Below are 55,718 nucleotides of genomic sequence, written 5' to 3'. Positions count from 1 at the left end.
GCGCCCTCGGCCAGCCCGGCGGCGGCCTGGAGCACCTTCTCGGCGCGGAACTTCTCGATCTCCTTCTCGGCGTCCTTCAGCTTGCCGAGCATGGTGGAGATCTTCTCCGGCAGCTCCTCGGGACGGCCCTTGACCAGCTCCTGGAGCTGGGCGACGACCGTGTGCTCCCGGGCGAGGAAGTTGTACGCGTCCACGCCGACCAGGGCCTCGATGCGGCGCACACCGGAGCCGATGGAGGACTCGCCGAGCAGCTTCACCAGGCCCAGCTGGGCGGTGTTGTGGACGTGCGTACCGCCGCAGAGCTCCTTGGAGAAGTCCCCGATGGTGACCACGCGGACGCGCTCGCCGTACTTCTCGCCGAACTCGGCGATGGCGCCCTGCTTCTTGGCCTCGTCGATCGACATGACCTCGGCCTGGACGTCCAGTTCGCGCGAGAGCACCTCGTTGATCTTCTGCTCGACGTCGGTGAGGACCGTGCCGGGAACGGCGGCGGGCGAGCCGAAGTCGAAGCGGAAGCGGCCCGGCGAGTTCTCCGAGCCGGCCTGGGCGGCCGTCGGGCCGAGCGCGTCGCGCAGGGCCTGGTGGGTCAGGTGCGTGGCGCTGTGGGCACGGGCGATGGCGCGGCGGCGCTTGGTGTCGATGGTGGCGTAGGCCGAGGCGCCGAGGGTGACCTCGCCGACCTGGACGACACCCTTGTGGACGTGCACACCGGGCACCGGCTTCTGCACGTCGCGCACCTCGATGACGGCACCGCTGTCGAGCTTGATACGGCCCTGGTCGGCGAGCTGGCCGCCGCCCTCGGCGTAGAAGGGGCTGCGGTCGAGGACGACCTCGACCTCGTCGCCCTCGGAGGCGGCGGGCGAGGGCACGCCGTCGACGAGGAGGCCGACGACGGTCGACTCGTTCTCGGTGAGCGTGTAACCGGTGAAGTCGGTCTCGCCGGCGTTGTCGGCCACCTCGCGGTAGGCGGACAGGTCGGCGTGGCCGGTCTTCTTGGCCTTGGCGTCGGCCTTGGCGCGCTCGCGCTGCTCCTTCATCAGACGGCGGAAGCCGTCCTCGTCCACCGAGAGGCCCTGCTCGGCGGCCATCTCCAGGGTGAGGTCGATCGGGAAGCCCCAGGTGTCGTGGAGCAGGAACGCCTTGTCGCCGGCGAGGACCGTGCCACCGGAGGCCTTGGTCTCGGTGACGGCGGTGTCCAGGATGTTGGTGCCGCCCTTGAGGGCCTTGAGGAAGGCGGCCTCCTCGGCGAGCGCGACCGTCTCGATGCGCTTGCGGTCGGTGATCAGCTCCGGGTACTGCAGCCCCATGGTGTCGATCACGACGTCGATGAGGTCCTGGACGACCGGGCCGGTGGCGCCCATGAGGCGCATGTTGCGGATGGCGCGGCGCATGATGCGGCGCAGCACATAGCCGCGGCCCTCGTTGCCGGGGGTCACACCGTCGCCGATGAGCATCACGGACGTACGGATGTGGTCGGCCACCACACGCATGGAGACGTCGGTGTCGTGCTTGTCGCCGTAACGGACGCCGGTGAGCTCGGTGGCCTTGTCCATGACGACGCGCAGGGTGTCGGTCTCGTACATGTTCTGCACGCCCTGCAGGATCATGGCGAGACGCTCGAGACCCAGACCGGTGTCGATGTTCTTCGACGGCAGGTCGCCGAGGATCGGGAAGTCCTCCTTGCCCTCGCCGGCACCCCGCTCGTACTGCATGAAGACGAGGTTCCAGATCTCCACGTACCGCTCGTCGTTGACGGCCGGGCCGCCCTCGACGCCGAACTCGGGACCGCGGTCGTAGTTGATCTCGGAGCAGGGGCCGCAGGGGCCGGGGACGCCCATGGACCAGAAGTTGTCCTTCTTGCCCAGGCGCTGGATGCGCTCGGCCGGGACGCCGATCTTCTCGCGCCAGATCTGCTCGGCCTCGTCGTCGTCGAGGTAGACCGTGATCCAGAGCTTCTCCGGCTCCAGGCCGAAGCCGCCGTCCGCCACGGAGCTGGTCAGCAGCTCCCAGGCGTACTTGATGGCGCCTTCCTTGAAGTAGTCGCCGAAGGAGAAGTTGCCGCACATCTGGAAGAACGTGCCGTGCCGGGTGGTCTTGCCGACCTCTTCGATGTCCGGCGTACGCACGCACTTCTGCACGCTGGTGGCGCGCGGGGCGGGCGGCTTGGTCTCGCCCAGGAAGTAGGGCTTGAACGGCACCATGCCCGCGTTGACCAGGAGCAGAGTCGGGTCGTCCGCGATGAGCGACGCCGAAGGGACGACGGTGTGACCGCGCTCCTCGAAGAAGCTCAGCCAGCGGCGGCGGATTTCAGCCGACTCCATCAGTGGTCCTCATTCCGGTTGTACGAGATCTTCTTGTAGGAGATCTTCGGGTTCTGCTGGTGGGGTTGGTCGATGGCCGCGAGGCGGCGCTGCGCCGGGAGCTCCCGCACGTTGGAGGCGTTCAGCCCCAGCGCGTCGTTCAGTTCGGACTCGCGCTCGACCATTCCTGCCTTCACGTCGAGCGCGAAGTCCTTGAGCTTGTGGCCCGCCTCGATCGCCTTGTCGGCGGTGCGCGCGGCCAGCGACTCCGGGGTGAGCTGCTTCAGCTTCCGGTTGACCTTGGTGGTGGCCCACACACCGGCTGCGGCGCCCGCGGTGAACCAGAACGTACGGCGGAACATCGCAGCGTCAGCCCTTTCGCTTGCTCCGCCGCGCGGACGGCAGAGTCCGCCCGACGATCACCGTACGAGGCGGCTCGGCGGGCCCGGTTTTCCGTCCGATGGCCCGGCGCACCCCGTACCCGAAGGCCGCGACCTTCACCAGCGGGCCGCCGAAGGTGGAGGCGACCGTGGTGGAGAGCGCCGAGGCGTTGGAGGTGACCTCCTGGACGTCCGAGGCGATCGCGTCGACCCGGTCCAGCTGGGTCTGCGCCGAGCGCACCGCCGTCGAGGCGTCCGCCAGGAGCGGGACGGCCTGTTCGGTCACGTCCGCCACCAGCTTGGTCGTCGCCTTCAGCGTCTGGGCCAGCCGTACGAGGACTACGGCGAGGAAGGACACCAGGATCGCCCAGAAGACGGCCACCAGGATCCCGGCCACCTCTCCACCGGACACTTCGCACCGCTCCCTGCGCATCGACCGTCGGACAAGAAAAGTTGTCCCCCGACCCTATCGCGCCGAGCGTCTTGTCCCCTACCGCATTAGGGGGCCGCCGAAGCGGAGTCTTCCGGCCCGATTGTACGCAGTGCACCACCTTGAGTACTCTGCGTGGCCCATGGGTTCCCATCTGCCCGCAGAGCTGAATCGCTTCGTCGGGCGAGAACGTGAACTGGCCGCGCTGCACGGGCTGCTGGCCGAGGCGCGGCTGACCACCGTGGTCGGGGTCGGCGGTGTCGGCAAGACCCGCCTCGTGCTGCGCGCCGCGGCGGACCCGGCCGTGCAGGAACGCTACGGCGACGGTGTCCGGCCCGCCGACCTCTCCACGGTCACCGACCCGGAGCTGCTCGACCACGCGGTCCTCGAAGCGCTCGGGCTCACCGACCACACCAGCCGCCCGCCGCGCCGCGTCCTCCTGGACCATCTGGCCGACCGCACGCTCCTGCTGGTCCTGGACGGCTTCGAGCAGCTCGTGGACGCCTGCGCGGAGCTGGTGGGCGAGCTGCTGCGCCGCTCCCCCGGGCTGCGGGTGCTCGCCGCCGGGCGGTTGCCCCTGCGGCTGGCCGGCGAGCGGCTGCTCGCGCTGGCGCCGATGGACGACGAGGACGCCGTGGCGCTCTTCACCGACCGGGCCGCCGCCGGACCCGGCGGCCGCACGCCCACCCACGCGGAGGCGGCGGCCACCCTGGAGCTGTGCCGCAGGCTCGACGGGATCCCGCTGGCCCTGGAGCTGGCGGCCGGGCGGCTCGGCGCGCTCTCCGTCGAACAGGTGCTGCACCGCCTGGACGACCGCTTCCGCCTGCTGACCCGTGGCGGACGCGGGACCGTGGCGCGCCACCAGACCCTGCGCACCACGATCGGCTGGAGCCACGAGCTGTGCACCCCGGCCCAGCGGCTGCTGTGGGCGCGGCTCTCGGTGTTCGCCGGGACGTTCGACCTGGAGGCCGTCGAGTACGTCTGCGTCGGCCCGGACCTGCCGCCCGAGTCCGTGCTGGACGTGGTGCAGGAGCTTTTGGACCACTCGCTGGTGGTCCGCGAGGACGGCCCGGCGGGCGTGCGCTACCGGATGCTCGACACCGTACGGGAGTACGGCGCCGGCTGGCTGGCGGCGGCCGGCGACGCGGAGCGGCTGCGCCGGCGCCACCGCGACTGGTATCTGGGGCTCGCCACCTGGTGCGAGCTGGACTGGTTCAGCCCGCGCCAGGCCGAGGTGGCGGTGCGGGTGGAGGCCGAACTGCCCAATCTGCGGGCCGCGATGGACCACTCGCTGGACCGGGCGCAGGACACGCATCTGGCCCAGTACCTGGCGGGCACGCTCTGGTTCTGCTGGGTGGGCTGCGGACGGCTCGCCGAGGGCGCGCACTGGCTGGGGCTCGCCCTGGAGGCGGAGGGCGGCGACCACGGCCGCGCCCGGCTCAAGGCGCTGTGGGTGCTCGGCTATGTCTCGGTGCTGCGCGGCGAGAGCGCCGCGGCGATCGCGGCGCTGCACGAGTGCCGCGAGGAGGCCGAGCGCACCGGCGACCTGGCGGCGCGGGCGTACGCGGTGCACCGCACGGGCTGTCTGGCGCTGGTCTCGGACGACATGCCGAGGGCCGAGGAGCTGCTGCGGGCGGCGCTCGCCCAGTACGAGGAGATCGGCGAGCTCAACAGCAATGTGCTGATGGCGCGGATCGAGCTGGCCATGGCGGTGGCGTTCCTCGGCCACCTCGAAGAGGCCGTGGTGATGTGCGAGCAGGTGGTGGAGGTCTGCGCGGACCACGGCGAGCGCTGGGCCAGGGCGTACGCGCTGTACGTCCTCGGGTACGCGGCCTGGCACGCCAAGGACCTGGACCGGGCGCGGGCGCTGCTGTGCGAGTGCCTGGAGATCGACCACGCCTTCCACGACCTGCTGGGCACGGTGCTCGCGCTGGAGCTGGTGGCGCTGGTCGCGGTGGACGGCGGCGATCCGGCGCAGGCGGCGGTGCTCCAGGGGGCGGCCGAGGGGATCTGGCCGTCGGTGGGCCTGCCGCTGTTCGGCTCGGCGTGCTTCAACGCCGCGCATGTGCTGTGCGAGCAGCGCTCCCGGGAGCGCCTGGGCGACCCGGCGTACGAGACGTTCCGCGGCCGGGGGCGCGCGCTCGGCCTGGACGCGGCGGTGGCGCGGGCGCTGGCGGGCGCTGGGGAGAGGGATCGCGAGGTGCCCGCGGCCCGGGAGGCCGCGCCACAGACGCGAGGACCCGCCGCCTCCCGCTCCGTGCGGAGCGAGGGGACGGCGGGCCGGAGCGCGGAGCGCTGACTACTGCGCCTGGATCAGCGGGCGTAGTACTCGACGACGAGCTGCTCGTCGCAGATGACCGGGATTTCCTTGCGGTTCGGGTCGCGGTCCAGGCGGAAGGCCAGGGCCTTCAGGTTCACCTGGAGGTAGCGCGGGGTCTCGCCCTCGCCGGCGTAGCCACCCTCGCGGGCAACCTGGAAGGGGTGCTTCGCACGGCTGCGCTCGCGGACGGTGATGACGTCGTCCGGACGGACACGGAACGACGGCTTGTCGACCTTGCCGCCGTTGACCTCGATGTGGCCGTGGACGACCATCTGGCGGGCCTGGTAGATGGTGCGGGCGATGCCCGAACGCAGGACCAGGGCGTCGAGGCGGCGCTCGAGCTCGACGACCAGCGCCTCGCCCGTCTTGCCCTCGGCCTTCTTGGCGCGGTCGTAGGCACGCGCCATCTGACGCTCAGAGATGTCGTACTGCGCGCGCAGACGCTGCTTCTCGAGCAGACGGACCTTGTAGTCCGAGTTCTGCTTGCGGCCACGGCCGTGCTCGCCCGGCGGGTACGGACGGGCCTCGAAGTACTTGACGGCCTTCGGCGTCAGCGCGATGCCGAGCGCACGAGACTTCTTGACCTTGGGACGCGACTGGTTAGGCACGTTCTCCAAACCTCCATGGTTGGGTTAGGTTAGGCTCACCTTACTCAAGGAGATCGTATGTCTCGTCCGGGGAACACCAGTCACATCACGGACAGCACGAAGAAGGCCGAACCCGCAGAAGGGGTCGGCTCCACCGGCCCGCAGAACGGGGCCGGTACCGGTGCGCAGCATGCCACCGGTCACGTGACGGAGGTCCGATCAGATCGTGGTCAGCCGCGTCCCAGCGGACTTGAAATCGCGCGGATGCCGTCAGCAGCCGAGCGCACACGAACTCTCGTACATAGTACCTGCTCGTCGGTGCTGCTCATTACCGGCCTCGAGGGCGCCCGCCCGGAGCAGCTGGTGCCCCGGCTGCGCAACGTCGGCCCCGAGGGCGATCTGTTCCTGCTCTTCCCCGCCGACTCGCCCGCCGTACGGGCCGCCACCCACGCCCAGGACGACGAGCTCTCGGCGGTCCTGGAGATCACCGATGTGGCGCCGGTCTCCGTCCCCCACCGTATCCGGGGCCGCGCCTGGGTCACCGGCTGGCTCACCCGGGTGCCGGGCCTGGCCCCGCCCGGCAGCATGACGCTGCGCCTGGAGGTGAACGAGGCGTACGTGGACGACCTGTGGGGCGCGAGCGCGGTGGAGCCCGAGGCGTTCGCGGCCGCCCTGCCCGATCCGCTGGTCGCGGACGAGACCGAGCTGCTCCAGCATCTGCACGCCCACCACGGGGAGCAGGTGCGCTCGCTGTGCGGGCTGGTGGCCCGGGAGGGGAGCGGGGGGATGAAGTCGGTCACCCCGCTGGCCCTGGACCGGTTCGGTCTGCGGGTGCGCTTCCAGGACACCTCCGGGCACTGCTTCGACGCGCGCTTCGAGTTCCCGGAGCCGGTGACGGGCCTCGGCCCGCTGCGCCGGGCGATGCGGCGGCTCTTCGAGGCGGCGGCGGACTGAAGGGGAGGGGGGCTAACCGCGAGCGGGGGGGCGGCCGCCGGAAGCAGTCGGGCTGTGTCTGCGGGTCCGATGCGGCTGGTCGCGCAGTTCCCCGCGCCCCTTGAGGGGCAGCCGGTGCCGCACCCGCTTTCCACCGTGGTCAGTCCCCCCGGCCCAGCCGTTCGCGGACCTTCTCCACCACGTCCGCGTAGCGCGCCTCCGCGCCGTAGCGCGTCGGCTCGTAGTAGCGCTTGTCGGCCACCGCGTCCGGGGCGTACTGCTGGGCGGCGATCGCGCCCGGCACGTCGTGCGGGTAGACATAGCCCTGGGCGTGGCCCAGCTTGGCCGCGCCCTTGTAGTGGCCGTCGCGCAGATGCGGCGGGACCGGGCCGGCCAGGCCCTTGCGGACGTCCTCCATCGCGGCGGAGATCGCGGTCGTCGCCGCGTTCGACTTGGGGGCCAGCGCCAGGGCGATCGTGGCGTGGCTGAGCGTGAGGGCCGCCTCCGGGAAGCCGATCATGGCGACCGCCTGCGCGGCGGCGACGGCCGTCGGCAGCGCCGTGGGGTCCGCGAGGCCGATGTCCTCGCTCGCCGAGATCATCAGCCGGCGCGCGATGAACCTGGGGTCCTCGCCCGCCTCGATCATCCTGGCCAGATAGTGCAGCGCCGCGTCCACGTCCGAGCCGCGGATCGACTTGATCAGGGCGCTCGCCACGTCGTAGTGCTGGTCGCCGTCCTTGTCGTACTTCACCGCCGCCCGGTCGACCGTCTCCTCGACCGTCCGGAGCGTGATCTCCCGCTCCTCCTGGTCCAGGGCCGAGCCCGCGGCCGCCTCCAGGGCGGTGAGCGCGCGGCGGGCGTCGCCGCCCGCGATCCTCAGCAGATGCGCCTCGGCGTCCTCCGCCAGCGTCACCGCGCCGCCGAGCCCGCGCTCCTCCTCGACCGCCCGGCGCAGCAGGGCGCGCAGGTCGTCGTCGGTGAGCGGCTCCAGGGTCAGCAGCAGGGAGCGGGAGAGCAGCGGGGAGATCACCGAGAAGTACGGGTTCTCGGTGGTCGCCGCGATCAGGGTCACCCAGCGGTTCTCCACGGCCGGGAGCAGCGAGTCCTGCTGGGCCTTGGAGAAGCGGTGGATCTCGTCGAGGAAGAGGACGGTCTCCTTGCCGAAGCCGCCGATGGCCCGGCGGGCCCCGTCGATCACGGCCCGCACTTCCTTGACGCCCGCGGTGATCGCGGAGAGCTCGACGAAGCGCTTGTTGGTGGCCTTGGAGACCACATACGCCAGGGTCGTCTTCCCGGTGCCCGGCGGGCCCCACAGGATCACCGAGGAGGGCCCGGCGGGACCGCCGCTGCCCTCCCCCACCAGGCGCCGCAGCGGCGAGCCGGGCTTGAGCAGATGCTGCTGCCCGACCACTTCGTCGAGGGTGCGCGGGCGCATCCGGACGGCCAGAGGGCTGCCCGCCGGGTCTTTCTCCTGGCGGTCCTCTGCGGCTGCGGTGAACAGGTCGGGCTCCACGTCAAGAACCCTATGCCACCCCACTGACAACGCCGCCGCCGTGGGGAAATCCCCTGGTCAGACGGGTCAGCCGGGTCAGCTGGTCCAGAAGTCCCACCAGCGGGTCAGGATGAGCATCCCGATGATCCCGACGTGCAGCACCGGCAGCACCCAGGTGAACTCGGACAGGAACGACTTCAGCCAGCCGGGCGCCGGCAGCAGGCCCCGGCGGATGTTGTGCGAGGTCAGGTACCAGAACATGAAGATCGTGGCGACCCAGGCCAGGCTGCACCACAGGCAGAGCGCGTTGATCCGGTACAGCGACTCGAACTGGAGCCAGCTGCAGAAGCCGACGCCGAAGAGCGTGCCCGCGTTGAAGGTCAGCCAGTACCAGCGGCGAAAGCGCGCGCCCGCCAGCAGGCTCATGCCGACCGCGATGACGATCCCGTACGCCACCAGGCCCAGCATCGGGTTCGGGAAGCCGAACGCCGAGGCCTGGTCGCTCTTCATGATGTTGCCGCAGGAGACGACCGGGTTGAGGCTGCACCCGGGGGTGAAGTCCGGGTCTTCGAGCAGCTTGAACTTGTCGATGGTGATGACCCACGCGGCCAGCAGTCCGGCGGCTCCCGTGATCACCAGGAGCCATGCGAAGGCGCGGCTGCCGCCGACGGTGCCCTTGGTGTTCACCTGCTCCTGGCCGGAGGAGACGTCGTCAACTGTTGTGGTCATATCGCCGTTCCGTCGTTCCGTGGCTGCGGGGCAGGGGCCATTGTGCCGCAATCCGTGGCCCGGCCACCGTTCGATGGAGATAAGGACGCCCGGCTTCGGCCGCGCCAAGTCCGGCTCGCGAGGACCGGACTTGGCACTTCACCGCCGGCGTCATCCATCAGGACGACGGCGTACGTACCGAGTTGACCCGGTGGTCAGACCAGACGCGCGCGTACGGCCTCGACGACCTCCGCGACGGGGACCGCCACCTGGTCGCCGGACTCCATGTCCTTGAGCTGGACCACGCCGTCGGCCAGGTCCCGCTCGCCCGCCACGATCGTGAGCCGGGCGCCGGAGCGGTTGGCGTTCTTCATGGCGCCCTTGAGGCCCTTGCCGCCGTAGCTGAAGTCGGTCGCGACCCCGCCCCGGCGCAGCTCGGTGACCACGCGGAACAGCACCCGGCGCGCCTCCTCGCCCAGCGGCACCGCGAAGACGCTGGTCGCGGAGGGGATGTCGAGGGCGACGCCCTCGGCCTCCAGCGCCAGGACCGTACGGTCGACGCCGAGCGCCCAGCCCACCGACGGCAGCGCGGGGCCGCCGATCATCTCGGAGAGGCCGTCGTAGCGGCCGCCGCCGCCGACCGCGGACTGCGAGCCCAGACCGTCGTGGACGAACTCGAAGGTGGTGCGGGTGTAGTAGTCGAGGCCGCGGACCAGCTTGGGGTCGTCCTCGTACACCACGCCCTCGGCGTTCAGCAGCTCGCGGACCTCCTCGTGGTACGCCTTGCAGGCGTCGCACAGGTAGTCGCGCAGCAGCGGCGCGCCCACCAGCTGCTTCTGGACCGCGTCCCGCTTGTCGTCCAGGACGCGCAGCGGGTTGATCTCGGCGCGGCGCAGGGTGTCCTCGTCGAGGTCGAGGCCGCGCAGGAAGTCCTGGAGCGCGGCCCGGTAGACGGGACGGCACTCCTGGTCGCCCAGCGAGTTCAGCAGGATGCGGAAGTTCCGCAGGCCCAGCGAGCGGTAGGCGTCATTGGCCAGGATGATCAGCTCGGCGTCGAGCGCCGGGTCCTCGGCGCCGATCGCCTCGGCACCGACCTGCGAGAAGTGCCTGTAGCGGCCCTTCTGGGGGCGCTCGTAGCGGTAGTACGAGCCCGAGTACCAGAGCTTGACCGGGAGGTTTCCGGCCTTGTGCAGATTGGCCTCCAGGGCCGCGCGCAGCACGGACGCGGTGCCCTCGGGGCGCAGGGCGAGGCGGTCGCCGCCCTTGGTCTCGAAGGCGTACATCTCCTTGGTGACGATGTCGGTGGACTCGCCGACGCCGCGCGCGAAGAGCTCGACGTTCTCGAAGCCCGGGGTCTCGACGTAGCCGTAGCCGGAGTTGCGCAGCGGGGCCGCGATGGCCTCGCGCACGGCCAGGTAGGTGGCGCTGTTCGGCGGCAGCAGGTCGTAGGTGCCCTTGGGGGCCTGGAAGGTACTCATGGGGAAGCTTCTCGTCACATTCCTCGTCGGGGAGAGGCGATGCCCTCTCCCAGGCCGGCGGCCACCTGCCGCAGATAGGGGTTGGTGGCGCGCTCCTGGCCGATGGTGGTCTGGGAGCCGTGGCCGGACAGCACCACGGTCGAGTCGTCGAGCGGCAGGCACACCCGGCCCAGCGACTCGAGGAGCTCGGCGTGGCTGCCGCCGGGCAGGTCGGTGCGTCCGACGGAGCCGGCGAAGAGCAGGTCGCCCGAGAACAGGATCGGAGGAATGTCCTCCGCCTCGGGCAGCCCGAACGTCACCGACCCCTTGGTATGGCCGGGCGCATGCGAGACGGTCAGCTCCATACCGGCCAGCGCCAGCGTGGCGCCGTCGGTCAGCTCCTTGACGTCGTCGGGTTCCCCGACGGTCAGCTCGCCCATGATCTGCGCGCCGAAGGAGCGGCCGAGCGCCTTCTCCGGGTCGCTCATCATGTACCGGTCCGAGGGGTGGATCCAGGCGGGCACGTCGTGCGCCCCGCACACCGGGACCACCGAGGCGCAGTGGTCGATGTGGCCATGGGTGAGGACGACGGCGACGGGCTTGAGCCGATGTTTCCGGAGCGCGTCCTCGACTCCCTGGGCGGCCTGGTGGCCCGGGTCGATGATCACGCACTCCTCGCCTGCGGCGGGGGCGACCAGATAGCAGTTGGTGCCCCAGGCCCCGGCGGGGAACCCGGCAATGAGCACGATCGTCCTCAATTTCTCGTACGTCGGGTGATTGCGGCTGTTCAGAGCCTACCGGCGCTGCTCCTGTCACAGCGAACCCATATACGGTACGGGCACAGTCCGCGCGTACACGCGTCCTACCCGACTACACCGCACAAGGAGACCACCGGTGGTCAGCAGCGATCAGCGCCGGCGCCAGCTCGCCCGGGAGAAGTTCGAGCGTCAGCAGCGCCGCCGTGAGGAGGCCCGCCGCAAGGCCAAGCTCCGCAACACCGTCATCGCGGCCGTCCTCGCGGTCGTCGTGGTGGGCGGCGGGGCGGCCTTCGCCACGGGCGCCTTCGACGGCGACGACGACAAGAAGTCGGACTCGGCGGCGCCGAGCGAGACCCCGACGCCTTCGAAGAGCAAGGACTCCGCCCCGGAGCCGAAGATGGCGATCGACCAGAAGGCCTCGTACACGATGTCGCTGAAGACCAGCGCCGGGGACATCGCCTTCAAGATGGACGCGGCGAAGACGCCGCACACGGCCAACTCGTTCAAGTCCCTCGCCGACAAGGGCTTCTTCGACAACACGAAGTGCCACCGGCTGACCACGCAGGGCATCTTCGTGCTCCAGTGCGGCGACCCCAAGGGCGACGGCACCGGCGGCCCCGGCTACACGATCCCGGACGAGAACCTCACCGGTCTGGGCAAGGCGGCCGCGGACGGCACGGTGACGTATCCGGCGGGCACCGTCGCCATGGCCAACACCGGCCAGCCGCACACCGGCGGCAGCCAGTTCTTCCTGGTCTACAAGGAGACCAAACTCCCGCCCACCTACACGCCGTTCGGCACGATGGACGCCGCCTCGCTGAAGGCCGTCCAGGAGGTGGCGAAGGCCGGGGTCGCGGGCGGCGCCGGGGACGGCGCGCCGAAGACGGCCGTCACCATCACGAAGGGCGCCGTCAACAAGGACTGACCCGCGGAATTCGGCCGCGCTGAGTGCGGACAGCCGGGCGGCCGGTCGCCTAGATTGGCGTTGTGCAGCGCGGCGACGAACGCGTTGTGGAGGGCGGGCGAGGCCCGTCCCGGAAACTGTGGACGATGCCACGAGGGCCGAACCCCTCGCGCAGGCATCATGTGGAGGAGGCGCTGTGAGCAGCGACCCGTGGGGCCGCGTCGACGAGACGGGCACCGTGTATGTGCGTACAGCCGAGGGCGAAGTCGTCGTCGGATCGTGGCAGGCGGGGACTCCCGAGGAGGCCCTGGCCTACTTCGAGCGCAAATACGAGGGCCTGGTTGTCGAGATCGGCCTCCTCGAACGACGGGTGAGGACCACCGACCTGTCGGCGAAGGACGCCCAGACCGCCATCGACCATCTGCGCACCCAGGTGGACGAGCACCACGCGGTGGGCGACCTCGACGCGCTCCGCAAGCGGCTCGACAAGCTGGTGGAGACCGTCGAGTCGCGGCGCGAGGAGCGCAAGGTCCAGAAGGCCAAGCAGACCGACGAGGCCAAGCACGCCAAGGAGGCGCTGGTCGCCGAGGCCGAGGAGCTGGCGCAGAGCGAGCAGTGGCGCTCGGCCGGCGAGCGGCTGCGGGCGCTCGTGGACACCTGGAAGGGCCTGCCCCGGCTCGACCGGAAGTCCGACGACGAGCTGTGGCACCGCTTCTCGCACGCGCGCTCGGCGTTCTCCAAGCGCCGCAAGGCGCACTTCGCGTCGCTGGACGCGCAGCGCGAGGAGGCCCGCAAGGCCAAGGAGAAGCTGGTCGTCGAGGCCGAGTCGCTGTCCTCGTCCACGGACTGGGGCACCACCGCCGCCCGCTACCGCGAGCTGATGGCGGACTGGAAGGCGGCGGGCCGCGCCCAGCGCGAGGCCGAGGACGAGCTGTGGAACCGCTTCCGCGGCGCCCAGGACGTCTTCTTCGCCGCGCGCAGCGAGGTCTTCGCGGAGCGGGACGCCGAGCAGACCGAGAACCTGAAGCTCAAGGAGGAGCTGGCCGTCGAGGCCGAGAAGCTCGTCCCGGTGACCGACCTGAAGGCGGCCCGCGCCGCCTTCCGCGGCATCAACGAGCGCTGGGAGGCCGTCGGCCATGTGCCGCGCGACGCCCGCCCGAAGGTCGAGGGCCGGATGCACGCCGTGGAGCGGGCGCTCCAGGAGGCCGAGGAGTCGGAGTGGCGCCGCACCAACCCGGAGGCACGCGCGCGTGCCGCGGGTCTGACCGGCCAGCTCCAGGCCGCCGTCGACAAGCTGCGCGGCCAGATCGACGCGGCGCGCGCGGCGGGCAACAACGCCAGGGCCGACAAGCTCGCCAAGGAGCTGGAGGGCCGCCAGGCACTGCTCGACCAGGCCCTGAAGGGTCTGGAGGAGTTCGGCGGCTGACACCGCCGTAGCCGCACGAGAGGGCCTCCCGTACGTCACGTACGGGAGGCCCTCTCGCGGTGGCCAGGGGGCCTTACGGCCTGCGCGCCGAGGTCACCCGGTACACGTCGTACACGCCCTCCACTCCCCGTACGGCCTTCAGGACGTGGCCGAGGTGCTTGGGGTCGCCCATCTCGAAGGTGAAGCGGGAGGTGGCCACCCGGTCGCGGGAGGTCTGGACGGCCGCCGACAGGATGTTGACGTGCTGGTCGGACAGGACGCGGGTGACGTCCGACAGGAGCCGGGAGCGGTCGAGGGCCTCGACCTGGATGGCGACCAGGAAGACCGACGACTGGGTCGGGGCCCACTCGACCTCCAGGATCCGCTCCGGCTGCTGCGAGAGCGAGTCCACGTTGACGCAGTCCGCGCGGTGCACCGAGACGCCGCTGCCACGGGTGACGAAGCCGATGATCGGGTCGCCGGGGACGGGCGTACAGCAGCGGGCCAGCTTGACCCACACGTCCTCGACGCCCTTGACCACCACGCCCGGGTCGGCGTTGGCGCGGCGCTTGCTGCGCCCGCGCGAGGGCGGCGCCGACTCGGCGATGTCCTCGTTGGCCGCCTCCTCGCCGCCGAGCGCCTGCACCAGCTTCTGGACGACGCCCTGCGCGGCCACATGGCCCTCGCCGATCGCCGCGTACAGGGAGGAGATGTCGGGGTAGCGCATCTCGTGCGCCAGGGTGACCAGGGAGTCGCCGGTGAGGATGCGCTGGATCGGCAGGTTCTGCTTGCGCATGGCGCGCGCGATGGCGTCCTTGCCCTGCTCGATCGCCTCGTCGCGGCGCTCCTTGGAGAACCAGCCGCGGATCTTGTTGCGGGCGCGGGGCGACTTGACGAAGCCCAGCCAGTCGCGCGAGGGGCCGGCGCCGGCCGCCTTGGAGGTGAAGACCTCGACCAGGTCGCCGTTGTCCAGGGTGGATTCGAGCGGCACCAGCCGTCCGTTGACCCGTGCGCCTATCGTGCGGTGGCCGACCTCGGTGTGCACCGCGTACGCGAAGTCGACGGGTGTGGCACCCGCCGGGAGCGCTATGACGTCGCCCTTGGGGGTGAAGACGAAGACCTCGTTGCGGGAGAGGTCGAAGCGCAGGGACTCCAGGAACTCGCTGGGGTCCTCGGTCTCCTTCTGCCAGTCGAGCAGCTGGCGCAGCCACGCCATGTCGTTGATGTGGTCGTCCTTGCCGGCCTTCTTCGGCACGTCGGTACGCACCTTGGAGGCACCGGCGACGGCCTCCTGCTTGTACTTCCAGTGCGCGGCGATGCCGTACTCGGCACGGCGGTGCATGTCGAACGTACGGATCTGGAGCTCGACCGGCTTGCCGTTGGGGCCGATGACCGTCGTGTGCAGCGACTGGTACATGTTGAACTTGGGCATCGCGATGTAGTCCTTGAACCGCCCCGGAACCGGGTTCCAGCGGGCGTGGACCGTGCCGAGCGCCGCGTAGCAGTCGCGGACGGTGTCCACCAGGACGCGGATGCCCACCAGGTCGTAGATCTCCGCGAAGTCACGGCCGCGGACGATCATCTTCTGGTAGACGCTGTAGTAGTGCTTGGGCCGGCCGGTGACGGTCGCCTTGATGCGGGCGGCGCGCAGGTCGGACTGGACCTCGTCGGTCACTATGGCCAGGTACTCGTCGCGCTTGGGGGCGCGCTCGGCCACCAGCCGCACGATCTCGTCGTACATCTTGGGGTAGAGGATCGCGAAGGCGAGGTCCTCCAGCTCCCACTTGATGGTGTTCATGCCCAGGCGGTGGGCGAGCGGTGCGTAGATCTCCAGGGTCTCGCGGGCCTTCTTCTCCTGCTTCTCCCGCTTGAGGTACCGCATGGTGCGCATGTTGTGCAGCCGGTCCGCGAGCTTGATGACCAGGACGCGCGGGTCCTTGGCCATCGCGACGACCATCTTGCGTACCGTCTCGGCCTGCGCGGCGTCGCCGAACTGGACCCGGTCGAGCTTGGTGACGCCGTCGACGAGCAGGGCCACCTGGTCGCCGAAGTCGCGGCGCAGGGTGTCCAGGCCGTACTCGGTGTCCTCGACGGTGTCGTGCAGCAGCCCGGCCATCAGGGTCGCCGGGTCCATGCCCAGCTCGGCGAGGATGGTGGTGACGGCGAGCGGGTGGGTGATGTACGGGTCGCCGCTCTTGCGCTTCTGGCCGCGGTGCCAGCGCTCGGCGACCTGGTAGGCCTTCTCGACCTGGCGCAGCGTGGCGGTCTCGATCTTCGGGTCGTTGCTGCGCACTATCCGCAGCAGCGGCTCCAGGACCGGGTTGTACGCCGAGGAGCGCTGCACACCGAGGCGGGCGAGGCGGGCGCGGACGCGGTTGGAGGAGCCGGCGGAGCGCGAGACGGAGCCCGCGGGCGGTACGGGCTTGGGGGCCGGGGCCGCCGCGAGGGGCCGCTGGGGCGGCTGCGGCTTCGTCGGACCGGGCTCCGCCGCGGGCTGCTGGGGCGCGGCGGGGGCCGCCGTGGCCTGCTCGGCCTGCTGGTCGGGCCGCTCGGCGGAGAGTGGCTGGGCCTCGTCTGGCAAGAGCGCTCCTCTGCGGGTCCCCCCGGACGGGGTCTGGGGGAGGATCCGGGTCCCCCGGTCAGGCCCGGAAATCCCATGGTATCGATCCTGGGCGGCCGGTTCGTGCCGGGCGGGTCCGAGCGCCCGTGTGGGGGAAACGCACAAGGCGGGCGCCGGATTCCTCCGACGCCCGCCTCCATGCGTTCGCTGCCCTGGTCAGAGCGTGATGAGAGCCTCCAGCGGGGCCCCGCGCAAGGCGGGTTCCAGCCGCTCTCGCCCGGCCAGGAAGCCGAGCTCCATCAGGACCGCCACTCCGGCCACCTCGGCCCCGGCCCGCCGGATGAGCTCCAGCGAGGCCTCGGCCGTGCCACCGGTCGCCAGCACGTCGTCGATGACCATCACGCGGTCGCCCGCGGCCAGGTCCTCGGCGTGCACCTCGATCTCGGCCGTGCCGTACTCCAGCTCGTACGCCTGCGAGAGCGTCGCTCCGGGGAGCTTGCCCGCCTTGCGCACGGGGATGAAGCCGATGCCGGCGCGGACCGCGACCGGGGCCGCCAGGATGAAGCCGCGCGCCTCCAGGCCGACGATCTTCGTCGCGCCGTGCCGGACGCACAGCTCGGCGAGCTCCTCGGTCAGAGCCGTGAACGCCGCCGGGTCCGCGAGCAGCGGCGTGATGTCCTTGAACAGCACGCCCGGCTTCGGGTAGTCCGGTACGTCACGGATGCGGCTGAGCAGCAGCTCCTGGGTGGAGACCGTCATCGGCGCTTCCCCCGGTTGTTGCGGGAGGGCTGGCGGCGCTGGCCGACGACCGCACCGGCGGTCGCGGTGTCCTCCACGTCCTCGACGCCGTCCCTCGGCTCCTCGTCACGCGGCTCGTCGGCGCTCTCGCCCTTGGCCGCGGCGGCGGCCCGCTTGGCGAGCACCCGCTTCTTGAGGGCCTTCATCTGCGGGTCGCGCTCCTTGAGGTCCGCGACCAGCGGGGTGGCGATGAAGATCGACGAGTACGCACCGGCCGCGAGGCCGACGAACAGCGACAGCGAGATGTCGTTCAGCATGCCGGCGCCGAGGACGCCGCCACCGATGAACAGCAGACCCGCCACCGGGAGCAGCGCGACGACCGTGGTGTTGATGGAGCGCACCAGGGTGCCGTTGAGGCTCTTGTTGGCCATCTCGCTGTAGGTGAGCCTGGTCTGCTTGGTGAGGCCCCGCTGGCCCTCCTTGAGACCGTCGAAGACGACGACGGTGTCGTAGAGCGAGTAACCGAGGATGGTCAGCAGACCGATCACGGTGCCGGGGGTGACCTCGAAGCCGACCAGTGCGTAGACACCGACGGTGATCGTGATGTCGTGGATCAGCGCGACCAGGGCCGCGAGGGCCATGCGCCACTCGAAGGCGATCGCCAGATAGATCACCACGAGGATCATGAACACGATCAGACCGGTCCACGCCTTGTTGGCGATCTGGTCGCCCCAGCTGGGACCGACGAGGTCGGCGTTGATGTCCTCGGCCGGGACCTTGAGCTCCTTGGAGAGCTCGGTCTTGATCGAGTCCGACTTCGCGGTGTCGATCCCGCTGATCTGGATGCGCAGGCCCTTGTTGCCGAGCTTCTGGACGATCGCGTCGTGGCCGGAGGCGCGCTCGGCGACCTCCTCCGCCTGGGCGACCGAGGCGCTGGTCTTCGGGGTGGTGAAGACCGCGCCGCCCTCGAACTCGATACCCATCGTCAGACCCCGCACCGCCAGGCCCAGGATGGCCGTGATGGTGATCAGGATCGAGATGCCGTACCAGATCTTCCGCTTGCCGACGAAGTCGTAGCCGACCTCACCGCGGTAGAGCCGGGCGCCGAGATGACCGAGTCGCGACATCTCACGCCTCCTTCGGGTCGGTGGGAGCGGCGGTGGTGCGGCGGGCGCGGCGCAGCGGCGGCTTGGCACCGAGGCGCTTGGGGTCCAGGCCGGACCAGGAGTGGCCACTGGCGAAGAACTTCTTGCGCGCCAGGAGCGTCATCACCGGCTTGGTGAACAGGAACACCACGACGATGTCGAGCAGGGTGGTCAGACCCAGCGTGAACGCGAAGCCCTGGACCTTGCCGACGGTCACGATGAACAGCACCGCGGCGGCGAGGAAGGACACGAAGTCGGACACCATGATCGTGCGTCGGGCGCGCGGCCAGGCCCGCTCCACGGCGGGGCGCAGCGTGCGGCCCTCGCGGATCTCGTCGCGGATCCGTTCGAAGTACACGATGAACGAGTCCGCGGTGATACCGATGGCCACGATGGCACCGCAGACCGCGGGCAGGTTCAGCGCGAAGTTGATGGCCGGACCGAGCAGCGCCATGATCACGTACGTGAGGACCGCCGAGACCACGAGGCTGAGGATGGCGACCAGCGCCAGGCCCCGGTAGTAGAGCACCAGGTAGATGATGACCAGCGCCAGGCCGATGGCGCCGGCGATCAGACCGGCGTGCAGCTGGTCGGCGCCGAGGGCCGCGGTGACGGTGGTGACGCTCTGCTCCTCGAAGGAGAGCGGCAGGGCGCCGTAGGACAGCACGTTCGCCAGGTCGGTGGCGGAGCGCTGGTTGAAGCTGCCGGAGATCTCGGCGCTGCCGCTGAGCGTCTGGCTCACCGACGGGGCGGAGACGACCTGGTTGTCCAGCGCGATGGCGAACTGGTTCTGCGGGGACTGCTGCTTCGACAGCTTGCCGGTGATCGACTGGAACTTCTTCGAGCCCTTGCCCGTGAAGTCCATCTGCACGATCCACATGCCGCGCTGCTGGTCGATGACCGCCTTGGCCTTCTTGACGTCCGTGCCCTCGATCTCGGCCGGGCCCAGGATGTACTTGGCCTCGCCGGTCTGGTCACAGGCCGCGATGGTGTCGGTGGCCTTGCTGCCGAAGGCGGCCTTGGCGCGGGACTCCTTGGTGGAGCAGTCGAGGCTCTCGAACTGCTTCTGGAGCTTGGCGACGGCCGCCGCGTCGCCGGTGGGCGGCGCGGGCGGGGTCGTCCCCGGCTTCGGCGGGGTCGGGGCGCCCGGCCTGGTCTTCGGGGACGGCTTGCCGTCCGCCTTCAGGGCGTCGGTCAGGGCGCGGCCCTGCGGGGTCGACTTCGCGCTCGGCTTGGCCGACGGCGTCGAGGACGGCTTGTTCTTGTCGCCGTTCTTGCCCGCGTCCTTGCTGGCCGAGGGGCTCGGCGTGCCGCTGGGCTGCGGCTTGGCCGGGGTGCCGGCGGCGACCGTCAGGACGGGCCGGAAGTACAGCTTGGCGGTGGTGCCGACCTGCTGGCGGGCCTGCTCCGAGTTCGTCCCCTTGGGGATGTTGACGATGATGTTGCGATCGCCCTGGGTCTGGACCTCGGCCTCGGAGACACCCAGGCCATTGACACGGCGGTTCATGATCGAGACCGCGGTGTCCATGTTGGCCTTGTTGATCGCCTTCTCCTGGCCGGGCTCGGCCTTCGCCTTGAGCGTGATGCTCGTACCGCCGGCGAGGTCGATGCCCAGGCGCGGCGTGTTGTGCCCGGAGGCGAACATGCCGCCCGCGAGGGCCACCATGGCGATCAGGAACAGGACCAGGGTGCGCCCCGGCCTGCCCTGGGCCCCCGCCGGCCTTCGGCCCTTCTTCGGTGCTGCCACCTTGTCGTTTCTCCCTGTCCAACCGCCCGCGCCGGGTGTGCGCCTGGGCGGCCACGAAGTGTTGTGGGGACGTCCCCCGTAAAAGTCGTCACCCTCGGCGGGACCGGTGGGCGCGGGTGCGCGCCCACCGGTCCCCGAGAGTGGCTACTTCGCGCCCGACTCGCCGTCTGCCTTGCCGTCCTTGGGCGCGGCGGCGTCGTCCGCCTCGTCCTTCTTGCCCAGGTCGATCTTGTCCGCCGGGGCGGCCTCGGCCGAGTCGTCGGTGCTCTCGGTCAGCGAGGAGGCGTCGTCCGGCACGGCCGGGAGGTCGGACGCCTCGTCCGAGTCGCCGTGCACGATGCGGTTGTACTCCTCGTCGGAGAGGACCGCGCCGATCGCGTTCTTCGCGTAGACCGCGTGGACTCCCGGGGCCACCTCCAGAAGGACCGTGTCGTCGCCGAGCTCCTTGACGGTGGCGTACATGCCGCCGATGGTGCGGACGCCGGTGCCGGGCTGCATCTCATTGCGCATGGAGGCGGCCTGCTGCTGCTTCCTCTTCGCCGAGCGGGTCATGAGGAACATGGCCCCGATGAGGACGATGAAGGGGAGAAGGGTCACGAGACTCACGGGACGAACTTCCTTCGCACGACCGCGCAAGGAGTGCGGCCTGATCTGGGGGTGGGTATGCCGACCGGCCAATACAAGGGCGGCATCGGCGGAGTCTAAGCGAGTCCGCACAGCTGGAACAACGCCCAGCATCCCACCCGGGTTCCTCCCCGGTCACCCGCCCGCGCCGTCACGGCCCGAAGAGCCCCTGTTGTCCGCTTCCTGAGACACCGCCCTGGCCCTGCTGGGGCGGGACGAGGCCCAGGTGCGCCCAGGCGGCCGGGGTGGCGACGCGTCCGCGCGGGGTCCGCGCGAGCAGGCCTTCCCGTACGAGGAAGGGCTCGGCCACCTCCTCGACGGTCTCGCGCTCCTCCCCCACCGCGACCGCCAGGGTGGACAGACCGACCGGGCCGCCACCGAACAGTTTCAGCAAGGCCTGGAGCACCGCCCGGTCCAGCCGGTCCAGGCCCCGGGCGTCCACCTCGTACACCCCGAGGGCCGCCGCGGCGATCTCGCGGGTGATCACGCCGTCGGCCTTGACCTGCGCATAGTCCCTGACGCGGCGCAGCAGGCGGTTGGCGATACGGGGCGTGCCGCGCGAGCGGCCGGCGATCTCGGCGGCGCCCGCCGGGTCGATCTCCACGTCGAGCAGGCGGGCCGAGCGGTGGATCACCCGCTCCAGCTCGGCCGGCTCGTAGAACTCCATGTGGCCGGTGAAGCCGAAGCGGTCGCGCAGCGGGGGCGGCAGCAGGCCCGCGCGCGTGGTGGCGCCCACCAGGGTGAAGGGGGGGAGCTCCAGGGGGATGGCGGTGGCGCCGGGGCCCTTGCCGACGATCACGTCGACCCGGAAGTCCTCCATCGCCATGTAGAGCATCTCCTCGGCGGGCCGCGACATGCGGTGGATCTCGTCGAGGAAGAGGACCTCGCCCTCCTGGAGGGAGGAGAGGATCGCGGCGAGGTCACCCGCGTGCTGGATCGCGGGGCCGCTGGTGATGCGGATGGGGGCGCCCATCTCGGCCGCGATGATCATCGAGAGCGTGGTCTTGCCGAGGCCGGGGGCGCCGGAGAGCAGCACGTGGTCGGCGGTGGCGCCGCGGGCGCGCGCGGCCCGCAGCACCAGGTCGAGCTGCTCGCGGACCTTCTCCTGGCCGACGAACTCCTCCAGGTCCTTGGGGCGCAGGGCGGCCTCGACGGCCTGGTCCTCGCCGTCGGCCACGGAGTCGACCAGCCTCGGGTCGGTGGCGTCGGCTCCGGTCTCGTCCCAGTTCATCAGCGGTTCTCTCGTCGGATCGGTCAGCGGGCGCGATTGAGGGTCTGGAGCGCGGCCTTCAGGAGCGCGCCGATGTTCGGCGACGCGGCGGCCTCGGCCTGCGGGGCCACCGCGGACACCGCCTCGTCGGCCTCGCGGGTCGCGTACCCGAGGCCGATCAGGGCGGCGTGCAGCTGGTCGCGCCAGCCCGCCGTGACGGGAGCGCCGACGGCCGGGGCGCTGCCGACGGGTGCGCCGAGCCGGTCCTTCAGCTCGATGAGGAGCTTCTGGGCACCCTTCTTGCCGATGCCGGGCACGGCGGTCAGCGCCTTCTCGTCACCGGAGGCGAAGGCCCGGCGCAGCGCGTCCGGGGTGTGCACCGACAGGACCGCCTGGGCGAGCCGGGGGCCCACTCCGTTGGCCGTCTGGAGCAGTTCGAAGACCTGCTTCTCGTCGTCGTCCGCGAAGCCGTAGAGCGTCAGCGAGTCCTCGCGCACCACCAACGACGTGGCGAGCTTGGCCTGTTGGCCCACCCGCAGGGTGGCAAGGGTGTTGGGCGTGCACTGGAGGGCCATGCCGACGCCGCCGACCTCGACCACCGCGGTGTCGGGGGCGAGGGCGGCGACCGGGCCGCTGACGAAGGCGATCATCGCGTGACCTTCTTTACGGGGAGTTGGGCACGGCGGGCCTGCTCGTGCGCCTGTTGGAGGCGGTTGACGGCGGGGGCGCGCCAGATGTGGCAGATGGCGAGGGCCAGCGCGTCGGCCGCGTCGGCCGGCTTGGGCGGCTCCGCCAGCCTCAGAAGCCGGGTCACCATCGCCCCGACCTGGGCCTTGTCGGCCCGGCCACTGCCGGTGACGGCGGCCTTGACCTCGCTGGGGGTGTGCAGGGCGACGGGGATGCCGCGGCGGGAGGCGCAGAGCATGGCGACGGCGCTGGCCTGGGCGGTGCCCATCACCGTACGCACGTTGTGCTGGCTGAACACGCGCTCCACGGCGACGAATTCGGGCCGGTGGGCGTCGAGCCAGTCCTCGATGCCGCGCTCGATCGCGACCAGGCGGTGGCCCAACTCGGCGTCCGCGGGCGTGCGGACGACCCCGACGCCGAGCATGGTGAGCGGACGGCCCGCGACCCCCTCGACGACGCCCACGCCACACCGCGTCAGACCGGGGTCCACCCCGAGTACCCGCACGGTCCCTCCCCTCGGTGATCTTTCAACCTGCTGCCAGGCTATCCGCTGCCACTGACAACGGCGGCGGGCCGATGGGACGTGTCCCATCGGCCCGCCGAAAACGCCTCGCCGCGGCGGCGCCTACGCGTCGACCTTCTCCATGACCTCGTCGGAGACGTCGAAGTTGGCGAAGACGTTCTGCACGTCGTCGCTGTCCTCCAGCGCGTCGATCAGCTTGAAGATCTTGCGCGCGCCCTCCTCGTCGAGCTCGACCTGCATGGTCGGCACGAAGCTGGAGTCCGCCGAGTCGTAGTCGATACCGGCCTCCTGGAGCGCGGTACGGACCGCGACCAGGTCGGTGGCCTCGCTGATGATCTCGAAGGTGTCGCCGTTGTCGTTGACCTCTTCGGCACCGGCGTCCAGGACCGCGCCGAGCACGTCGTCCTCGGTGAGCTCCGCCTTGGGCAGGATGATGACGCCCTTGCGGTTGAAGAGGTACGAGACGGAGCCCGGGTCGGCCATGTTGCCGCCGTTGCGGGTCATGGCGACGCGGACGTCCGAGGCGGCGCGGTTGCGGTTGTCGGTGAGGCACTCGATGAGCACCGCGACACCGTTGGGGCCGTAGCCCTCGTACATGATCGTCTCGTAGTCGGCGCCGCCCGCCTCGAGACCGGCGCCGCGCTTGAGCGCGGAGTCGATGTTCTTGTTGGGCACCGACTGCTTCTTCGCCTTCTGCACGGCGTCGAAGAGGGTCGGGTTGCCGTCGATGTCGGCGCCGCCGGTGCGGGCCGCCACCTCGATGTTCTTGATCAGCTTCGCGAAGAGTTTGCCGCGCTTGGCGTCGATCACGGCCTTCTTGTGCTTCGTCGTAGCCCATTTAGAGTGGCCGGACATCTGCCTGTCTCCTTCGCGTAACCAATTCTGCGTCGTTCGCCAGAGATCCTACCGGGAGCCGGTCACCCGGCGTCGCGCACCATGTCCACGAACAGGCCGTGCATCCGGTGGTCGCCGGTGAGCTCGGGGTGGAACGAGGTGGCCAGCGCGTTGCCCTGGCGTACCGCGACGATGTGGCCGCCGTGCTCGGCGAGGACCTCGGCGCGCGCGCCGACCGACTCCACCCAGGGCGCCCGGATGAAGACGCCCTCGACGGGGCCGACTCCCGAGACCTCCACGGTGGCCTCGAACGACTCGTTCTGGCGGCCGAAGGCGTTGCGGCGCACGATCATGTCGATGCCGCCGATGGTCTCCTGGCCCGAGCGCGGGTCGAGGATCTTGTCGGCGAGCATGATCAGGCCGGCGCAGGTGCCGTAGACGGGCATGCCGTCGGCCACGCGCGCGCGCAGCGGCTCCATCAGCCCGAAGAGGACCGCGAGCTTGGAGATGGTGGTGGACTCGCCGCCGGGGATGACCAGGCCGTCCACCTCGGCGAGCTCCTCGGGGCGCCGGACCGGCCTGGCCACGGCGTCCGCCGCGGCCAGGGCGATCAGGTGCTCCCGTACATCGCCCTGGAGGGCCAGGACGCCGATGACGGGTGTGTTGCTCATGTGCTTCGGTACCTGTGCCTTACCAGCCGCGGTTGGCGTAGCGCTCGGCCTCGGGGAGGGTGTCGCAGTTGATGCCGACCATGGCCTCGCCCAGGTTGCGGGAGGCGTCCGCGATGATCTTCGGGTCGTCGTAGAAGGTGGTGGCCTTCACGATGGCGGCGGCGCGCTTGGCCGGGTCGCCGGACTTGAAGATGCCGGAGCCGACGAAGACGCCCTCGGCGCCCAGCTGGCGCATCAGCGCGGCGTCGGCCGGGGTGGCGACGCCACCGGCGGAGAACAGCACGACCGGCAGCTTGCCGAGCTCGGCGACCTCCTTGACCAGCTCGTACGGGGCGCGCAGCTCCTTGGCGGCGGCGAACAGCTCGTTGTTGTCGAAGCCGCGCAGCTTGGCGATCTCGTTCTTGATCTGGCGCAGGTGGCGGACGGCCTCGACGACGTTGCCGGTGCCGGCCTCGCCCTTGGAGCGGATCATGGCCGCGCCCTCGGCGATCCGGCGCAGGGCCTCGCCCAGGTTGGTGGCGCCGCAGACGAAGGGGGTGGTGAAGGCCCACTTGTCGGAGTGGTTGACCTCGTCGGCCGGGGTCAGGACCTCGGACTCGTCGATGTAGTCGACGCCGAGGGACTGGAGGACCTGGGCCTCGACGAAGTGGCCGATACGGGACTTGGCCATGACGGGGATGGAGACCGCCTCGATGATCTCCTCGATCATGTTGGGGTCGGACATCCGGGCCACGCCGCCGTCCTTGCGGATGTCGGCCGGGACCCGCTCCAGGGCCATGACCGCCACGGCGCCCGCGTCCTCGGCGATCTTCGCCTGCTCGGCGTTGACCACGTCCATGATCACACCGCCCTTGAGCTGCTCGGCCATGCCGCGCTTCACGCGCGCGGTGCCGATCTCGGGGTTCTGGGCGGTGGTGGGGAGGGTGCTGGACACGGGACCTCACTGGGGTGGAGAAGGTGGAGAAAAACGGTTCTCTGCTGTCCAGCAGGGTGGCTCCGCGGACCAGTCCACAGCAAGGGCCAATGTGGAGGCGGTGGATCGTTTTGGCCCGGCGGCGGTGGTGACGGCCTGGTCCGTTCTGGTCCGTTCTGGTCCGTTCCCGGGTTTCCCCGGTGGCCTCGTCCCGGTTACGGCCGTGAGCCCGGGCGGTCCGCCAGCGCGGCCGGGGGCTCGTCGTCCATCTCGAAGGCGAGCGGGAAGGGGGCGTGGCCGGCCAGCCGGAACCAGCGGACCTTGCGGTGCCGGCGCAGGGCGCGGGCGGCGCGTACGGCGTCGTTGTGGAAGCGGCGGGCCATCGGGACGCGGCGTACGGCCTGGGCCAGCTCCTCGGCCGCGTCCACGCCGCCGGGGGCCTCGCGGACCGCGTCCATCTGGGCGGGCTCGCCGAAGACGGCCCGCAGCGCCTGGCTGAGCTCGCTCTCGGCGACCTCCCGCTGCTCCTCCTCGGCCTGGCGGGCCGCGTGCGCCGCCTCGTACAGCACGATGGAGGCGGCCGGGTCGAGCACGCCGGAGGTGGCGAGTTCCTGGGTGACCGAGGCGCGGCGCAGCAGCTGGGCGTCGAGGGCGGCGCGGGCGGCGTCGATGCGGGCGTGGAGCCTGTCGAGGCGGCCGGCGGTCCAGCTGAGGTAGAGGCCGATGGCCACGAGGGCTACGGCGGTCCAGATGAGGGTTACGGTCACGGGCGGCAAGGGTACCGGGCCCCCACCCCGCCCCTTCCCTTAACCCTCCGGGGGTGGGGGTGGGTTGAGGCGCCCACCCGGGGGCTACGCCCCCAAGCCCCCCGTCGCGGGGCCTGCGGCCCCGGGACCCCGCTGCGCGTGTATCTGCGGCCCGGTGGTGGGCTGGTCGCGCAGTTCCCCGCGCCCCTAGGGGGTTGCCCTCAGCCGGTGAACTCAGCTCAGCCACAGGCTTTTAGGGGCGCGGGGAACTGCGCGAGAAGCGGCCACGGCCCGCAGACGAAAGCGGGCCTCGGGGCCACGGAGAAGCGCCCGAACGGGCCGTCCTACCCAGGGGCGCGGGGAACTGCGCGAGCAACCACCCACACACCCGCAGACAGAGACCGGGCCAAACAGGGGCGCGAGCAACCGCCCACTCAGCCGCAGACGAAGACCGGGCGTTCAATCCCGCGCTAGGCCGAACCTCGCCCTGAACCCCGGGCGTTCGTCCGTGGCCACCGACGCCGCCCCGTCCGTCACCGTCTCGTACACCGCCAGGATGTCCGCCCCGACCGTCGACCAGTCGAAGCGGCGGACGTGGGTGGAGCCGCGGGCGCTCAGTTCCGCGCGGCGGGCCGGGTCCGACAGGAGGCGCAGGGCCGAGGCGGCGAGCGCGTCCGCGTCCTCGTTGGCGAAGAGCTCGCCCGCGCCACCCTGGTCCAGGACCTGCGCGAACGCGTCCAGGTCGCTGGCCAGCACCGCCGCCCCGGCGGAGAGCGCCTCGACCAGGATGATGCCGAAGCTCTCGCCCCCGGTGTTGGGCGCCACGTACACGTCGACGCTGCTCAAGAAGCGCGCCTTGTCCTCGTCGCTGACCATCCCGAGGAACTCGACCCGCGCGCGCATCTCCTCGGGCAGGGAGGCGACCGCCTCCTGCTCGTCGCCGCGGCCCGCCACCAGCAGCCGGGTCTGCGGGCGCTCGGCCAGGATGCGTGGCAGCGCCTTCATCAGGACCGGCAGGCCCTTGCGCGGCTCGTCGATACGGCCGATGAAGCCGAGCGTGTCGCCCTGCCACTCGGGCCGGGGCTCGGCCTTGGCGAAGAAGTCGACGTCGACGCCGTTGGGAATGACCACCGCGTCGCCGCCGAGGTGCTCCACCAGCGTGCGCCGCGCGTACTCGCTCACCGCGATCCGCGCGCTGATCTTCTCCAGGGCCGGCTGGAGGATCGGATAGGCCGCGATCATCGCGCGCGAGCGGGGGTTGGAGGTGTGGAAGGTGGCCACGATCGGCCCCTGCGCCGCCCAGCAGCTCAGCAGGCCCAGCGAGGGCGAGGCGGGCTCGTGGATGTGGATGACGTCGAAGGTGCCCTCGTGCAGCCACCGCCGCACCCGGGCCGCCGACAGGAAGCCGAAGTTCAGCCGCGCCACCGAGCCGTTGTACGGGACGGGGACCGCCCGGCCCGCCGAGACCACGTACGGCGGCAGCGGGGTGTCGTCGTCGGCGGGCGCGAGGACGGAGACCTCGTGGCCGCGCCGGATCAGATGCTCGGCCAGGTCCCTGATGTGGAACTGGACGCCGCCCGGTACGTCCCAGGAGTACGGGCAGACGATGCCGATCCTCACGCCCGGCGCTCCTCAAGGTCGGCGAGCCACAGCCGTTGCAGCATGTGCCAGTCCTCCGGGTGTTCGGCGATTCCGGTGGCGAAGGCGTCGGCCAGCGCCTGGGTCATCACGGAGGTCTTCTCCGCGCGCGTGCCCGTCTCGGGCACCTCGACCGGCGGGTGCACCCGGCCCCGCATCACGGGCGACCCGTCGTACCAGAGCGTCACGGGAAGCAGCAGCGCGCCCGTCTGCTGGGCGAGCATCGCGGGTCCGGCCGGCATCCGCGCGGCCTCCCCGAAGAACTTCACCTCGACGCCGGAGGCGGACAGGTCGCGGTCCGCCACCAGGCAGACCAGGCCGCCCGCCCGCAGCCGCCGGGCCAGCGTGCCGAAGGCCGAGCCGCCGGTGTGCGGCAGGACCTCCATGCCGAGGCTCTCGCGGTAGGCGACGAACCGGTCGTACAGCGTCTCGGGCTTGAGCCGCTCGGCGACCGTGGTGAACGGGGTCTCCAGCTTGGTGGTGACCCAGGCGCCCGCCAGGTCGTAGTTGCCCATGTGCGGCAGCGCAAGCACCACACCGCGGCCGGCGGCGAGGCCGTCGACCAGGTAGTGGACGTCCTGCGGCTCGAAGCCGCTCCTCATCCGGTCCTTGCTCCAGGCCGGCAGCCGGAAGGACTCCATCCAGTACCGCATGTACGAGCGCATGCCGGCCTTGGACAGCTCGGCCAGGCGCTGCGGGGAGGCGTCGGGCACCACGCGCGCGAGGTTGGACTCCAGGCGCAGCACACTCCTGCCGCGCCGCTTCCACACCGTGTCCGCGATCCGCCGGCCGAGGGCCGTGGCCACCGGCTCGGGGAGCTTCTTGACGGTGGCCCAGCCCAGTCCGTACAGCGTGTCCGTCAGCCGTTCCCTCATGAGGCGGCCTCACTGCTCCTGGCGGCGGCGTCCGCCTCCTCGGACTCGCGGCGCACCGTCACCACCCGCTGGACCAGCGTGATCAGACTGCCCACGGCGACGATCCACAGCGCGATCGGCAGCAGCACCTGGATGCCCGGCACACCGAACTTGTGCAGCCCCGCCAGACCGGCCGCGACCAGCGAGATCACCAGGCGCTCGGCCCGCTCGATCAGTCCGTTGACGGCGACCGGCAGCCCGATCGACTCGCCGCGCGCCTTGGTGTACGAGACCACCTGGCCGCTGGCCAGACAGAAGATCGCCACCGCGCACAGCACGTTGTCGTCGCCCTTGCCCGCGTACCAGAGGGCGAAGCCGCCGAAGATCGCGCCGTCCGCGACGCGGTCCAGCGTCGAGTCGAGGAACGCGCCCCAGCGGCTGGAGATCCCCGCCTGGCGGGCCATGTTGCCGTCGACCAGGTCGGAGAAGACGAACGAGGTGATGACGATGGTGCCCCAGAAGAACTCCCCGCGGGGGAAGAAGACCAGCGCCCCCGCCATCACTCCGGCCGTGCCGAGCAGGGTCACGGCGTCCGGGCTCACCCCCCGGCGGAGCAGAAACGCGGCGAACGGCGTGAGGACACGCGTGAAGAATGCACGCGCGTACTTGTTCAGCATGGCCTTCCCGACGGTCGGTGTGGCCGCGCGGCCCTGCTGGCCACCGGCTGGCCCATCGTAGCCAGGCCCGCGCACCTCCACTGCCGCGCACCCGTGCCACCCGCGTTCCCCGTACGACGTATGGACGCACAGTGACCGGAGTGGAACGCTGGAAAGACCGCGGGCACGCGAAGCCGCCTCCACCGGGTCCTTCCCGGCCGGGGGCCGGGGGAGGATTCCGCGCGGCCGCGCCCTCTCACCACCTCACCGTGCAAGAAACGGAAGCCATACGGGAGGAACGGCATGGGCGACAAGGCGAGTGCACATCCCGGAGCCGCCGGCAGGGCAGCTACGGCCGACCACCCCTCATCCGTACGGAATGTGGTGCTGGTCGGCCACAGCGGATCCGGGAAGACGACATTGGTGGAAGCGCTCGCGCTGACGGCGGGGGCCGTCAACCGCGCGGGCCGGGTCGAGGACGGCGGGACCGTCTCCGACTACGACGAGATCGAACACCGGCAGCAGCGCTCGGTCCAGCTCTCGCTGGTCCCCGTGGAGTGGGGCGGCTGCAAGATCAATATTCTGGACACTCCCGGATACGCCGACTTCGTCGGGGAACTCAGGGCCGGTCTGCGAGCGGCGGACGCGGCCCTCTTCGTCGTCTCCGCCTCGGACGGCGTGGACGGGGCGACCCGGATGGTGTGGGACGAGTGCGCGGCCGTGGGCATGCCCCGGGCCATCGTGGTCACCCACCTGGAGGCCGCCCGCGCCGACTTCACCGAGATGACCCGGGTGTGCGCCGAGGCCTTCGGCGGCGACGACCCCGACGCCGTACTGCCGCTCTATCTGCCGCTGCACGGCCCCGAGGGCCCGGACGGGCACGCGCCCGTCACCGGCCTGATCGGACTGCTGTCGCAGCGCGTCTTCGACTACGCCTCGGGCGAGCGCAAGGAGGCCGAGCCGGCGCCCGAGCAGCTCCCGCTCGTCGAGGAGGCCCGCAACCGGCTCATCGAGGGGATCATCGCCGAGAGCGAGGACGAGACCCTCATGGACCGCTATCTCGGCGGCGAGGAGATCGACGTCAAGACGCTCGTGGACGACCTGGAGCGGGCGGTCGCCCGCGGCACCTTCCACCCGGTGCTCGCGGCGGCGCCCGCCGCCGAGGGGGCCCGCCAGGGCATCGGCACCGTCGAGCTCCTGGAGCTGGTCACCGGCGGCTTCCCGACGCCTCTGGAGCGCACCGCGCCCGAGGTGACCACCCCGCAGGGCGCCGCACGCCCCACCCCGGTCTGCTCCCCCGAGGGCCCGCTGGTCGCCGAAGTGATCAAGACCTCGTCCGACCCGTACGTGGGCCGGGTCAGCCTGGTCCGGGTCTTCTCCGGCACCCTGCACCCCGACGAGACCGTCCATGTCTCCGGGCACGGGATGACCGACCGCGGCCACGAGGACCACGATGTCGACGAGCGGATCGGCGCGCTCTCCTCCCCCTTCGGCAAACAGCAGCGCACCCTGTCCTCCTGCATCGCGGGCGACATCGCGTGTGTGGCCAAGCTGACCCGCGCCGAGACCGGGGACACCCTCTCCGGCAAGGACGACCCGCTGCTGATGGCGCCCTGGGACATGCCCGACCCGCTGCTCCCGCTCGCCATCCAGGCCCACAGCAAGGCCGACGAGGACAAGCTCTCCCAGGGGCTCTCCCGGCTCGTCGCCGAGGACCCCACCATGCGCCTGGAGCAGAACCCGCACACCCACCAGCTGGTCCTGTGGTGCCTGGGCGAGGCCCACAAGGACGTGGCCCTGGAGCGGCTGCGCAGCCGCTACGGCGTCCAGGTCGACGTCGTCCCGCACAAGGTCTCCCTGCGCGAGACCTTCGGCGACACCGCCACCGGGCGCGGCCGCCACGTCAAGCAGTCCGGCGGCCACGGCCAGTACGCGATCTGCGAGATCGAGGTGGAGCCGCTGCCCCCCGGGTCCGGTATCGAGTTCGTCGACAAGGTGGTGGGCGGCGCGGTGCCGCGCCAGTTCATCCCCTCCGTGGAGAAGGGCGTACGGGCCCAGGCGGCCCGGGGCGTGGCGGCCGGCTATCCGCTGGTCGACGTACGGATCACGCTCCTGGACGGCAAGGCCCACTCGGTGGACTCCTCCGACGCGGCCTTCCAGACCGCCGGGGCGCTGGCGCTGCGGGAGGCCGCCGCGGACGCCCGCATCCACCTCCTGGAACCCGTCGCCGAGCTCCAGGTCCTGGTCCCCGACGACTACGTCGGCCCGGTCATGAGCGATCTGTCCGGCCGCCGGGGCCGCGTCGTCGGGACCGAGCAGGCGGGTCCGGGGCGCACCCTCGTCCGGGCCGAGGTGCCCGAGATCGAGATCGGGCGGTACGCGGTCGACCTGCGCTCCGTCTCGCACGGCACCGGCCGGTTCGACCGCGGCTACGCCCGGCACGAGCCGATGCCACCACAACTGGCGGAGAAGATCCGGGAATCGCTGGAAAAGACCGCTTAGACACCGGGATTTGACGGTTCGTCGGAATCGCCGTCCGGCCAACCCCCTTACGGTGGACGGCATTCCGATGTCCCGTGTCGCTCGGGCACTGACCCCGATACGCTGTGTCCCTGCTCAGCAGGTGTGCGGGGACCGGCAGTCGGGAAGAGGCCGCAGAGCGACGGCGTGCGGCGATGGGGGCGGCAGTGGCGGACGAACCATTCGACTTCTCACCCGGGGCCCAGGTCCCGCTCCAGGGCTCGGCGGGCCAGACGGCCGCGACCCAGGCACTCGCCTCGGCCGCCTACCGAGACAGCCCGGTCGCCGACATCCTCAAGGCCAACAACGAGTGGCACGAGTCGGCCGTCACCAAACCCCGGCTCTCCCTCTTCGAACCCAACCTCGGCGAGGCCTTCTCCCGCGCCGTGCAGTCCCGGATGCTCGGCGCCACCCGCAAGGCGATCATCCAGTCCTTCGGCACCGAACCGCAGACCGTCGTCGAGCACTGCCTCGCCGCGATCCGCATCCGCAAGGAACGCGACATCCGGCTCACCGCGATCACCGGTGTCTTCGGCGTGCTCTTCCTGCCCGGTCTGCTGCTCTGGCTGGGCCTGTTCCAGCTGCGCCGCACCCTGGCCGGCGCCAAGGACCGGCGCGTCGGCGCCCTCGGCAACCTGCTCCTTCTCGCCTTCACCGTGCTCGCCGTGATCGCCCTGGTCAAGCTGCCCTTCGGCGGCTTCCTCGCGATCTATCTGCGGGCCATGCTGGTGATGCCCGTGCTCGGCTGGTTCTGGGCCAAGCAGATCTGCGAGGCCACCGCCAAGGACCTGCGCGCCCGCTGGAACGGCCTGCTCGCGGGCGGCGGGGTCGGCGCCAAGATCCCCGAGGCCGTACCGAAGAACCCGCACGAGACCGCAGCCGAGCAGCTGCGCCAGAACCTCGCCAAGCTCACCGCCGAGCAGCACAGCAACGCCGTCTTCTACGCCGGCCCCAAGGGCATACTCGGCATGGGCACCCGCTGGGGCAGCTGGCAGCTCGCCGAGGAGCTCGTCCCCAAGGACCCCGGCAAGGAGATCCACGGCTTCCGCAGCTGGGACGTCATAAGGGCCATCCAGGACCGCCTCCAGCTGCTGGAGCGCGGCCCCCTGCACACCGGCGGCTTCCCCAAGCCCTCGGTCAACAACTGGGTCGTCTCCCCCGTCGGCGAGAACGCCAAGGAGGTCGCCCGGCCCACCGGCCAGGACGTCGACAACTTCCAGGTCCGCCAGCACGAGGTCCAGCGGATCTGCAACGAGCAGCAGTTCTCCAGCGGCAACCGCCACTACCTGGGCGTGCAGTTCACCCTCTGGGACGGCCAGCTGGTGATCACCATGATGATCACCGTGACCGTGCTCCACGAGACCCTGCGCATCGAGGTCACCGGCCATGCGCTGGGCCCGGTGCACGCCCTGTTCACCACCAAGCCCAGCCCCAAGACCAAGTCGGTCGACAAGACCTTCAAGTTCTGGGAGAAGAAGGAGATACAGCTTCCGCTGGTCGAGCCGCGCGAGGTCGTGCGCCTGGCCGCCCGCGCCCCGCTCACCTGGTACCCGCCGCTCCTGGACCACCTCGGCGGCAAGCTGGTGCTGCCCGAGCCGTTCGGGCTGCGGCACGCCTGGGCGGACAAGCCGTGGCGGCACCGCTTCATGGCCGACGACGCGATGCGCGCGGCGACGCCGGTGCTGCGCGTGGTGCACGCCGCCGCGATGAAGGTGCTCGACGAGCACGGCGTGGACACCGAGCGCTTCACCAACCGCTCGATGATCCTCAGCGGCATGGTGCAGGACCCGGCGCCGCGCAAGGCCGACTGGTACGACGCGTAGGCCCGGCGCCCTCAGCTCCTGGGCCAGGCCTCCGCGAGCATCTTGCGGGTGTCGCCCAGGAGTTGGGGCAGGATCTTGGTGTGCCCGACGACCGGCATGAAGTTGGTGTCGCCGCCCCAGCGGGGCACGATGTGCTGGTGCAGATGGGCGGCGATCCCGGCGCCGGCGACGGTGCCCTGGTTCATGCCGATGTTGAAGCCGTGCGCCCCCGAGGCCGTCCGCAGCGCCGTCACGGCCTGCTTGGTGAGCTCCGCGAGCTCCACGGTCTCGGCGGCGTCCAGGTCGGTGTAGTCGGCGATGTGCCGGTAGGGCACGACCATGAGGTGGCCGCCGTTGTACGGGTAGAGGTTCAGCACCGCGTACACATGCTCGCCGCGGGCCACGATCAGCCCGTCCTCGTCGGACTTGGCCGGGATGGAGCAGAAGGGACAGCCGTCGCCCGCACCCGGGCCGGTCGGCTTGTTCTCGCCCTGGATGTAGGCCATCCGATGGGGCGTCCACAGGCGCTGGAAGGCGTCCTGGACACCGACCCCGATCTGCTGTTCCGGCTCACTCGTCATGCTGTGCAGCATATGACCTTGCCGGTCGGCACGACGAAGGCCCCCGGAAGGTGACTCCGGGGGCCTCGCCCCGCCGGGGCGGGGAGTGGATCACACCTGTACGCGGCGCTCCACCACGTCGACGAGCTTGGCCAGCGCCTGGTCGCGCGGGATGCCGTTCTCCTGCGACCCGTCGCGGTAGCGGAAGGAGACCGTGCCCGCGGCCATGTCCTCGTCACCGACGATGATCATGAACGGGACCTTCTGCTTCTGCTGGTTGCGGATCTTCTTCTGCATCCGGTCCGAGGACGCGTCCACCTCGACCCGCAGGCCCTTCTTCCGCGCGTCGGCGGCGAACTCCTGGAGGTACTCGACGTGGGCGTCGCCGATCGGGATGCCGACCGCCTGGACGGGCGCCAGCCACGCCGGGAACGCGCCCGCGTAGTGCTCCAGGAGCACCGCGAAGAACCGCTCGATGGAGCCGAACAGCGCGCGGTGGATCATGACCGGGCGCTGCTTGGAGCCGTCCGGGCCGGTGTACTCCAGGTCGAAGCGCTCCGGCAGGTTGAAGTCGAGCTGCACGGTCGACATCTGCCAGGTGCGGCCGATGGCGTCCTTGCACTGCACCGAGATCTTCGGGCCGTAGAACGCGGCGCCGCCCGGGTCCGGGACCAGCGGGAGGCCCTGCTTCTCGGCCACCTGCCGCAGGGTCTCGGTGGCCTCCTCCCAGATCTCGTCCGAGCCGACGAACTTCTCCGGGTCCTTGGTGGACAGCTCCAGGTAGAAGTCGGTCAGACCGTAGTCGCGCAGCAGGTTCAGGACGAAGGTGAGCGTCTTGTCGAGCTCCTCCGCCATCTGCTCCTTGGTGCAGTAGATGTGCGCGTCGTCCTGGGTGAAGCCGCGGGCCCGGGTGAGGCCGTGGACGACGCCCGACTTCTCGTACCGGTACACCGTGCCGAACTCGAACAGGCGCAGCGGCAGCTCGCGGTAGGACCGGCCGCGCGCGTCGAAGATCAGGTTGTGCATCGGGCAGTTCATGGGCTTGAGGTAGTAGTCGACGCCCTCGTCGAGCTGCATGGGCGGGTACATGCCGTCGGCGTACCAGTCCAGGTGGCCCGACTGCTCGAAGAGCTTGCCCTTCGTCGCGTGCGGGGTGTAGACGAACTCGTAGCCCTCCTCCTCGTGGCGGCGGCGCGAGTAGTCCTCCATGACCCGGCGGATGATGCCGCCCTTGGGGTGGAAGACGGCGAGGCCGGAGCCGATCTGCTCCGGGATGGAGAACAGGTCGAGCTCGTTGCCCAGCTTGCGGTGGTCGCGCTTCTCGGCCTCGGCGAGGAAGTCGAGGTGCGCCTTCAGCTCGTCCTTGGAGGGCCAGGCGGTGCCGTAGATGCGCTGGAGCATCGGGTTCTTCTCGCTGCCGCGCCAGTAGGCGGCGGCGTTGCGCATCAGCTTGAACGCCGGGATGTTCCGGGTGGTCGGCAGGTGGGGTCCGCGGCAGAGGTCCTTCCAGCACAGCTCGCCGGTCTTGGCGTCGAGGTTGTCGTAGATGGTCAGCTCGCCGCCGCCCACCTCGACGTCCGCGCCGTCGTCGGACGAGGCCGAGCCCTTGATGCCGATGAGCTCCAGCTTGTAGGGCTCGTTCGCGAGCTCCTCGCGGGCGGCCTCGTCGGTGACGACGCGGCGCGCGAAGCGCTGCCCCCGCTTCTGGATCTCCTGCATCTTCTTCTCGATCGCCTTGAGGTCCTCGGGAGTGAAGGGCCGCTCGACGTCGAAGTCGTAGTAGAAGCCGTCCCGGACCGGCGGGCCGATGCCCAGCTTGGCCTCGGGGAAGAGCTCCTGGACGGCCTGGGCCATCACATGGGCGGTGGAGTGGCGCAGGATGTTGAGGCCGTCCTCGGAGGAGATCTCGACGGGCTCGACCTCCTCGCCGTCCCGCACCTCGTAGGCGAGGTCCTTCAGCTCGCCGGCCACCCGGGCCGCGACGATGGTGCGCTCACCGGCGAAGAGCTCGGCAGCCGTAGTGCCCGTCGTCACCACGCGCTCTTCCCGCTCGGAATCGCGTTGGATGATCACACGGACGTCTGACACCGGTCTCTCCTGACTGAAGGGGTACGCACGCTCGTACCGCGTGCGCGTGAGGAATCCTACCGAGCCGGTGGGGCACCCCGCGAAACGGTTTGTGCGGCCGCAGGCCCCGGGCGGGCCCCTCACTCCTCCCCCGCGCACGCCTCCTCGAAGAAGGCGATGCTCTCGACGTTCTCCCGGATCGACTTCATCAGCCGGTCCCGCTCGGCGTCGTCCACCTGGACCGGCACCACCCCGCTCGCCCCGGCGAGCCTGCGGAAGCCGCCACGGCTCTCCAGCCGGCCGATGACCCGGATGGGCAGCCCGACCAAGTGGGCGTGGCCCGCGATCCGGTAGGCCTCCTCGTCCAGCTCCATCCGTACGTACGGGATCTCGGCGCCCGCGAGCACCCGCAGCCGTACGGTGCCCGGCCCGCGCGGCCCCGAGCGGCGCAGCCGGACCACCGCGCCGGTGACACGGACCGGCAGCGCGGGCTCGTGTCCCAGGTAGCGGGCCCCGGCCTCGCGCAGCGCGGGCAGGTCGCCGGGCGAGAACTCGACCGGCTCGGGCCGCGCCGCGCACCCGGCCGGGACGCCTGCCGCCGGGGCCCACTCCAGGGCGACCCGGACGCCCTCCGAGCCCGACACCAGGGCCACGACCGACTCGGTGAGCTCACGGCTGGCGCCCGCCGCGACGGCCGCGTCGAAGGCCTCCATGCCGCCGGTGGTGCGGCGGTAGTCGATGGCCTCGCGGACCGCGTACAGCGCCTCGTAGAGCCGTACGACGACCGGGCGGCCCGGCTCCACGGGGACGAACGCGGTGAGCCGCCCGCCCGCCGCGGAGCCGACCAGCACGCCTTCGAGCGCGGCGAGAGCCTGTCTGCGGTGGCGGGCGCCGTAGTACCCGGCGCGGCCGCGCACGGCGAGCGCGCCCGCCAGGAGCATGCGGTGGGCGGCGCCGCGCAGCCGCTCCTGCTCGCTCCAGCCGGTGGCGCCCGCGGGGCCCGGCGGGGTCTCGCGCCACCAGCGGACCTCGTCGCTGGGCACGGCGAGCGAGACCAGCACCTCGCGCGCGGAGGGGAGCGCCGAGCGGGCCAGCGCGGTGAGCGCCTCGCCGATCAGGTCCTCGCTGTCGGGGTAGGCACGGCTCTCGGGCACCAGCAGGCTGGTGCCGCGGCCGCCGCCCCCGGGCGGGGTCCAGCGCGCGTACCGCCCGGCGCCGCCGCGCCGCTGCCAGCCGTGCCGGTGCAGCAGCACGCCGAGCACGGCCGGGTCCACCTGTGCGGGCACCGGCTCCACGGTCTCCGGTCCGCCGGCCTCCCCGCTCGACCCGCTCGTCAGACGCATCAGGGCCTCCCTCCCACCCCGACCCGGGTCATGATCTCGCAGAGCGCGCGATCGTCGAAGATCCGCGAGGTCGGTATCCGCACTGTGGTCCTGCGCCGCCCGGTCACCGCGTGGCCGGCCAGGTTGGTCCAGTAGCAGCAGTGCCGCAGCGCGAGCCGGTCGTGGCCCGCGCGCAGCCACTCGTCCCGGCTTCTGGGCACGAGCATCACGACCAGGATCTTGTGCACCGAGACGGGGGGGCGGGCCAGCTTCACCAGGTGCTCGTTGTCGAGGGTGAAGGAGAAGGCCCCGCCCGGCGGGTGCGAGGGGATCTGGTACGTGCACTTGAGCTGCACCTTGATCGTGACTTCGTCGTCGACGGTGTGGCCGGGGGCGCTGTGGCTCACGTGCCAGTCGATTCCGTTGTCCGGAAAGGGTTGTGAGAGCGAGCAGCCGGCGGCGGCCGCCACGGCGTGGAGGTAGCCCACCTGGAGGGTCTCCATGCAGGCGGTGGTGGCGAGTGAGCCGCGCTGCGGGGCGATCCGTTCGGGCAGGAGCCCGCTCGGCTCGGGCTGCGCGATCGCCATGGCCGTCGTACGCCTTCCGTCAACTTGCGGGCCCGTCACCTGTGTTGTTGCCGGAGGGCGTACGCCGCAAACGGCCCGGGTATCACGGAATCGGGCAGGGGACGCACGCCATCTGCCATGGGTGCAAAGGGAGTTGAACCATGACGTGCTGGTATGAAGGCCCCCTGGCCGCTTTCGACACGGAGACGACGGGTGTGGACGTCGAACAGGACCGGCTGGTCTCGGCCGCGCTGGTGGTGCAGGACGGGGCGGGTTCACGGCCGCGGTCGACGCGCTGGCTGGTGAACCCGGGCATACCGGTGCCGCCCGCCGCGACCGCCGTGCACGGGCTCACCGACGAGCACGTGCAGCTCAACGGGCGGTGGCCGGCACCGGTGGTGGACGAGGTGGCGAGGGCGCTGGCCGAGGAGTGCGCGGCGGGGCGGCCGCTGGTGGTGATGAACGCGCCGTTCGACCTGACGCTGCTCGACCGGGAGTTGAGGCGCCACCGCGCCTCGTCGCTGGAGCGCTATCTGGACGGGGCGCCGCTGCGGGTGCTCGACCCGCGGGTCCTGGACAAGCATCTGGACCGCTACCGCAAGGGCCGGCGCACGCTGACCGATCTGTGCGCGCACTACGGGGTGGTGCTGGAGGGCGCGCACGACGCGGCGGCGGACGCGCTGGCCGCGCTGGAGGTCGTACGGGCGGTGGGGCGCCGGTTCGCGGCGCGCCTGGAGCGGCTGACCCCGGCGGAGATCCATACGCTCCAGACCGGCTGGCACGCGGCCCAGGCGCGCGGCCTCCAGGCCTGGTTCACCCGCAACGGGACGCCGGAGGCGGTGGATCCGGCGTGGCCGGTGCGGCCGGAGCTGCCCGCCGCAGCCTGAGCGGCCGTCCATGCGAAAGGCCGGTCCGTCGTCGACGGACCGGCCTTCTCCCGGTGGGCGATACTGGGTTCGAACCAGTGACCTCTTCGGTGTGAACGAAGCGCTCTCCCACTGAGCTAATCGCCCGGGAACGGACTGAACCATACAGGCCCGGACGGCCTGGGTTCAAACTCCGTTCAGGACGGCCGTCAGCCCCCGCCGTCCGGCGCGCATCATCAGCGCGTGGTTGGCCCGGAAGACGGGCCGCCCGGGCAGCGCGAGCCGGCGCATCAGCGGCTTGCGCACCTCGACCTCCTGCTCGTACAGCGCGCGGGTGCCGCCGCCGTACGCGCTCAGCGTCCAGCGGGCCCAGCCGTCCAGATCGCCGCTCATGGCCACCTCCAGGATTCCCGCCGCCCGGTCGCGGCGCCGCTCGCGGGCGGTGACGACCAGGTCGTACGGAAGGAGGGAGCGGAAGCGGGCGATGCCGGAGCCCCCGTCGAGGGCGGTGACCTCGCGGATCTGCGGCCACCAGAGCGGGTACTCCTCGGGGCGCTCCAGGACGGCGTAGACGGCGCCCGGCGGGGCGGGCAGATGCCAGACGCTGTCGAAGCGGTAGTGGCTCCAGTGCGCGGTCGTGCGCTTCATGGGGCAAGTCTGCGCCGGGAAGCGGGAAGTACACCGGCCCGGGGAGCGGGTTCCTGGAACGCCGAAGGCCCGGAGATCGTTGTCGATCTCCGGGCCTTCGGTCCGGGTGGGCGATACTGGGTTCGAACCAGTGACCTCTTCGGTGTGAACGAAGCGCTCTCCCACTGAGCTAATCGCCCGGGCGCACCGCAAACATTACCGCATGTCAGCGGCGCCTTTGACCATGGTGGCCGGGCCCGCCCGTCAGTCGTCGGCCTTCCACGGCAGGACGAGGCCGAACTTCCAGAGGTAGGCCCCGGCGAGCGCCGCCACGACCACCAGGGCGACCGCCGTCAGGATGATGTTCCGGCGCCGCACCTTGGGGTCCAGGGCCCGCTGCGCGGCCTCGGTGACCTTCCGCCGGGTCCAGCGCAGCACCAGCTGGGCCCAGACGAACTCGGTCGCCCAGATCGCCATGCCCCCGAAGATCACCAGCCAGCCGGGGCCCGGCAGCGGGAGCATGATGACGCCCGCCACCACCACCGCGAGACCCACCACGAAGACGCCGACCTGCCAGCTCAGATGGAGCGGCCTGGACGCCTTGATGAAGGCGGGCGCCCGCGACCCCAGTGCGGCCTCGGTCGCTCCGGCCTGCTCGTCACTCCCCGTATTCATGCGGTCAACCTACCCGACGCGGACCCTCACCAGAATGGCCGCATAACCCAAAGTAATACTCCGCCGTACGAGCTACCTGAACACCCGCAAAACGGCCAGAGGGGTTTACAACGGCACCGTAGGTGGCATGTCGATTTCGCCGACGTGCGAATCCCCGAGCGCACACTGAGCGAAAGGCCCTGGCGCTTATGAACACCACGGTCAGCTGCGAGCTGCACCTGCGCCTCGTTGTGTCGAGCGAGTCCTCACTGCCTGTACCCGCGGGCCTGCGGTATGACACGGCCGATCCCTACGCCGTGCACGCCACCTTCCACACCGGAGCCGAGGAGACCGTCGAGTGGGTGTTCGCCCGCGACCTTCTCGCCGAGGGCCTGCACCGGCCCACCGGTACCGGAGACGTCAGAGTCTGGCCGTCGCGCAGTCACGGCCAGGGCGTCGTCTGCATCGCCCTCAGTTCCCCGGAAGGAGAGGCCCTGCTCGAAGCCCCGGCGCGGGCTCTGGAGTCGTTCCTCAAGCGGACCGACGCCGCGGTGCCACCGGGCACCGAACACCGTCACTTCGATCTGGACACGGAGCTCTCGCACATCCTGGCGGAGAACTGAGCCAGACCGAGAGCCGCACGGCGCCGTCCGACTCGGGGAGACGGCGCCGCGCGGCCGTCCGCATAGGCACGCCCACCGCATAGGCACCTCGACCGGCGCCCGTCCCGCGACCACCCTCGCGGGACGGGCGCCGGTGCGCTGCGAGCCGGAGCCAGTAGAGTCAGCCGGCATCGGCGGGCACCGGCCCGCAGCAGGCCAGGGAGCGAATCGTGCTGATCCCTCACGACACCCGGATCGCCCTCGACGTAGTGGTCGATCTGGTGAACACCGCGCCGGAGAGCGAGGCGCCCGACCGGCTCTCCGACGTCGAGGCGCTGTACGGCTTCGTACGGGACCACTCCATCAGCGGTGTGGAGAGCCTCACCGCGCGCGACCTCGCCGGCGTACGGACCGTACGGAGCCGCTTCTCGGCCGTCTTCGCGGCGCCGAACGCCCGGGCGGCGGCCGGTCTGGTCAACGAGATCGTGGCGGAGGCGGGCACCACGCCCCAGCTGACCGACCACGACGGCTACGACTGGCATGTGCACTACTTCGCGCCGGGCGCCTCGATCGCGGACCACCTGGCCGCCGACGGCGGGATGGCGCTGGCGTTCATCGTGGTGGCGGGCGAGCAGGAGCGGCTGCGCCGGTGCGAGGCGCCGGACTGCGGCCGGGCCTTCGTGGACCTCTCGCGCAACCGCTCGCGCCGCTACTGCGACAGCCGCACCTGCGGGAACCGGCTGCATGTGGCCGCCTACCGGGCCCGGCGCAAGGAAGCGGCGGGCTGAGCCCCGGGGCGCTGCCGTACGGCCGGTCACAGCAGGTACAGATCGTGCAGGGCCGCCATGAGCAGCAGACAGCCGATCACCCCGAGGAAGATCATCAGGGGTGGCTGGGAAAGGGCGAAGAGACAGCCGCGCGGCTCGTCGGCCTCGGGCGCGGCATGCGGTTCTTCGGGCGGCGCGGGGACATGCCCCGGGGAAGTGTCCAGCATCTCGGGGGTGATGATGGACCAGCGGGAGCGCGACGACGCGCCAACACGCCCACCCGGAGGGGGAGTTACTTCGATGTTGACGGGCGGCCACCGCACCGCGCCCCGGCCGCGGCCGCGCCGCGCCGGCCGACGGACCGGACACGGGATTCGGCTCCGCAATCGGCCATGGGAGCGCTCCCGTAATGCGGCCGGAATTCACTCCAACTGGAATTCCGTATAAGGGAATTAACGGTAGGCGGAATTTCCCGGTCGGACCGGTCGTGGCACGTTACGGAGTGTCAGATTCCGACGGGCTTTCAGATTCCGCGCGCGGTTCCGTATCGCGTCCGGTTCCCTTACCCGGGTTCCGTATCCGCACACCCCCGCCCCGCGGCCGGGCCCCGGGCCTCAGATGCCGTGCTTCTTCAGGATCGCCTCGATGTCGCTGAAGTCGTCCGCGCCGCCGGGCTTCCCCTTCGCCTTCGGCGCGGGCCGGGCGGCGGAGCGGCGCCCGGCGCCCAGGGAGGGCGCGGAGGCCGCGGGAGCGATCGCCTCTCCCCCGGCCGCCTCGGCCGCCCTGCGCTCCTTGCGGGTGCCGCCCTCGGAGCGGCGCTCCACGAAGCGGGTGACGGAGAAGAGCATCCAGGCGATGCCGAGCAGACCGAAGCCCGCCCAGACGCTGGGCTTGAACACGATGCCGGACACCCAGCCCACGACCCCGGTCATGACCAGGGCGACGGGGACCAGCGCGTAGGCGGCGATCCGCGTGGCCGACAGGAAGCGCTTGCGGTACGCCGTCACGGCGGCGATGCCCAGTCCGGCCGCGGACGCGGCGGAGCAGACGGTCTCGGCAAGCATCCGGTTCCTCCAGACATGGGGGGTGTGGCCCTTCCATCCTGCACCGGAGCGGGCGGTCCGGGCCATGGTGCGCCAGGACATCAGGGAGATCTCGGGGGCGGGTCCTCCCCAGGTCCCGGTTGGGGCCGCCCGGGCGGGGCTGGGAGACTGGCCCCATGAGCGAGACCACCCCCGAAACCGGCTCCGCCGCCCCCGTCGTCCTCGACGTGTGGTGCGAGCTCCAGTGCCCCGACTGCCACGCCGCCCTCGACGACGTCCGCGCCCTGCGGGCGCACTACGGCGACCGCCTGGAGATCCGGCTGCGGCACTTCCCGCTGGAGAAGCACAAGCACGCCTACGCCGCCGCCCAGGCCGCCGAGGAGGCGTTCGAGCAGGGCCGGGGCTGGCCGTACGTGGAGGCGGTGCTCGCCCGCACCGAGGAGCTGGGCGAGCGGGGCGAGCGCGTGCTGCTCGACGCCGCGCGCGAACTCGGCCTCGACGCCGAGGAGTTCGACACCGCCCTCATCGACGGCCGGCATCTGCTGATCGTCGACGCCGACCAGGCCGAGGGCAAGGCGATCGGCGTCACCGGCACCCCCACGTACGTCATCGGCGGCGAGCGTCTGGACGGCGGCAAGAGCCAGGACGGGCTGCGCGACCGCGTGCGGGAGATCGCGGACCGGCTGCTGGGCGCCTGAGAGCCCGTCTCCGCGCCCCGTCCGCGCCGAGCCCCGTCCGCGCCCCGGCGGCCGGTCCTCAGAGCAGGGGTTTGGCCCGGTTGTACTCCGTCGGCTCGTAGCCCAGTGACTCGTAGAGCCGCACCGCCGGGATGTTGTCGGTGAAGACGTGCAGGGCCAGCGTGGTCAGCCCGTCGGCCAGGGCGGCCCGCTCGGCCAGCAGCATCAGGGCGCGGCCGTGGCCCCGGCCCCGGTGCTCCTGGGCGACGGCCACGTCGTAGACATAGGCGACGGGCCCGGCGTCGGTCTGCTGCCGGGCCACCCAGACGTGCCCGACCACGGCCCCGGCGCTGACCAGCACCTCCAGATGGGTGCCGGGCGTGGCCAGGCCCTCGGGGAGCAGGTCGCGGTGGTCCGCCTCGGCCTTGGCGCGGGCCTGCTCGGCCGGGACGCCCCGGGCGATCCAGCTGCGGGCGTAGTTCTCCTGCTCGTCGTGGTGCCAGACGGTGAACTCGGCCTCGGTCATCGCCCGCCCGGTGACCTGGGCGGGCAGCGCGGGCGGCTCGGCGGGCAGCGGCTTGGCCATGTTGCGGCTGCGTTCGGTGTAGCCGAGCGCGTCGGCCAGCCGCAGGGCCGCCACGGCGTCCGCGGGCACCGCCGCGCGCACCTGGGTGCAGCCCCAGCCGCGCAGCACCTCCTCGGCGGCCAGCGCGGCCACCGTCCCCCGGCCGCGGCCCCGGTCGCGCTCGTCCACGTACAGCCCGCTGATCACCCCCATGGCGGGGCCGAACCTCGGGTCGGTGGCGACGGTGACGGTGCCGACGCGTCTGCTGTTGACGCACACGTCGTAGGTACGGGAGGCGGCGCCGTCGGCGCCCTGCTGGAGCGGCCCGGTCGGCCGGATGGTGGTGGTCATCAAGGCCGTTGTACCTGCCGGGCGGCCGTCCGTCACCGGATTTGCCGGGATGCGGTCCTCGCGGGCTCCTGGACGGCAGGGCCTACGGGTCGAGGTCGGCGGCGGCCCGCTCGTCGAAGACGCGCATCGCCTTGGCGGTGACCGGGCCCGGTGTGCCGGTCAGCTCCCGCCCGTCGACCCGGTGCACGGCCTGCACGTCCCTCAGGGTGGAGGTCAGGAAGACCTCCTCGGCGCTCGCCAGCACGGCCAGGGGCAGCTCGGTCTCCTGGGCGCCGGTCCACTCCACGACCAGCTCGCGGGTGATCCCCGCCAGGCAGCCGGAGGAGAGCGGCGGGGTGTGCGGCTGTCCGTCGAGGACGACGAAGACGTTGGAGCCGGTGCCCTCGCAGAGCGCGCCGAGGGTGTTGCCGAACAGCGCCTCGGTGGCGCCCTGCCCGTGCGCGCGGGCCAGCGCGACCACGTTCTCGGCGTACGAGGTGGTCTTGAGCCCGGCGACGGCGCTGCGCTCGTTGCGCGTCCAGGGCACGGTGATCACGGCGGTGCTGTCGGGGCGCCGGGCGCTCTCGGCGAGGGCCACCACCAGCGTGGGGCCCGCGTCGCCGCGGTCCGAGCCGAGCGGGGAGAGGCCGCCGGTGTAGGTGATCCGCAGCCGGCCGAGCGCGACCGGGTTGGCGTCGAGCACGGCGGCGCAGGCGCGGCGGACCTCGTCCAGGTCCGGGTCGGGCAGGCCCAGGCCGCGCGCCGAGCGGGTCAGCCGGGCGAGGTGGCGGGTGAGCGCGAACGTCGTCCCCCGCTGTGCCTTCACCGTCTCGAAGACGCCGTCGCCCACGGTCATCCCGTGGTCCAGGACGGACACCTGCGCGGCGTCGGCGTCCCGCAGTGCGCCGTTCACCCAGATCTGCATCTACGCGGTCCTTCCACTGTCCGAATACGCGCCCGACGCCACCGCGAGCAGCCGGGACGCCTTCAGCTCGGTCTCGGCCCACTCCCGTTCGGGGTCGGATCCCCAGGTGATGCCCGCCCCGGTGCCGAAGCGCAGGACGCCCCGGGGGCGGTCGATCCAGAAGGTACGTATGCCGACGGCGAGCTCGCCGCGCCGACGGTCGGCGTCGACCCAGCCGATGCCGCCGCAGTAGGGGCCGCGCGGGGCGGTCTCCAGCGCCTCGATGATCCGCAGCGCGCTGGACTTGGGCGCCCCGGTGACCGAGCCGGGCGGGAAGGAGGCGTCGAGGAGGTCCTTCCAGCCCGCGCCCTCGCGCAGCTCCCCGCGCACGGTGGAGACGAGGTGGACCAGGCCCGGGTGCGGCTCGACCGCGCAGAGCTCGGGCACGGTGACCGAGCCGGTGGCGCAGACCCGGCCCAGGTCGTTGCGGACCAGGTCGACGATCATCACGTTCTCGGCGTGGTCCTTCTCCAGCAGGTCGTCGGCGGTGCGGCCGGTCCCCTTGATGGGCCCGGACTCGACGACCTCCCCCGTACGCCGCAGATAGAGCTCGGGCGAGGCGGTGGCGATCTCCACGCCGTGCGCCGGCAGCCGGATCGTTCCTGCATAGGGGGCGGGGTTGCCCCGGGCCAGCAGCGCGGTGAGCGCGTCCACGTCGGCGGCGGCCGGATCGGGCAGCGGGGCGCTCAGCACGCGGCAGAGGTTCGCCTGGTAGACCTCGCCGGCCGCGATGTGCTCGCGGATCCTGCGCACACCGGCGGTGTACGCGGCGCGGTCGAGGGAGGACGTCCAGTCACCGGCGGCGGGCCCGCGCCAGGCGCCCGGGACCGGCGCGGGGACCGGGGCGGCCCGTACGTCCGCGAAGCGCGCACACACGAGACGGCCCTCGAAGTCGGCCGCGACCGCCCAGAAGCCGGAGGAGTCGAGCGCCTCCGGGTCAGCGGTCACATCGCGGAGATCGGAGGCCAGGAGCCCGCCGAAACGGGCCAGAGGAGCGAGGTCATGCACGGTTGTGAGTCTAGGGGGGCCGCCGTGCGGCCGCCCCGGAGCGGGCGCGGACCAGGGACGACGCCGGGTGCGGGCCGAGCACACCGCAGCACGCTGCGGAAACGCGTTTTTGTACTGGCCCAGGAATCCGCTAGAGTTCAACACGTCGCCGGGACGCGCAAGCGAAACGGAAACGACAAGCGGACGTGGCTCAGTTGGTAGAGCATCACCTTGCCAAGGTGAGGGTCGCGAGTTCGAATCTCGTCGTCCGCTCGATGTGGGGGATCTTCCCGAACCCCTGCTCGCACTCCTGGTGGAGTGGCCGAGAGGCGAGGCAACGGCCTGCAAAGCCGTCTACACGGGTTCAAATCCCGTCTCCACCTCCAAGGACGATTAGCTCAGCGGGAGAGCGCTTCCCTGACACGGAAGAGGTCACTGGTTCAATCCCAGTATCGTCCACTGGATCTTCTCGAAGATCCGTACCCGCGCGATTAGCTCAGCGGGAGAGCGCTTCCCTGACACGGAAGAGGTCACTGGTTCAATCCCAGTATCGCGCACGCAGTACCACCCGGTCCGGAACCGTCCTGTAGGGTTCTGACCGATCCCGCGCGATTAGCTCAGCGGGAGAGCGCTTCCCTGACACGGAAGAGGTCACTGGTTCAATCCCAGTATCGCGCACAGCCCGGAGCCCCCGGCCTTCTCGAAGGCCGGGGGCTTCGTCGTGCGCGCCCCCCGTCAGGACGAGAAGAGCATGTGGCCGAAGCCCTTGTGGCGCTTGTGGCCGTAGTGGCCGCCGTGACTGCCGTGGCCGCCGTAGCCACCGTGGCCGCCTTGGTGCTGCGGGGCGCCCCATGCCGGGGCGTGCGGGGCCTGGGCCGGGTAGCCCTGCGGGGCCGGGGGCGCGGGGTAGGCCTGCGGCGCGGGCGGGGCCTGCTGCACCCACTGCGACTCCAGCCGGGTCAGCGACTCCAGCTCCCCGTAGTCGAGGAAGATCCCCCGGCAACCGCTGCACTGCTCGATCTGCACACCGTTGCGGTTGTACGTGTGCATCGGTGCGTGGCACTTGGGACACTGCATGACCGGCTCAACTCCTCGCTGTTTCTCCGATGGGGCAGCAGCAGCCTATGTCCGCCCCCGTCACGGGAGCCGGGGCGGGAGTGCTGCGATTCGGGTACAGCTCTCGATCATGGCCAGCTCCGCCTCGTCCGGCTCCCGGCGGTCCCGGGCGCACTTGGCGAGGGCCAGCGCCGCCGTCTGTACGGTCAGGGCGCGGGCGGGCACGTCGAGTTGGGGCCAGGGGTCGCCCTGCGGCGGTACGGCGGGGCCGCCCGCGTCCCGGTACGCGCCGAGGAAGCGGGACCAGTCCTCGGGGGCGAGCAGGCCCGCCGCGTACCAGGCGGCGGGGCGCGCCAAGTCCCAGGCGGGGTCGCCCAGCCCCAGGTCGTCGACGTCGATGAGCAGCCAGTTCCTGTCGGCCGGGTGTTGTACGGGCGGGACGGGGTGGAGGGGCCTGTCCAGCCGGACGGGCCTGTCCAGCCGGACGAGCTGGCCGAGGTGGAGGTCGCCGTGGCAGAGGCGGGCGGTTCCGTCGGCGGGAGCGGGGGTGGGGGTGGAGTGCGGGGCCTCGGCTCGGGCCCAGGCCGGGAGTTGGGCCCAGGCCCGGGTGACGGCCTCGGCCGCCGCTCCCTGGACCCCGGCTGACCGCATCCGCGCCACGGCTCTGGCGGCCTTGGCGGGGCCGCGCATGGCGGGCAGGGGGCCGGGGAGGGCGTCCAGGGGCACGCGGTGCAGCCGCGCCACCAGGTGGCCGGCCTCGGGCCAGGGGGCGTTGTCGGGGTCGGTGGGGTCTACGGGGGTGCCGTGGGGCCAGAGGGTTATGGGTGGGGTGATCGGTGTGGGGCCGGGGGCCGTGCCGGGAGTGTGGGGTGGCCTGGGCTCCAGGGGGGCGAGCAGCACGCCGTGCAGGAGGGGGTGGGCGGCGATGGCCAGCCGGGCGTCCAGCTCCGCCGGGTCGGTGTCAGGGGCATGCGCCTTGGCTACGACGGGGCCGTGGCGGACGACTGTGCCGTCGGGGCGGGCCGCGAGGATCTCGGTGCCTGGCCCCGGTCCCGCTCCCCTGGCTCCGGGCGGCTCCGGGAAGGCCTCGGCTGCCTTGCGGGCGGCTTCTGTGAGGGTGGTGATGAGGGGTGCGGGGGGCATGGGGCTCCGGGGGTGGGCGCGCTTCCCCTGCGAGGGTACGGCGTTTGTGGCCCGGGCTTTGTCTGCGGGCCGGTAAGGGGCTGGTCGCGCAGTTCCCCGCGCCCCTGCTTGGCCCGGGCTTTGTCTGCGGGCCGGTGGGCGGCTGGTCGCGCAGTTCCCCGCGCCCCTGAACCCTCGGTCGTGTGCGGGTTGTGGTGGGTTGCTCGCGCAGTTCCCCGCGCCCCTGAGCCCCCGGTCGTCTGCGGGCTGTGGTGGGTTGCTCGCGCAGTTCCCCGCGCCCCTCCACCCCCGCTCGTCTCTCGCGTCCCCTGGGGCGCGTCAGGGGCGTGGGTATACGAAAAGGCGTTGCCCTGGTGGCTCCCCAGCCAGTTGGGCAACGCCTTTTCTGCCGTCCGCCGCACCCCCGTCCCCACGGGGCTGAAAATGGCCGGATGTCCCCGACCCGGTCCGCTCTACCGGGTCCGGGGCGCCGCTCAGCGCCCCAGCATCACGCCCACGGACGACGCTTGTGTGACCACCGCGTCCCAGCCGCCGAAGACGACTGTCAGCAGGGCCGCCAGGGGGAGGACCATGGCCGTCGCCACCAAGGGGTGGCGCGGGCCGGACCGGCGGGCGGCGGATGCCGAGGCGGTCGCCCTGCTTCCGCGCGTGCGGAGAATCGTCCGCGTTGCCGTGTCCGCCATGGTCCCTCTCCTGTCGAATCGACAGCGGCGGGCGTCTGACCTCGGGGGACGAGTGCTGCGCCCGCCGCTTGACCTCCACATTAGGGAAGCGGCGCCCGCCGGGCGTCATGCCCTCGTACCGATTGCCGGGCCTCCCAGGGGATGAGTGGGTCACCCCTCCCGTACTCCCCTGGGTGGAGACCGGGTCCTAGGACTTGGGGTCTTCCCGGAGGGGACGGGTCTCCACCTCGGAGGCGTCCTCCCGGGGGACCGGCTGTTCGACCAGGGCGAGCACCCGGGTCGCCATGAAGCGCGCGGTGCGCACCACCGTCCCGCTGCGGGTGACTTCGCTCACTTCCACCACCCCTCTGCGGACCGCCGTCTCCACCCTGCGACCCGCCCGGGTTGCCACCACTTCGTACGTGCGTGTCGTGTCACCCGCGTCCACGACTATCTCCACGCGGTCACCCTTCACTGATCCAATCCCCCTTCTGCACCGGATCGTTGAGATCGCGCTCCGGTCGGCGCGGCGCGCACGGCGCGTTGCTGACCACTCTTCAAGTTTCCCACCGGGCACTGACAATCGATCGGTGCGCGAGGGCGCGGCCTATGAGCACACCGGCCCGGGGGTACGTAAGCTGTGCCACGTCAACAGGACCGGGCAGCGGGGATGAAAATGGCGATGATGCGGCTCCGGCGCGAGGACCCGCGTGTCGTCGGCTCGTTCCGGCTCCACCGGCGCCTCGGCGCGGGTGGCATGGGTGTCGTCTACCTCGGCTCCGACCGGCGCGGCCAGCGGGTCGCGCTCAAGGTGATCCGTCCGGACCTCGCCGAGGACCAGGAGTTCCGCTCGCGCTTCGCCCGCGAGGTGTCGGCGGCCCGGCGCATCCGCGGCGGCTGCACGGCCCGCCTCGTCGCGGCCGACCTGGAGGCCGACCGCCCCTGGTTCGCGACGCAGTACGTGCCCGGCCCCTCGCTGCACGACAAGGTCGCCGAGGAGGGCCCGCTGGCCGCGGCCGAGGCCGCCGCGATCGGCGCCGCGCTCTCCGAGGGGCTGGTGGCGGTGCACGAGGCCGGTGTGGTGCACCGGGACCTCAAGCCGTCCAACATCCTGCTCTCCCCCAAGGGCCCCCGGATCATCGACTTCGGCATCGCCTGGGCGACCGGCGCCTCCACGCTGACCCACGTCGGCACGGCCGTCGGCTCGCCGGGCTTCCTCGCGCCCGAGCAGGTGCGCGGGGCGGCGGTCACGCCCGCCACGGACGTCTTCTCGCTGGGCGCGACGCTGGCGTACGCGGCGATGGGCGACTCGCCCTTCGGACACGGCAGTTCGGAGGTCATGCTCTACCGGGTGGTGCACGAGGAGCCCCAGCTGCACGGGGTGCCGGACGCGCTCGCCCCGCTGGTGCGGGCCTGTCTGGCCAAGGACCCCGAGGAGCGGCCCAGCACGCTCCAGCTCTCGATGCGGCTCAAGGAGATCGCGGCGCGGGAGGCGCAGGGCGGTGGCGGTCTGGACGCGCGGCCGCCCGCCCAGCGCGACCGCTCCGAGGCGGACCGGCCGACGGGGCGGCTCAGTGAGCGTACGGAGCAGTATCAGCGCGATGAGCGTACGCAGCGGTATACCGAGGGCGGCGGGCGCAGTACGGGTGCCGGCGCCCAGCGGGGCGGGGCGCCTCGTCCCTCCGCGCCGCGCACGGGGGGCTCTCGGCCGCCCGCGCCCCGCAATGGCAGCCGTACCCATGGGACCAATGGGCGTCCCGGCACGCGTCCGGGTGTCCGGACCGGTACGGGGCGGCTGCGGCCCGCCAACCCTCGGCTGCTGCGCCAGCGGCTCATCGTGTTCTTCGTCGTCACGCTGATCGTGGCGTTGGGGATCGCCGCGGCGCAGCAGCTCTAGGGCCTCGCGGTGGGCCGGCGACTGCGGGTTGTCCGTGGCTGGTCGCGCAGTTCCCCGCGCCCCTGACAGGGCTCGTGCTACTCCGGCCTGCCCGTCGCCACCGCGTAGAACGCCACCGCCGCCGCCGCGCCCACGTTGAGGGAGTCGACGCCGTGGGCCATCGGGATGCGGACCCATTCGTCGGCCGCGACCAGGGCCTGGGTGGAGAGGCCGTCGCCCTCCGCGCCCAGCATCAGGGCCACCTTGTCGAGCCGGTGGGGCGCCGTCTCGTTGATGGCCGAGGCCTTCTCGTCGGGGGTGAGGGCGAGCAGCCTGAAGCCCGCCTCGCGTACCGTCGCCAGGCTCTTGGGCCAGGACTCCAGACGGGCGTACGGGACGGAGAAGACCGCGCCCATGGAGACCTTCACCGAGCGGCGGTAGAGCGGGTCGGCGCAGTCCGGCGAGAGCAGCACGGCGTCCATGCCGAGGGCGGCGGCGCTGCGGAAGATCGCGCCGATGTTGGTGTGGTCGTTCACCGCTTCCATCACCGCGACGCGGCGCGTGGTCGCCAGGATCTCCTGCGCCGTCGGCAGCGGCTTGCGCTGCATCGACGCGAGGGCGCCCCGGTGCACGTGGTAGCCGGTGACGCGTTCGGCGAGGTCGGGGCTGACCGCGTAGACGGGCGCCGGGATCTCGTCGATGACGTCGCGCATCACGTCGACCCACTTGGCGGAGAGCAGCATGGACCGCATCTCGTAATCGGCGTCCTTGGCCCGTCTGATGACCTTCTCGCCCTCGGCGATGAACAGGCCCTCGGCGGGCTCGCGCTTGCGGCGCAGTTCGACGTCGGTCAGGCCCGTGTAGTCGCGCAGGCGCGGGTCGTCGGGGTCGTCGATGGTGATGAGATCAGCCACAGGGTGATACTGCCTTGTCCTGGGTGTGGTGCCAACGGCCCGGACCGAGATCCGTTACCGCGGGTTACGTGGTCGGGAGCGCGGGACCCACGGCGACCACGTCACCGATCACGATGACCGCCGGCGGCCGTACGTCCTGCGTGGTCACAGTCTCCCCCACCGTGGCCAGCGTCGCGTCGACGCGGCGCTGGGCGGCGGTGGTGCCCTCCTGGACCAGGGCTACGGGCGTCTCGGGGCTCTTGCCGTGGGCGATCAGCGTCCGGGCGATCGCACCGATCTTGTCGACGCCCATCAGGATCACCAGCGTGCCGGTCAGCCGGGCGAGCGCCTCCCAGTCGACGAGCGAGCGCGCGTCGTCGGGGGCGACATGGCCGCTCACCACGGTGAACTCATGCGCCACGCCCCGGTGGGTGACCGGGATCCCGGCGGCGCCGGGCACCGAGATCGAGCTGGAGATACCGGGGACGACCGTGCACGGGATGCCCGCCTCGGCGAGCGCGTGCAGCTCCTCCATGCCACGGCCGAAGACGTACGGGTCGCCGCCCTTGAGCCGGACGACGGCCTTGCCCGCCTTGGCGTGCTCGATCAGCGCGTTGTTGATGGCCTCCTGGGCCATGAACCGGCCGTACGGGATCTTGGCGGCGTCGATCACCTCGACGTGCGGCGGGAGTTCGTCGAGCAGGTCGCGCGGGCCGAGCCGGTCGGCGATGACCACGTCGGCCTCGGCGAGCAGCCGGCGGCCGCGCACGGTGATCAGGTCCGGGTCGCCGGGGCCGCCGCCGACGAGGGCGACGCCAGGCGTACGGGTGCGATGGTGCGGGGCGACCAGGGTGCCGTCGCGCAGGCCCTCGACGACCGCGTCGCGGACGGCGGCGGTGCGGCGGGGATCGGGGGCGCCGCCGGTGAGCACGGCGACCGTGACGCCTTCGGTGCGGCCGGTGGCCGGGGTCCAGGCGGTGGCCCGGGTGGCGTCGTCGGAGCGCACGCACCAGACGCGGTGGCGCTCGGCCTCGGCGGAGGCCCGCTCGTTGGCCGCCGTGTCGCTGCTGGCGACCAGGGCGTACCAGGCGTCCGCGAGGTCGCCGTCCTCGTACGGACGGCGGTGCCAGGTGATCTCACCGGTGTCCGCCATCGCCTCCACGGACGGGGTCGCGGACGGGGAGACCAGGACGACGTCGGCGCCGGCCGCGATCAGGGCCGGGAGGCGACGCTGGGCGACCTGGCCGCCGCCGATGACGACGACGCGGCGGCCGGTGAGGCGCAGGCCTACGGGGTACGCGGGGTGTTCTGCCATGGCGGGTGGCTCCTGGTGCGGCGTCGGCGGGCGTCGTCGGAGGACGGGGCGTCGCCCCGGACCCCATTGTCTGCGGACCGTCGCCCGGCGTGCCCGCCGTTCCGTACTGCGGAACAGGCGGGCACGCCGGGTACGACTGTGGCTACTTCTCGGTGACTCCGGCCGAGTCGAAGGTCGCGACCTCGTGCATGGCCCGTGCCGCGCTCTGCACCAGCGGCAGGGCCAGCAGGGCACCGGTGCCCTCGCCCAGGCGCAGGTCCAGATCGACCAGCGGGCGCAGACCCAGCTTGTTGAGGGCCGCGACATGGCCGGGCTCGGCGCTGCGGTGGCCCGCGATGCACGCCGCCAGGGCCTCCGGCGCGATGGCCCGGGCGACCAGGGCGGCCGCGCCGGCGCTCACACCGTCGAGGATGACCGGAGTACGGAGCGAGGCGCCGCCGAGGATGAAGCCGACCATGGCCGCGTGCTCCAGACCGCCGATCCCGGCGAGGACGCCGATCGGGTCGGCCGGGTCCGGGCTGTGCAGCTCCAGGGCGCGGCGGACCACGTCGACCTTGCGGGCGTGGGTCTCGTCGTTGATGCCGGTGCCGCGGCCGGTGACCTCCGAGGGGTCGACGCCCGTGTACAGGGAGATCAGGGCGGCCGACACCGTGGTGTTGGCGATGCCCATCTCACCGGTCAGCAGCGCCTTGTTGCCCGCCGCCACCAGGTCGCGGGCGGTCTCGATGCCCACCTCGACGGCGGCGACGACCTCCTCGCGGGTCATGGCGGGCCCGGTGGTCATGTCGCCGGTGCCGGGGCGCACCTTGCGGGGCAGCAGGCCCGGGGTGGCCGGGAGTTCGCCGGCCACCCCGACGTCGATGACGCAGACCTCGGCGCCGACCTGGTTGGCGAACGCGTTGCAGACCGCCCCGCCGCCCAGGAAGTTGGCGACCATCTGGCCGGTGACCTCCTGCGGCCAGGGGGTGACGCCCTGGGCGTGCACCCCGTGGTCGCCCGCGAAGATGGCGACGGCCGCGGGCTCCGGGATCGGCGGCGGGCACTTGCGGGAGAGCCCGCTGAGCTGCGCGGAGATGATCTCCAGCATGCCGAGCGCGCCGGCCGGCTTGGTCATCCGCTTCTGCCGCTCCCACGCCTCGCCGAGCGCCTTGGCGTCCAGCGGGCGGATGCCCGCGACGGTCTCCTGGAGCAGGTCGTGCGGGTCCTCGCCGGGCAGCGCGCGGCGGCCGTACGTCTCCTCGTGGACCACCCAGGACAGCGGGCGCCGCTTGGACCAGCCCGCCTGCATCAGCTCGGGCTCGTCCGGGAACTCGTCCACGTACCCCACACAGAGGTAGGCGACGACCTCCAGGTGCTCGGGCAGGCCGAGGGCGCGGACCATCTCGCGCTCGTCGAAGAAGGAGACCCAGCCGACGCCGAGGCCCTCGGCGCGGGCGGCGAGCCACAGGTTCTCGACGGCGAGCGCCGAGGAGTACGGGGCCATCTGCGGCTGGGTGTAGCGGCCCAGGGTGTGGCGGCCGCCCCGGGTGGGGTCGGCGGTGACCACGATGTTCACCGGGGTGTCGAGGATGGCCTCGATCTTCAGTTCCTTGAACTGCTTGGCGCGGCCCTTGGGCAGCGACTTCGCGTACGCGTCGCGCTGGCGCTGGGCGAGCTCGTGCATGGTGCGGCGGGTCTCGGCGGACCGGATGACCACGAAGTCCCAGGGCTGCGAGTGGCCGACGCTGGGGGCGGTGTGCGCGGCCTCCAGGACGCGCAGCAGCACCTCGTGCGGGATCGGGTCGGCGCGGAAGCCGTTGCGGATGTCGCGGCGCTCGCGCATCACGCGCAGCACGGCCTCGCGCTCGGCGTCGGCGTAGCCGGGGGCCGGGGCGCCCGCGTCGGCCTCGGTGGCCTCGTCGGCCTCGGTGTCGTCGGGGGCGGCGGCCTCGACGGGCTCGCCCTGGTCGGCGACCGGCTCGGCGGCCGTGGCGATCTCCTCGGCCGTGTCCTCGTCCACATCGTCGATGATCACGGCGACGGGGCGGGGCCGCTCCGGCTCGGCCTCGGCCGCCAGTGGCTCGGGCTCGTCGACGACGAGCACGGGGGTCGGGACCTCGGGGGCCGTCGGCACCTGCTCGGGCTGGGGCTCGGGGGCGGACTCGGAGCGGGGTACGGGCACGACGGGCGGCGCGGCGGCCGGGACAGGCCCGGCCTGCGGCTCCACCGCGTCCTGCTCCTGGACCTGGACCGGGGCCTGGACCGGGGCTTGGACCGGGGCCTGCTCCTGCGCCACGGCGACGGGCGCGGGCACCTCGGCGGCCACCACGGGCTCGACGGCCTCCGGCGCCACGGCGACCGGCTCCGGCGCGACCACGGCGGCGGCCTGCTCGGCCACCGGCTGCGCGGCCCCGTCGTCCTCCGGGAGGTTCTTCTCCACCAGGTCGTCCTCCACGAGCACCGGCCCCACGGCCACGGGCGCGACCGGCGCCACGGGCTCGGCGATCGGCTGCGGCGCCGACTCGACCTGGACGCCCTCGGGCTGCTGAGCCGGGTCCGGCTCGGGTGCCTGCGGCGGCGCGGCCGCCACGGCCGGTGCGGCCACCGGCTCGGCGGCGGGCGCCGGGGCGGGCTGCTCGGGCGCGGGCACGGCGG

General features: G+C 71.8%; 52 protein-coding genes and 7 tRNA genes (1 of these 59 running past the window's edge). 16 read left to right on the top strand and 43 right to left on the bottom strand.

Features of this window, described 5'->3' with window-relative positions; translation table 11 throughout:
• The 3 genes in view from alaS to ABD236_RS19895 are tightly spaced (at most 7 nt apart) and all read right to left on the bottom strand, a layout consistent with a single transcriptional unit that may run on beyond the window.
• A protein-coding gene (alaS, locus tag ABD236_RS19905; RefSeq protein ID WP_344075130.1) for an alanine--tRNA ligase crosses the window boundary here: on the bottom strand, nt 1-2,321 show its 5' portion. The gene continues 349 nt to the left of window position 1, outside the view; only the first 2,321 of its 2,670 coding nucleotides appear in the window; its start codon is at nt 2,319-2,321; its stop codon lies off the left edge, out of view.
• The gene (locus tag ABD236_RS19900; RefSeq protein ID WP_344075129.1) at nt 2,321-2,662 is read right to left on the bottom strand and encodes a DUF6167 family protein; all 342 of its coding nucleotides are present in this window, start codon (nt 2,660-2,662) and stop codon (nt 2,321-2,323) included. The genes alaS and ABD236_RS19900 overlap by 1 nt, the downstream gene beginning before the upstream one ends.
• Nucleotides 2,663-2,669: 7 nt before the next feature.
• Nucleotides 2,670-3,092 (bottom strand): DUF948 domain-containing protein, encoded by a 423-nt coding sequence (locus tag ABD236_RS19895; RefSeq protein WP_079125788.1) that lies wholly within the window; start codon nt 3,090-3,092, stop codon nt 2,670-2,672.
• Between the two features lie 160 nt (nt 3,093-3,252).
• Here ABD236_RS19895 and ABD236_RS19890 point away from each other — a divergent pair, with 160 nt between their 5' ends.
• The gene (locus ABD236_RS19890; RefSeq protein ID WP_344075127.1) at nt 3,253-5,409 is read left to right on the top strand and encodes an ATP-binding protein; all 2,157 of its coding nucleotides are present in this window, start codon (nt 3,253-3,255) and stop codon (nt 5,407-5,409) included.
• A gap of 14 nt (nt 5,410-5,423) precedes the next feature.
• On the opposite strand, the gene rpsD is transcribed toward ABD236_RS19890, so the two are convergent.
• The gene (gene rpsD / locus ABD236_RS19885; RefSeq protein ID WP_188271528.1) at nt 5,424-6,038 is read right to left on the bottom strand and encodes a 30S ribosomal protein S4; all 615 of its coding nucleotides are present in this window, start codon (nt 6,036-6,038) and stop codon (nt 5,424-5,426) included.
• 243 nt (nt 6,039-6,281) lie between these two features.
• Between rpsD and ABD236_RS19880 the strand changes: the two genes are divergently transcribed.
• Complete coding sequence (locus ABD236_RS19880; protein WP_344075126.1) at nt 6,282-6,971, top strand: DUF2470 domain-containing protein; 690 nt, start codon at nt 6,282-6,284, stop codon at nt 6,969-6,971.
• A 139-nt stretch (nt 6,972-7,110) separates the two neighbouring features.
• Here ABD236_RS19880 and ABD236_RS19875 read toward each other — a convergent pair whose 3' ends face one another.
• The 4 genes from ABD236_RS19875 to ABD236_RS19860 all read right to left on the bottom strand — a co-directional run bounded on the left by ABD236_RS19875 (nt 7,111) and on the right by ABD236_RS19860 (nt 11,353).
• Nucleotides 7,111-8,463, bottom strand: coding sequence for a replication-associated recombination protein A (locus tag ABD236_RS19875; protein WP_344075124.1), 1,353 nt, complete (start codon nt 8,461-8,463; stop codon nt 7,111-7,113).
• Between the two features lie 75 nt (nt 8,464-8,538).
• On the bottom strand, nt 8,539-9,171 hold the full coding sequence (locus tag ABD236_RS19870; protein WP_344075123.1) for a vitamin K epoxide reductase family protein: 633 nt from the start codon (nt 9,169-9,171) through the stop codon (nt 8,539-8,541).
• A gap of 194 nt (nt 9,172-9,365) precedes the next feature.
• Nucleotides 9,366-10,628: a histidine--tRNA ligase gene (gene hisS / locus ABD236_RS19865; protein WP_344075122.1), complete on the bottom strand. Its 1,263-nt coding sequence runs from the start codon at nt 10,626-10,628 to the stop codon at nt 9,366-9,368.
• A 14-nt stretch (nt 10,629-10,642) separates the two neighbouring features.
• A complete protein-coding gene (locus tag ABD236_RS19860) occupies nt 10,643-11,353 on the bottom strand; it encodes an MBL fold metallo-hydrolase (RefSeq protein ID WP_329397171.1) in 711 nt (236 codons plus the stop codon).
• Between the two features lie 148 nt (nt 11,354-11,501).
• Between ABD236_RS19860 and ABD236_RS19855 the strand changes: the two genes are divergently transcribed.
• Nucleotides 11,502-12,290 (top strand): peptidylprolyl isomerase, encoded by a 789-nt coding sequence (locus ABD236_RS19855; RefSeq protein WP_344075121.1) that lies wholly within the window; start codon nt 11,502-11,504, stop codon nt 12,288-12,290.
• 175 nt (nt 12,291-12,465) lie between these two features.
• Complete coding sequence (locus tag ABD236_RS19850) at nt 12,466-13,695, top strand: DUF349 domain-containing protein (protein ID WP_344075120.1); 1,230 nt, start codon at nt 12,466-12,468, stop codon at nt 13,693-13,695.
• A 73-nt stretch (nt 13,696-13,768) separates the two neighbouring features.
• On the opposite strand, the gene ABD236_RS19845 is transcribed toward ABD236_RS19850, so the two are convergent.
• The 15 genes from ABD236_RS19845 to pgsA form a co-directional block, all read right to left on the bottom strand.
• Nucleotides 13,769-16,255 carry a RelA/SpoT family protein gene (locus tag ABD236_RS19845; RefSeq protein ID WP_344075118.1) on the bottom strand — a complete coding sequence of 829 codons (2,487 nt, stop codon included), beginning with the start codon at nt 16,253-16,255 and terminating at the stop codon, nt 13,769-13,771.
• Nucleotides 16,256-16,450: 195 nt separating this feature from the next.
• Nucleotides 16,451-16,993, bottom strand: a complete 543-nt coding sequence (locus ABD236_RS19840; RefSeq protein ID WP_344075116.1) for an adenine phosphoribosyltransferase — start codon at nt 16,991-16,993, stop codon at nt 16,451-16,453.
• Nucleotides 16,990-18,099 (bottom strand): protein translocase subunit SecF, encoded by a 1,110-nt coding sequence (gene secF / locus ABD236_RS19835; protein ID WP_344075114.1) that lies wholly within the window; start codon nt 18,097-18,099, stop codon nt 16,990-16,992. Before secF ends, ABD236_RS19840 begins: the two co-directional genes overlap by 4 nt.
• A 1-nt stretch (nt 18,100) precedes the next feature.
• Nucleotides 18,101-19,864 carry a protein translocase subunit SecD gene (gene secD / locus ABD236_RS19830; RefSeq protein ID WP_344075113.1) on the bottom strand — a complete coding sequence of 588 codons (1,764 nt, stop codon included), beginning with the start codon at nt 19,862-19,864 and terminating at the stop codon, nt 18,101-18,103.
• 144 nt (nt 19,865-20,008) lie between these two features.
• Complete coding sequence (gene yajC / locus ABD236_RS19825; protein ID WP_344075112.1) at nt 20,009-20,470, bottom strand: preprotein translocase subunit YajC; 462 nt, start codon at nt 20,468-20,470, stop codon at nt 20,009-20,011.
• Nucleotides 20,471-20,639: 169 nt separating this feature from the next.
• Nucleotides 20,640-21,719, bottom strand: a complete 1,080-nt coding sequence (gene ruvB / locus ABD236_RS19820; RefSeq protein WP_344075111.1) for a Holliday junction branch migration DNA helicase RuvB — start codon at nt 21,717-21,719, stop codon at nt 20,640-20,642.
• A 23-nt stretch (nt 21,720-21,742) separates the two neighbouring features.
• A complete protein-coding gene (gene ruvA / locus ABD236_RS19815; protein WP_344075110.1) occupies nt 21,743-22,348 on the bottom strand; it encodes a Holliday junction branch migration protein RuvA in 606 nt (201 codons plus the stop codon).
• A complete protein-coding gene (gene ruvC / locus ABD236_RS19810; protein WP_344075109.1) occupies nt 22,345-22,890 on the bottom strand; it encodes a crossover junction endodeoxyribonuclease RuvC in 546 nt (181 codons plus the stop codon). Before ruvC ends, ruvA begins: the two co-directional genes overlap by 4 nt.
• Nucleotides 22,891-23,010: 120 nt before the next feature.
• Nucleotides 23,011-23,763, bottom strand: a complete 753-nt coding sequence (locus ABD236_RS19805) for a YebC/PmpR family DNA-binding transcriptional regulator (protein ID WP_101387404.1) — start codon at nt 23,761-23,763, stop codon at nt 23,011-23,013.
• 62 nt (nt 23,764-23,825) lie between these two features.
• The gene (gene pdxT, locus ABD236_RS19800) at nt 23,826-24,413 is read right to left on the bottom strand and encodes a pyridoxal 5'-phosphate synthase glutaminase subunit PdxT (protein WP_344075108.1); all 588 of its coding nucleotides are present in this window, start codon (nt 24,411-24,413) and stop codon (nt 23,826-23,828) included.
• Between the two features lie 19 nt (nt 24,414-24,432).
• Entirely contained in the window at nt 24,433-25,281 is an 849-nt protein-coding gene (gene pdxS / locus ABD236_RS19795; protein ID WP_229848351.1) for a pyridoxal 5'-phosphate synthase lyase subunit PdxS, read from the bottom strand.
• Between the two features lie 260 nt (nt 25,282-25,541).
• Nucleotides 25,542-26,093, bottom strand: a complete 552-nt coding sequence (locus ABD236_RS19790; protein WP_344075106.1) for a LemA family protein — start codon at nt 26,091-26,093, stop codon at nt 25,542-25,544.
• A 438-nt stretch (nt 26,094-26,531) separates the two neighbouring features.
• Nucleotides 26,532-27,692, bottom strand: coding sequence for a glycosyltransferase family 4 protein (locus ABD236_RS19785; RefSeq protein WP_344075105.1), 1,161 nt, complete (start codon nt 27,690-27,692; stop codon nt 26,532-26,534).
• A complete protein-coding gene (locus ABD236_RS19780; protein WP_344075104.1) occupies nt 27,689-28,585 on the bottom strand; it encodes a phosphatidylinositol mannoside acyltransferase in 897 nt (298 codons plus the stop codon). Before ABD236_RS19780 ends, ABD236_RS19785 begins: the two co-directional genes overlap by 4 nt.
• Entirely contained in the window at nt 28,582-29,241 is a 660-nt protein-coding gene (pgsA, locus tag ABD236_RS19775; RefSeq protein WP_344075102.1) for a phosphatidylinositol phosphate synthase, read from the bottom strand. Before pgsA ends, ABD236_RS19780 begins: the two co-directional genes overlap by 4 nt.
• Nucleotides 29,242-29,523: 282 nt before the next feature.
• Between pgsA and ABD236_RS19770 the strand changes: the two genes are divergently transcribed.
• The gene (locus tag ABD236_RS19770; RefSeq protein ID WP_344075100.1) at nt 29,524-31,722 is read left to right on the top strand and encodes an elongation factor G-like protein EF-G2; all 2,199 of its coding nucleotides are present in this window, start codon (nt 29,524-29,526) and stop codon (nt 31,720-31,722) included.
• Nucleotides 31,723-31,907: 185 nt separating this feature from the next.
• Nucleotides 31,908-33,563, top strand: a complete 1,656-nt coding sequence (locus ABD236_RS19765) for a hypothetical protein (RefSeq protein ID WP_344075099.1) — start codon at nt 31,908-31,910, stop codon at nt 33,561-33,563.
• A gap of 11 nt (nt 33,564-33,574) precedes the next feature.
• Here ABD236_RS19765 and ABD236_RS19760 read toward each other — a convergent pair whose 3' ends face one another.
• From ABD236_RS19760 to ABD236_RS19745, 4 genes are all read right to left on the bottom strand, one after another.
• Nucleotides 33,575-34,135 (bottom strand): HIT family protein, encoded by a 561-nt coding sequence (locus ABD236_RS19760; protein WP_344075098.1) that lies wholly within the window; start codon nt 34,133-34,135, stop codon nt 33,575-33,577.
• A gap of 78 nt (nt 34,136-34,213) precedes the next feature.
• Nucleotides 34,214-36,190: a threonine--tRNA ligase gene (gene thrS, locus ABD236_RS19755; protein WP_344075097.1), complete on the bottom strand. Its 1,977-nt coding sequence runs from the start codon at nt 36,188-36,190 to the stop codon at nt 34,214-34,216.
• A 119-nt stretch (nt 36,191-36,309) separates the two neighbouring features.
• Nucleotides 36,310-37,512, bottom strand: a complete 1,203-nt coding sequence (locus ABD236_RS19750; RefSeq protein ID WP_344075096.1) for a hypothetical protein — start codon at nt 37,510-37,512, stop codon at nt 36,310-36,312.
• Complete coding sequence (locus ABD236_RS19745; RefSeq protein WP_344075095.1) at nt 37,512-38,078, bottom strand: DUF4365 domain-containing protein; 567 nt, start codon at nt 38,076-38,078, stop codon at nt 37,512-37,514. The genes ABD236_RS19750 and ABD236_RS19745 overlap by 1 nt, the downstream gene beginning before the upstream one ends.
• Nucleotides 38,079-38,218: 140 nt before the next feature.
• On the opposite strand from ABD236_RS19745, the gene ABD236_RS19740 reads away from it, so the two are divergent.
• A complete protein-coding gene (locus ABD236_RS19740; RefSeq protein ID WP_344075094.1) occupies nt 38,219-38,944 on the top strand; it encodes a 3'-5' exonuclease in 726 nt (241 codons plus the stop codon).
• Between the two features lie 54 nt (nt 38,945-38,998).
• On the opposite strand, the gene ABD236_RS19735 is transcribed toward ABD236_RS19740, so the two are convergent.
• The 4 genes from ABD236_RS19735 to ABD236_RS19720 form a co-directional block, all read right to left on the bottom strand.
• Nucleotides 38,999-39,070: transfer RNA gene (locus tag ABD236_RS19735), tRNA-Val, on the bottom strand.
• A 39-nt stretch (nt 39,071-39,109) separates the two neighbouring features.
• Entirely contained in the window at nt 39,110-39,571 is a 462-nt protein-coding gene (locus ABD236_RS19730; RefSeq protein WP_344075093.1) for an SRPBCC family protein, read from the bottom strand.
• Between the two features lie 107 nt (nt 39,572-39,678).
• Nucleotides 39,679-39,750 (bottom strand) — tRNA-Val (locus ABD236_RS19725).
• A 64-nt stretch (nt 39,751-39,814) separates the two neighbouring features.
• Nucleotides 39,815-40,225 (bottom strand): TIGR02611 family protein, encoded by a 411-nt coding sequence (locus tag ABD236_RS19720; RefSeq protein WP_344075092.1) that lies wholly within the window; start codon nt 40,223-40,225, stop codon nt 39,815-39,817.
• Nucleotides 40,226-40,413: 188 nt separating this feature from the next.
• Here ABD236_RS19720 and ABD236_RS19715 point away from each other — a divergent pair, with 188 nt between their 5' ends.
• Together ABD236_RS19715 and ABD236_RS19710 are read left to right on the top strand one after the other, a co-directional pair.
• Entirely contained in the window at nt 40,414-40,827 is a 414-nt protein-coding gene (locus ABD236_RS19715) for an SsgA family sporulation/cell division regulator (protein WP_003987206.1), read from the top strand.
• A gap of 209 nt (nt 40,828-41,036) precedes the next feature.
• Entirely contained in the window at nt 41,037-41,594 is a 558-nt protein-coding gene (locus tag ABD236_RS19710) for a CGNR zinc finger domain-containing protein (RefSeq protein ID WP_344075090.1), read from the top strand.
• A gap of 26 nt (nt 41,595-41,620) precedes the next feature.
• Here the strand turns inward: ABD236_RS19710 and ABD236_RS19705 are convergent, their stop codons facing one another.
• Both ABD236_RS19705 and ABD236_RS19700 read right to left on the bottom strand, forming a co-directional pair.
• Nucleotides 41,621-41,800 carry a hypothetical protein gene (locus ABD236_RS19705; RefSeq protein ID WP_344075089.1) on the bottom strand — a complete coding sequence of 60 codons (180 nt, stop codon included), beginning with the start codon at nt 41,798-41,800 and terminating at the stop codon, nt 41,621-41,623.
• A gap of 387 nt (nt 41,801-42,187) precedes the next feature.
• A complete protein-coding gene (locus tag ABD236_RS19700) occupies nt 42,188-42,637 on the bottom strand; it encodes a hypothetical protein (RefSeq protein ID WP_344075088.1) in 450 nt (149 codons plus the stop codon).
• 155 nt (nt 42,638-42,792) lie between these two features.
• On the opposite strand from ABD236_RS19700, the gene ABD236_RS19695 reads away from it, so the two are divergent.
• Nucleotides 42,793-43,314 (top strand): DsbA family protein, encoded by a 522-nt coding sequence (locus tag ABD236_RS19695; RefSeq protein WP_344075087.1) that lies wholly within the window; start codon nt 42,793-42,795, stop codon nt 43,312-43,314.
• Nucleotides 43,315-43,372: 58 nt separating this feature from the next.
• On the opposite strand, the gene ABD236_RS19690 is transcribed toward ABD236_RS19695, so the two are convergent.
• The 3 genes from ABD236_RS19690 to ABD236_RS19680 form a co-directional block, all read right to left on the bottom strand.
• Nucleotides 43,373-44,209 carry a GNAT family N-acetyltransferase gene (locus ABD236_RS19690; protein ID WP_344075086.1) on the bottom strand — a complete coding sequence of 279 codons (837 nt, stop codon included), beginning with the start codon at nt 44,207-44,209 and terminating at the stop codon, nt 43,373-43,375.
• Between the two features lie 82 nt (nt 44,210-44,291).
• Nucleotides 44,292-45,113, bottom strand: coding sequence for an aminotransferase class IV (locus ABD236_RS19685; RefSeq protein ID WP_344075085.1), 822 nt, complete (start codon nt 45,111-45,113; stop codon nt 44,292-44,294).
• Nucleotides 45,114-46,160 carry a chorismate-binding protein gene (locus ABD236_RS19680; RefSeq protein ID WP_344075084.1) on the bottom strand — a complete coding sequence of 349 codons (1,047 nt, stop codon included), beginning with the start codon at nt 46,158-46,160 and terminating at the stop codon, nt 45,114-45,116.
• A gap of 179 nt (nt 46,161-46,339) precedes the next feature.
• Here ABD236_RS19680 and ABD236_RS19675 point away from each other — a divergent pair.
• The 5 genes from ABD236_RS19675 to ABD236_RS19655 all read left to right on the top strand — a co-directional run bounded on the left by ABD236_RS19675 (nt 46,340) and on the right by ABD236_RS19655 (nt 46,817).
• Nucleotides 46,340-46,412: transfer RNA gene (locus ABD236_RS19675), tRNA-Gly, on the top strand.
• A 39-nt stretch (nt 46,413-46,451) separates the two neighbouring features.
• A tRNA-Cys gene (locus ABD236_RS19670) sits at nt 46,452-46,525 on the top strand.
• Between the two features lies 1 nt (nt 46,526).
• Nucleotides 46,527-46,598 (top strand) — tRNA-Val (locus tag ABD236_RS19665).
• A gap of 26 nt (nt 46,599-46,624) precedes the next feature.
• Nucleotides 46,625-46,696: transfer RNA gene (locus ABD236_RS19660), tRNA-Val, on the top strand.
• Between the two features lie 49 nt (nt 46,697-46,745).
• A tRNA-Val gene (locus ABD236_RS19655) sits at nt 46,746-46,817 on the top strand.
• Nucleotides 46,818-46,874: 57 nt separating this feature from the next.
• On the opposite strand, the gene ABD236_RS19650 is transcribed toward ABD236_RS19655, so the two are convergent.
• The 4 genes from ABD236_RS19650 to ABD236_RS19635 all read right to left on the bottom strand — a co-directional run bounded on the left by ABD236_RS19650 (nt 46,875) and on the right by ABD236_RS19635 (nt 49,475).
• The gene (locus ABD236_RS19650) at nt 46,875-47,216 is read right to left on the bottom strand and encodes a TFIIB-type zinc ribbon-containing protein (protein ID WP_344075083.1); all 342 of its coding nucleotides are present in this window, start codon (nt 47,214-47,216) and stop codon (nt 46,875-46,877) included.
• Between the two features lie 60 nt (nt 47,217-47,276).
• Nucleotides 47,277-48,338, bottom strand: a complete 1,062-nt coding sequence (locus ABD236_RS19645) for an aminoglycoside phosphotransferase family protein (protein WP_344075082.1) — start codon at nt 48,336-48,338, stop codon at nt 47,277-47,279.
• Nucleotides 48,339-48,811: 473 nt separating this feature from the next.
• The gene (locus tag ABD236_RS19640) at nt 48,812-49,021 is read right to left on the bottom strand and encodes a hypothetical protein (RefSeq protein WP_344075081.1); all 210 of its coding nucleotides are present in this window, start codon (nt 49,019-49,021) and stop codon (nt 48,812-48,814) included.
• Nucleotides 49,022-49,208: 187 nt separating this feature from the next.
• Entirely contained in the window at nt 49,209-49,475 is a 267-nt protein-coding gene (locus ABD236_RS19635) for a hypothetical protein (protein WP_344075080.1), read from the bottom strand.
• Between the two features lie 201 nt (nt 49,476-49,676).
• On the opposite strand from ABD236_RS19635, the gene ABD236_RS19630 reads away from it, so the two are divergent.
• Complete coding sequence (locus ABD236_RS19630) at nt 49,677-50,897, top strand: serine/threonine-protein kinase (RefSeq protein WP_344075079.1); 1,221 nt, start codon at nt 49,677-49,679, stop codon at nt 50,895-50,897.
• Nucleotides 50,898-50,974: 77 nt separating this feature from the next.
• On the opposite strand, the gene ABD236_RS19625 is transcribed toward ABD236_RS19630, so the two are convergent.
• The 3 genes from ABD236_RS19625 to cobT all read right to left on the bottom strand — a co-directional run.
• Nucleotides 50,975-51,790 (bottom strand): TrmH family RNA methyltransferase, encoded by an 816-nt coding sequence (locus ABD236_RS19625; protein ID WP_344075078.1) that lies wholly within the window; start codon nt 51,788-51,790, stop codon nt 50,975-50,977.
• A 64-nt stretch (nt 51,791-51,854) separates the two neighbouring features.
• On the bottom strand, nt 51,855-53,084 hold the full coding sequence (gene cobA / locus ABD236_RS19620; protein WP_344075077.1) for a uroporphyrinogen-III C-methyltransferase: 1,230 nt from the start codon (nt 53,082-53,084) through the stop codon (nt 51,855-51,857).
• Between the two features lie 142 nt (nt 53,085-53,226).
• The coding region (gene cobT / locus ABD236_RS19615) for a nicotinate-nucleotide--dimethylbenzimidazole phosphoribosyltransferase (protein ID WP_344075076.1) at nt 53,227-55,718 on the bottom strand (2,492 nt) is incomplete at its 5' end.

Source organism: Streptomyces crystallinus (assembly GCF_039521265.1).
GTDB classification, from domain to species: Bacteria; Actinomycetota; Actinomycetes; order Streptomycetales; family Streptomycetaceae; genus Streptomyces; species Streptomyces crystallinus.
This window is presented reverse-complemented; position numbering and strand designations above follow the sequence as displayed.

What these genes read in the sequence shown, in the direction of transcription:
- ABD236_RS19900 (WP_344075129.1), bottom strand. Translation starts at nt 2,662, where the DNA reads ATGTTCCGCCGTACGTTCTGGTTCACCGCGGGCGCCGCAGCCGGTGTG.
- ABD236_RS19890 (WP_344075127.1), top strand. Translation starts at nt 3,253, where the DNA reads ATGGGTTCCCATCTGCCCGCAGAGCTGAATCGCTTCGTCGGGCGAGAA.
- ABD236_RS19880 (WP_344075126.1), top strand. Translation starts at nt 6,282, where the DNA reads ATGCCGTCAGCAGCCGAGCGCACACGAACTCTCGTACATAGTACCTGC.
- ABD236_RS19870 (WP_344075123.1), bottom strand. Translation starts at nt 9,171, where the DNA reads ATGACCACAACAGTTGACGACGTCTCCTCCGGCCAGGAGCAGGTGAAC.
- hisS (WP_344075122.1), bottom strand. Translation starts at nt 10,628, where the DNA reads ATGAGTACCTTCCAGGCCCCCAAGGGCACCTACGACCTGCTGCCGCCG.
- ABD236_RS19840 (WP_344075116.1), bottom strand. Translation starts at nt 16,993, where the DNA reads ATGACGGTCTCCACCCAGGAGCTGCTGCTCAGCCGCATCCGTGACGTA.
- secF (WP_344075114.1), bottom strand. Translation starts at nt 18,099, where the DNA reads ATGTCGCGACTCGGTCATCTCGGCGCCCGGCTCTACCGCGGTGAGGTC.
- ruvB (WP_344075111.1), bottom strand. Translation starts at nt 21,719, where the DNA reads ATGAACTGGGACGAGACCGGAGCCGACGCCACCGACCCGAGGCTGGTC.
- ruvA (WP_344075110.1), bottom strand. Translation starts at nt 22,348, where the DNA reads ATGATCGCCTTCGTCAGCGGCCCGGTCGCCGCCCTCGCCCCCGACACC.
- ABD236_RS19805 (WP_101387404.1), bottom strand. Translation starts at nt 23,763, where the DNA reads ATGTCCGGCCACTCTAAATGGGCTACGACGAAGCACAAGAAGGCCGTG.
- pdxT (WP_344075108.1), bottom strand. Translation starts at nt 24,413, where the DNA reads ATGAGCAACACACCCGTCATCGGCGTCCTGGCCCTCCAGGGCGATGTA.
- pdxS (WP_229848351.1), bottom strand. Translation starts at nt 25,281, where the DNA reads ATGGCCGAGCAGCTCAAGGGCGGTGTGATCATGGACGTGGTCAACGCC.
- ABD236_RS19780 (WP_344075104.1), bottom strand. Translation starts at nt 28,585, where the DNA reads ATGAGGGAACGGCTGACGGACACGCTGTACGGACTGGGCTGGGCCACC.
- pgsA (WP_344075102.1), bottom strand. Translation starts at nt 29,241, where the DNA reads ATGCTGAACAAGTACGCGCGTGCATTCTTCACGCGTGTCCTCACGCCG.
- ABD236_RS19770 (WP_344075100.1), top strand. Translation starts at nt 29,524, where the DNA reads ATGGGCGACAAGGCGAGTGCACATCCCGGAGCCGCCGGCAGGGCAGCT.
- ABD236_RS19760 (WP_344075098.1), bottom strand. Translation starts at nt 34,135, where the DNA reads ATGCTGCACAGCATGACGAGTGAGCCGGAACAGCAGATCGGGGTCGGT.
- ABD236_RS19750 (WP_344075096.1), bottom strand. Translation starts at nt 37,512, where the DNA reads ATGCGTCTGACGAGCGGGTCGAGCGGGGAGGCCGGCGGACCGGAGACC.
- ABD236_RS19745 (WP_344075095.1), bottom strand. Translation starts at nt 38,078, where the DNA reads ATGGCGATCGCGCAGCCCGAGCCGAGCGGGCTCCTGCCCGAACGGATC.
- ABD236_RS19740 (WP_344075094.1), top strand. Translation starts at nt 38,219, where the DNA reads ATGACGTGCTGGTATGAAGGCCCCCTGGCCGCTTTCGACACGGAGACG.
- ABD236_RS19730 (WP_344075093.1), bottom strand. Translation starts at nt 39,571, where the DNA reads ATGAAGCGCACGACCGCGCACTGGAGCCACTACCGCTTCGACAGCGTC.
- ABD236_RS19720 (WP_344075092.1), bottom strand. Translation starts at nt 40,225, where the DNA reads ATGAATACGGGGAGTGACGAGCAGGCCGGAGCGACCGAGGCCGCACTG.
- ABD236_RS19715 (WP_003987206.1), top strand. Translation starts at nt 40,414, where the DNA reads ATGAACACCACGGTCAGCTGCGAGCTGCACCTGCGCCTCGTTGTGTCG.
- ABD236_RS19705 (WP_344075089.1), bottom strand. Translation starts at nt 41,800, where the DNA reads ATGCTGGACACTTCCCCGGGGCATGTCCCCGCGCCGCCCGAAGAACCG.
- ABD236_RS19700 (WP_344075088.1), bottom strand. Translation starts at nt 42,637, where the DNA reads ATGCTTGCCGAGACCGTCTGCTCCGCCGCGTCCGCGGCCGGACTGGGC.
- ABD236_RS19695 (WP_344075087.1), top strand. Translation starts at nt 42,793, where the DNA reads ATGAGCGAGACCACCCCCGAAACCGGCTCCGCCGCCCCCGTCGTCCTC.
- ABD236_RS19690 (WP_344075086.1), bottom strand. Translation starts at nt 44,209, where the DNA reads ATGACCACCACCATCCGGCCGACCGGGCCGCTCCAGCAGGGCGCCGAC.
- ABD236_RS19685 (WP_344075085.1), bottom strand. Translation starts at nt 45,113, where the DNA reads ATGCAGATCTGGGTGAACGGCGCACTGCGGGACGCCGACGCCGCGCAG.
- ABD236_RS19650 (WP_344075083.1), bottom strand. Translation starts at nt 47,216, where the DNA reads ATGCAGTGTCCCAAGTGCCACGCACCGATGCACACGTACAACCGCAAC.
- ABD236_RS19645 (WP_344075082.1), bottom strand. Translation starts at nt 48,338, where the DNA reads ATGCCCCCCGCACCCCTCATCACCACCCTCACAGAAGCCGCCCGCAAG.
- ABD236_RS19640 (WP_344075081.1), bottom strand. Translation starts at nt 49,021, where the DNA reads ATGGCGGACACGGCAACGCGGACGATTCTCCGCACGCGCGGAAGCAGG.
- ABD236_RS19630 (WP_344075079.1), top strand. Translation starts at nt 49,677, where the DNA reads ATGGCGATGATGCGGCTCCGGCGCGAGGACCCGCGTGTCGTCGGCTCG.
- cobA (WP_344075077.1), bottom strand. Translation starts at nt 53,084, where the DNA reads ATGGCAGAACACCCCGCGTACCCCGTAGGCCTGCGCCTCACCGGCCGC.